The sequence below is a fragment of the Zoogloea sp. genome (genome assembly GCF_017302315.1).
Classification (GTDB): domain Bacteria; phylum Pseudomonadota; class Gammaproteobacteria; order Burkholderiales; family Rhodocyclaceae; genus Zoogloea.
This window is the reverse complement of record NZ_JAFLDT010000011.1, coordinates 1-57,671: the sequence shown is the minus strand read 5'-3', so window position 1 is coordinate 57,671 and position 57,671 is coordinate 1. Positions and strand designations below refer to the sequence as shown.

Below are 57,671 nucleotides of genomic sequence, written 5' to 3'. Positions count from 1 at the left end.
TGGCCAGCATCCGCCTGCACTGGCTTGATGGGCTGCTGCGTCCGGGCTACCGCGGCCCGAAGCACATCCCCTCGAACGCAGACTTCGCCAAGGGAGAGGAAATGGGTTGGTTCGAGCACGGCTCAACCATCATCGTCTTCGTGCCACCGGGCTTCGCGCTGTGCCCGGGCGTCGAGGACGGAACCCCGATTCGCATGGGGCAGGCATTGCTGCGACAGCTCGGCAGGATGGACGGTGCGATATCGTCCGACGCCAACGGGTAAAAAAATGGGGCCTTACGGCCCCCTGATTCCATACCGGACTGGCTGAGGATCAGAACTGATCTTCCGTCAGCGCAAGGGCACCCGCAGCGCCGCTGACCACTGAATAGGCCAGGCCGGGCGCCTGGGCCAGGATGTGGTCGGCGTAGAAACGTGCCGTGACGATCTTGGCGGTGTAGAAGGACGCATCGCCCCCGCCCTCTGCCAGGCGACGGGCCGACACCAGCGCCGCACGCCCCATCTGCCAGCCGCCGGCAACAATGCCCAGCAGCTTGAGGAAGGGGACGGAGCCCACCGACGCCGACTTGATGTCGTTCCCGTAGGTTGCGACGATGTAGGCGACGGCCTCCTCCAGTGCGGTCACGGCCGCGGAGAGGGACTTGCGGATGGCAGAAAACTCCTCGCCAGCCGCCTCCGACAGTTGGGCTTCGACCCGGCGCATCTCGGCAATGACCAACTTGACGGTCCGGCCACCTTCCCGCGCAATCTTCCGACCAATCAGGTCGTTGGCCTGGATGGCCGTGGTGCCTTCGTAGATGGAGGTGATGCGCGCATCGCGGAGATGCTGGGCCGCACCGGTTTCCTCGATGAAACCCATGCCCCCATGCACCTGCACGCCGGTCGAGGTGATGTCGATGGAGGCCTCGGTGAGCCAGCCCTTGACCACGGGGATCATGAGATCCATGAAGGCCTGGCTCTGGGCGCGGACGGACTCGTCGGGATGGTGGTGGGCCATGTCGGTGGCCGCACCCACCACATAAGCCAGGGCGCGCTGGGCTTCGATCTGCGACTTCATGCTCATCAGCATGCGACGCACGTCCGGGTGATGGATGATGCTCACCTTCGGGCCGCCACGCACACCGGCCTCGGTACCCTGGATGCGGTCCTTGGCGTAGGCCAGGGCCTGCTGGTAGGCGCGCTCGGACAGGGCCAGGCCCTCCATGCCGACGGCGAAGCGGGCTTCGTTCATCATGATGAACATGTACTCGAGGCCGCGGTTGGCCTCTCCCACAAGGGTGCCGATGGCCCCGCCCTTGTCGCCAAAAGCCAGCACGGCCGTCGGGCTGGCGTGGATGCCGAGCTTGTGTTCGATTGACACGCAATGCACGTCGTTGCGCTCTCCGGAGGTGCCGTCGGCCTTGAGCAGGAACTTGGGCACGACGAACAAGGAAATGCCCTTCACCCCCTCCGGTGCGTCCGGCAGACGGGCCAGCACCAGGTGGATGATGTTGTCGGTCAAGTCGTGCTCACCGTAGGTGATGAAGATCTTCTGGCCGAAGATCTTGTAGGTGCCATCCCCCTGGGGCACGGCACGGGTGCGCACGGCGGCCAGGTCGGAGCCGGCAGAGGGCTCGGTGAGGTTCATGGTACCAGTCCATTCGCCGCTCACCATCTTTGGCAGGTAAAGCGCCTTCTGCTCGTCGGTGCCCCGCAGCTTGATGGACTCGATGGCGCCGTTGGTCAGCATCGGGCACAGTGAGAAGGCCATGTTGGCCGACTTCCACATCTCCATCACTGCGGTGGAGACCAGCTTGGGCAGGCCCTGGCCGCCGAATTCCGGCTCGCAGGCCAGTGCGGTCCAGCCCGCCTCGGCAAACTGCGTGTAGGCCTCCTTCCAGCCGGTGGCGGTACGCACCTCGCCGTTGTCCCAGGTGGCACCTTCCTGGTCACCGATCCAGTTGAGGGGGGCGATCACGCCGCTGGCGAACTTGTTGGCTTCTTCAAGAATGGCGTCCACCAGATCGGAGGAGGCGTCCTCGCAACCTGGCAGGGCCGCAACGGCGTCCAGGTCGGCGAGTTCGCGCAGCACGAACTGCATGTCGCGAATGGGTGCGGAATAACTGCTCATTGTTTTTTCTCCACGGAATGTTGTTTTAGGTTTTACGACCCGTCAGGCCGGCTTACTTGTTCATCAGGTAACTTCTGTCATCGAAACTCGCCACCCACTCGGGGCAATACACCACCAGCAGGGTCAGGGCCATGCCCGACAGCCAGGCTTCGGCAAAACCCAGCAGCAGAAAGAAAGGCAGATATTCGGACAGCAGCTTGTCTGCCGGGTAAGCACCGGCAGCAAAGAGGGCCAGCGATGCGACGAGGCCCTGGAGCAGGACAATCACCGCAGCGCCGATGAAGGCATTGACAAATATATAAACAAAAAAATGCCGTGGCAGCCAGCGCTCGATGACAGTGAAGTAGAGGCTGCCGAAGGCCACCGGGACGACGCCCATCACCAGGAAGTTGATGGGGTAGGCGCCCCACTCGACACTGCCGTTGAGGGTGACGCCGGCCAGGGCCAGGCCGAGCACCACCAGGGCCAACTGCGGCCCGAAGATCAGGGTTGCCGCCATGGCACCCAGCAGATGAAGGTTCAACCCGGGGTAGACCCCGGCATTGAGGCTCCACAGCAAGGTGAGGATGACAGCCGCACCGAGGATGGCGTTGAGCTGATGCCCGTCAAGCATGCGGCGCCACGGCGCCGTGCGCGCAATCCAGAACGCGACCCCCAACCCGCAGAGCGTGGCAAAGACATGCCAGGCTCCGGAGAAGAGATCGGGCTGAAGGTTCACTCGGGCCAGCCCCGGGGGTCGTTTCGCCGGCTCAGACCGCGGCGGTCAATTGGGGAACCGCCTCGAACAGGTCGGCCACCAGCCCGTAATCCGCCACCTGGAAGATCGGCGCATCCGGATCCTTGTTGATCGCCACGATCACCTTGGAGTCCTTCATGCCGGCCAGATGCTGGATGGCACCGGAGATGCCCACGGCCAGATAGAGCTGGGGCGCAACGATCTTGCCGGTCTGACCCACCTGGTAGTCGTTGGGCACGTATCCCGCATCCACTGCCGCCCGGCTGGCACCCAGGGCGGCCCCCAGCTTGTCGGCCAGGGGCGCCAGGATCGCTTGATAGTTCTCCCCGCTGCCCATGCCACGGCCGCCGGAAACGATGATCTTGGCGGCACCCAGCTCGGGACGGGCCGACTTGGTGAGCTCACGGCCGAGCAGCTTCGACAGACCGCAATCGGCCACCGGAGTGATCTGCTCGACAGTCGCCGCCCCGCCGTCGCCCGCCGCTTCGAAAGCGGTGGTGCGCACGGTGATGACCTTGACTGGATCGGCAGACTTGACCGTTGCCAGGGCATTGCCGGCATAGATCGGACGCACGAAGGTGTCGGCGGACTCGATACCCACGATCTCGGAGATCTGGGCCACATCCAGCAGGGCCGCGACACGGGGCAGCACGTTCTTGCCGTAGGTGGTGGCGGGTGCCAGCACGTGGCTGATGGATGCGCCAGAAGCACCGACGACGGCGAGGATCTGGGCGGCCACGTTTTCAGCGGACTGGTCGCCAAAGGCGGCGGAGTCGGCCACCAGCACCTTGCTCACCCCCGCCAGCTTCGCGGCGGCCTCGACGGCGCCGCCCGCAGCGGAGCCCACCACCAGCACGGCGATGTCACCACCCAGCCGGCTTGCAGCCGTAACCGTATTGAGGGTTGCGCCCTTCAGGGACGCGTTGTCGTGCTCGGCAATAACCAGAACCGTCATCACAGCACCTTCGCTTCGTTCTTGAGTTTTAGTACGAGCTGAGCCACGTCAGCCACCATCACGCCGGCACTGCGCTTCGGCGGTTCGACGACCTTCAGGGTCGTCAGGCGGGGCGTCACATCCACCCCCAGATCAGCCGGCTTGATGGTTTCAAGGGGCTTCTTCTTGGCCTTCATGATGTTGGGGAGCGTCGCGTAACGCGGCTCGTTGAGGCGCAGATCGGTGGTCACCACGGCCGGCAGGGCGATCTCGAGGGTTTCGAGGCCGCCGTCGATCTCACGGGTCACGGTGGCCTTGCCCGCGCTCACCGCCACCTTGGAGGCAAAGGTGGCTTGGGGCCAGCCCATCAGCGCCGAGAGCATCTGACCGGTCTGGTTGGCATCATCGTCGATGGCCTGCTTGCCGCAGATCACCACCTGGGGCTGCTCCTTGTCGCACAGGGCCTTGAGCAGCTTGGCCACGGCCAGGGGCTGCAGCTCCGCGTCAGTCTCGACGAGGATGCCGCGGTCGGCTCCGATGGCCATGGCGGTGCGCAGGGTTTCCTGACAGGCACCCACTCCGCAGGACACGGCAACCACCTCGGTGGCCACACCGGCCTCCTTCAGGCGCACGGCCTCCTCGACGGCAATCTCGTCAAAGGGGTTCATGGACATCTTGACGTTGGCAATATCCACGCCGGTACCGTCGCTCTTCACGCGGACCTTCACGTTGTAATCGACCACACGTTTTACGGGAACCAGAATCTTCAATGCTGTGCTCCTTGAAATTGGAATTTCTCCACCAGTTTTATGGGCTTGCAGCGATATGAAACCTCCCGCAAAGGGAGCCGCCCGCAAACCTTTTCTCCGACCCCGAGCTGTGGCGCGACGAGACGCGAACACCAGTTCGGTACAGCAGTTGCCAGCTTCTCACAGGCTACCTTGCTTTGTCACTTTCAGTACGGTACCGTATGGTTCTCAAACCGTCAATACTACGCCGTATGGAAAAAACACCACGCGCCCAGCTTGACCGCGAAACCTGGATCCAGACCGCCCTCGACACCCTCGCGGACGAGGGTGTCACAGGGGTGCGCGTGGAGGTTCTTGCCAAACGCCTGCATGTGACGAAGGGCAGCTTCTACTGGCATTTCAAGGACCGTCAGGATCTCCTCTCGGGCGTTCTGGAAACCTGGAAGGACGGCCGCATCCGCGACATCATCAAGCAGACCCGCCCGGAAGCCGGAAGTGAGGAAGCGCAAATCTTCAGGGTCATCGATGTTTACAGCACCAGCCGCAATCGCAAGGGCATCCTCATTGAACTGGCCATGCGCGAATGGGCCCGCCGCGATGAGGCGGCCGCAGCCATTGTGGAGGAAGTGGACACCTGGCGACTGCGTTGTGCCCGAGATCTGTTCCTGGCCTGCGGCGTGCCGATGCACGAGGCATCCACCCGCAGCATGCTCCTGTATGCCTACGTTTTCGGCGTTTCGATGATGAACTACGAAAAATTTGATGGTGACGTCGCACGCATGAAGGACGACATCCGGGCACTCATCGCCCACAGTCAGACACCCCTGGCATCAGCACAGGATTGATGCGGGCCAGACCGGGAATCGCATCAATGGCGTTGTGCCCCGTCACCCGCACCACCTCCTCTACCGTGATCCCCCGCAGCCCTGCCAGCGCTTCGGCAAAGCGGCGCAGATTGATTGGCGAATTGCGCTGCCCGGCCCCCCAGGCCGGAGGAATATCCGGCGCGTCGGTTTCCAGCACAATGCTTTCCAGGGGCAGGCTGGCCGCCAGATCACGGATGCGCGTCGACCCGCTGTAGGTCATCGCCCCCCCGAACCCAAGCCGGAAACCCAGGCCGATGAAGGCCTCGGCCTGCTGACGACTGCCGTTGAAAGCGTGTGCAATGCCTCCCCGGGGACGGAAGCGTCGCAATTGCTTGAGTACCGCATCCTGGGCACGGCGGACATGCAGGACAACCGGCAGGTCGAAATCCCGCGCCAACCCGAGCTGAGCTTCGAAATAGCGAGTCTGAAGGGGCAGGTCACCATCAGCCACAAAGCCATCCAGCCCGATCTCGCCCACCGCCACGGCCCCCCCATCAGCCAGCCGCTGACGCAAGCATTCCAGGTCGGATGCCTGCGCCTGCCGCACATACATCGGATGGATGCCATAGGCATAACAACAATCGGGATGGACGGCGCTCAGCGCAGCCACGGCATCAAAGTTGCCAACCCCTATCGCGGGTACCAGAAAGGCCCCCACCCCGACGCGACGCGCTTCATCGAGCACCGCCACCCGATCACCGTCAAACTCGGCGGCATCCAGGTGGCAGTGGGTATCGATCAGCACGGTTTGCCCGGCGCAGGCCTCATTTCCCCGTCCACACGGGCTTGCGCTTGGCCATGAAGGCGTCGATGCCCTCGGCGGCGTCCTCACACATCATATTGCAGGCCATCACTTCAGCCGCGTGCTGATAGGCTGCATCAAGACCCATCTCGAGCTGACCATAGAACATCTGCTTGCCCATGGCGATGGCCGCGGGAGACTTGGCACAGATGGAGGCCGTAAGGCGCGCCACCTCCTCGTCCAGCGCCTCAAGAGGCACCACGCGGTTCACCAGCCCGCGCCGACGGGCTTCGGCGGCATCGATGAAATCACCGGTCACGAGCATCTCGAAGGCTTCCTTGCGCCCCATGTTGCGAGACAGCCCCACACTCGGCGTGGCACAGAAGAGACCGACGTTGATTCCCGACACGGCGAAGCGGGCCACATCCGACGCCACCGCCAGATCGCACATGGAGACCAGCTGGCACCCCGCTGCCGTCGCGATGCCGTGGATGCGCGCGACCACCGGCTGCGGCATGTTGACGATCTGCATCATGACTTTGCCGCACAGACGGAACAGGGCTTGATGGAAAGCCTTGGTGTAGTTGCCGCGCATCTCCTTGAGATCATGGCCGGCACAGAAGGCCTTCCCCGCACCGGCGAGAACGACCACCCGCACCGACCTGTCGGCGGCAATGGCCTCCAGTTCGGCAAGCAGGGCTTCAAGCATCTCCCGGGACAAGGCGTTGAACTGCCCAGGCCGATTCAAGGTGAGCGTGCGCACCCCGTCGGCATCGGCACGGAGCAGGAAAGGTTCGGAATTGAGGTCGGGCACTGCATTCATGGTGTTCTCCTCCAGGCTGTTGAAATGCCGGCAAGTCCCTGCCGGTCACGAAAAAATCAGGCGCCGCAGCGGGCACGCACACCTGCGCCGACACGCCCGTCAAGGCCTCGCAGCCAGTCGCGGATGTCGCGATCAAGCTGCAGGGTGGCCGCTCTGAGCGCATGCACCCCACCGGCGGCATCGGGTGTCGGCGCGTCATGATCCAGGGTAAACGCCCGCACCGCCAGTGGTTGATCGGCCCGTGGCGCAAGAAGCGCAACCCGGGCCTCGATGCTTCCCCGGCTGACCCGGGAAGAATCGAAGCGCTGGTAGAACTCATCCAGGTCTACCCGCAGTCGACACCCCCCCGCCGGGAGCACCGACTCTCCGGCGTGCAACCCCCGCTTGAGAACCAGTTCCACCAGCTGTGCCGGCTGGGCAGCCCAACGATTGTCCTTGAAAGCCTGCCGGCGCGTCGGCTGCACGTGGACAAGGCGATACACCATGGCATTGGACGCCAGCCAGGGGGCCGGCACCACTTCAACGCTGCGCAAGGGAAAGTCCGCCTGTTCCGGCGCGACCGCCTCAAGGGGGCCGAAGTCATGCACCGAAAGCGTGGCCGTCGAGGGTGGCAGACCGCCGCAGGCGGTCACCAGGGTGAGCGGAATCAGGGCTAGGGTGGCGCGCAGCATGGCCGATGGGGACTCCCGAAGAAACACACTCATTGCGCAGGCTCCCGGAATCCGGCCTCACCGGGCCCGGGCAGTGGCTTGCCGCGCCCCAGGATGAGCATCTGGGGTGAGGAATCGATCTCGTCAAGCAACTCGGAAAGCTGGCGCGAAGTGGTGGCGAGCTCCTGCAGGAGCAGATTGAAACGGGGCAAGGTGCTGCCCGCCAACCCTTCCCCCGCCGCACCAGCAAGGCTGTCCAGGCGTTCGCTCAGGGTTTGCAGCCGGCCCAGCAGCTTGCGCCCCTCTATCGCCAGCGGAGCGGCCTCCGCGCTGGCACGTTCGAGGTTCTGAAGGGTTCGGTCCACCCGAGCGAGTCGGTCCTTGCTGAAGACCTGTCGTACCGCGGCCAGGGTACGAGGTGCCTCCTGCAGGGTCTTGTCCAATCCACGGCTTGCTGCCTCCAGGCTGGCCAGGGTGTTGTCCACGCGCTTGAGGTTGTCTGCCCGGGTCAGTGTCGCGAGGCGTTCGGTCATGTCGCGCAACTGCCGGAGGGTTTCCAGCGCCGTACTCGAAAACTCTTCCACAAGGCTCGGCGCGAGGGGGATCCGCGGTGGCTGCCCCCCTTCCCCCGTCAGCGGTTCGGCGACAGTGCCTGGGTCGTCCAGGGCAATGAAGGCCAGCCCCGTCACCCCCTGGGTCGCCATCCGGGCACGCGTTGCCGTCGTGACCGGCAGATCGGCACGGATGCGCACGGTCACCAGCACCTGGCGCAGATCGGCCGGATCAAGGGCAATCTGCGCGACCTTGCCGGCCACGATGCCCCGGTAGCGGACAGTCGCCTGGGGATTGAGTCCGTTGACGCTACCCGTGCTCACCAACACCAGATCCCGGGTGACCTCGCGCCGGTCGGAGAACCACCACAGGGCAAGCACCACCGCCGCACTCAGAAAGATGGCAAAGAGACCGGTAGCGATGGCATGGGCGCGGTTTTCCATCAGCCAGCCCCCAGTCCCCGTGCCAGTGCGGCCTGGCTGCGGGCGCCATGAAAGAAGCGGTCAATGAAGGGATCACGCACGTTGGTGACTTCGTCGAGGGTACCAAAGGCCAGTATACGCCCGGCAGAAAGCACGGCGACGCGTGTCGCAAGGGCCGCCAGCGTATCCAGATCGTGGGTGACGAGTATCACCGTGAGGCCCAGCGCCCGGTGGAGGGAACGGATAAGCTCCACGAAAGCGGAGCTCAGATCCGGATCGAGACCGGCGGTGGGTTCATCCAGCACCAGCAGTTCGGGTTCCAGGGCCAGGGCGCGCGCCAGGGCGACGCGCTTAACCATGCCGCCGGAAAGCTCGGCAGGCATGCGCAATGCCACGTCCGGTTCCAGCTCGACCATGGCCATCTTGAGCAACACCAGATCCCTGAGAAGCCCCTCGTCCCGCACGCCGAATTCACGCAGGGGAAAGGCGATATTGGCGAACACCGTGAATGCCGAGAACAGCGCCCCGTGCTGAAACAGCATTCCGAAACGGCGGCGACGGGCCAACTGCTCGTGTCGGGCTCCAGCATCAAGACGCTCGCCGAATACCTTCACCTCACCCTCCACTGGATACAGCAGGCCGACCATCTGGCGCAGCAGGGTAGTCTTGCCACTGCCCGATCCACCCACCAGCGCCACCACCTCGCCGGCCGGAACAGCCAGATCGATGCCCCGATGGATCCACTGCTTTCCGAAGCGGGTGGATACGCCTCTCAATTCGACGGGGAACGTGCTCATCGGTAAGGCAGACCGATGGAGCGGGTAGCAATGGCGAAGACCGCATCCACCAGAATGACAACGGTGATCGACGCCACGACGGAGGCCGTGGTGTTGGCCGACAGGCTTTCCGTGTTGGGCCGCACACGCAGGCCGAAGTAACAGGCAACCAGGGCAATCAGCAGGCCGAACACCGCGCCTTTGCCCAAGCCGATGACCAGATTGGCGGCGGGCACGGCGCGCGGCAAGGCATTCAGGAAATAGTCAAAGCTCATGCCGAGCTGAACATACGCGGAAACCATCCCCCCGAGGATCGCCACAGCCGATCCCCACAGGGTCAATAACGGCATTGCGAGGGTCAGGGCCACGACCTTGGGCAATACCAGGCGCACATGGCGGGAGATCCCCATCGCGGTCAGGGCATCGATCTCCTCGGTCACCCGCATCACCCCGAGCTGCGCCGTCATCGCCGAACCCGAACGCCCCGCCACCAGCACCGACACCAGCACCGGACCGAGCTCCCGGATGATGCCCAGACCCAGGATGTTGACGATGAACGCATCGGCGCCAAAGGCCCGCAACTGCAGCGCGGACAGGTAGGACATCACCACGCCGATCAGAAAACCAACCAGTGCCGTCACCGGCATGGCGCGCACCCCAACCTTGTAGAAGTTGGCCGAGATCTCGCGCAGGGGCCATTGATCGCGACGCCGCAGCAGGCCACCCAGCCCGATCAGGATGTGCCCCACCAGGGCAACGAAACCAAGAAGATGATGCAAGGCCGCATGCACTGCACGCCCTAGCTGGGCCGTGCCGTCGAGGAAGCGGTAGCCGGGCTCCGCAGGCAGACCGCCCCCGGGGAGCGCCTCGGCCCGCGCCAGCACCGGTGCCAGCGCCTCGGGCAGATCCAAGCGGGCGGGGCGCCGCCGCCCCCAGTGACGCCACAGCAATACCGCACCGAAACTGTCCAGGCGGGTCACGCCTGCAAGATTCCAGGTGCCTTCGGGTGGAGCCACGGCAAGCTCACGCCGCAGGTCTTCGGGCAAGGGGCAGAGCCCTTGCAAGGTCCAGTCACCCGCCAAGGCAACCTGCATTCCGCCGCCGCCGGCATCGATCCGGATGACCGGCGGTGGACGGTCGGACGGCGTCACCGGCCGTCCTCAGGTGATGACCGGACTGCGCGCCGATGCCCGTTCGAGGCGCACCTTCATCGGCAGCCCGATGGCCTGCCACTGACGCTCTTCCTCATCCAGCGCCGCCGCCGTCAAGGGAAGGTTGCGCAGCCATTCGGCATCGGCCACCACCACATGGCCGCGCCCGTCCCGCCGGAGGCGCAGGGGCGGCACGCCGCGACCATCGCGGGCACGGTGCACGACTGCAGCAAGACGCAGGCACAGGATCAGGCGCCACTCAGGGCTATCGAGTTCCAGGGCACTGACCCGGGCCAGCTTGCCCCGATGGGCCAACACCATGCGCGCGAGGCGCCCCTGGTCCATCCTGGAGAACCCGGGCATGTCGGCGTTGCCGAGAATGTAGGCGCTGTGCTTGTGGTAGCTGGAGTGAGCCACCGACACGCCAATCTCGTGGAGCTGCGCCGCCCACTCCAGGAAGCGCCTGTCAACGTTCTCCTCGTCCGCCGCGTCGGGATCGAGCTGGAGCAGGAAGGCTCTCGCGGTCTCGGCCACCTGGCGGGCATGGGCGGCATCAACCCCGTAGCGCTCCACGAAGGCCGCCACAGTGGCATCCCGCAGGTCGTGGTGGTGGTAGCGACCAAGCAGGTCGTACAACACGCCCAGACGCAGTGCACCTTCGGAAAACGTCATGCGCTCGAGGCCGAACTCCTCGAAGACCGCCCACATGATGGCAAACCCGCCGGGCAGAACAGGCAGACGATCCGGGCGCAGGCCCTCGAGCTGCAGGCTGTTTACATTGCCCGCCCTGAGCATCAGCGCACGCAGACGCTCCAGGCCACTGCGGGTAATGCCCCCGTCCGACAGACCGTTGAGTTCGAGGATATCCACAAGGGCCTTCGCCGACCCACTGGACCCCACCGCCTCTTCCCACCCGACCTCGCGGTAGGCGTGGGAGATCGTCTGTATTTCCTTCTGCGCCGCCAGTTCGGCATCGCGCAAACCTCGCCGATCCACCCGCCCGTCCGGAAAATGCCTGAGCGAGAAGCTCACGCAGCCCATGTACAGGGACTCCAGGGCAATTGGCTGAAAGCTCTTGCCAATCACGAACTCGGTGGAGCCCCCCCCGATATCCACCACCAGTTGCTGCCGATGGGGATTGGGCAGGGTGTGGGCGACGCCTACGTAGATGAGTCGCGCCTCTTCACGGCCTGCGATGACTTCAATCGGGAAACCCAGGGCGGCCTCGGCCTGCACAAGGAAGTGGGCCGCGTTCTTGGCCACCCGAAGGGTGTTGGTCGCCACCGCACGCACCGCATCCGGCGAATAGTCGCGCAGGCGCTCGTTGAAACAGCGCAGTGCGCTGATCCCGCGGAACTGGGAGGCCGCATCAAGCATGCGATCGGGCGACAGGCCCGCAGCGAGGCGGACTGACTCCTTGATACCATCAAGGGGGTAGATCTGGTCATTGACGATCCGTCCGACCTGCAGACGGAAACTGTTGGAACCAAGATCAATGGCTGCAATCAACTCACGGTTCATGAATCACACGGAAGATGCGCCAGCGGCGCCAAGGCCCCGAATTCTAGCACCCGGGACAGAGTCGGCCATGCGAATCCACCCGGCAGCCCCATCGTCATCCAAACGAAACATAAACGTCACATACTAAAAGCCGAACCGTAATACCACGAGGATCCAGCATGCACCGTACACAGCCCGAGCGCCATTTCAGCACCGATCACTTCGTCAACCGTGAGCTGTCCTTGCTGCAATTCCAGCGCCGTGTGCTGGCCCAGGCGGCCGATCCGTCGGTTCCGTTGCTTGAGCGCCTCCGCTTTCTCTGCATCGTGTCGAGCAACCTCGACGAATTCTTCGAGGTCCGGGTCGCGGGCGTCAAGGAGCAGCAGCGCCTGGGCAGTCTTGTCCTGACCACGGACGGGCTGACCCCAAGCGAACTGCAGGCCCGGATCAGCCGCGAAGTGCATTGCCTGATCACCGATCAGTACAACCTGCTCAACAACACCATCCTTCCCGCGCTGGCCGCCGAGGGCATCGTCTTCCTGCGCCGCTCGGTATGGACCGACGCCCAGCACCTGTGGGCCAGGGACTACTTCATCCGCGAAGTGATGCCCGTCCTCACCCCCATCGGCCTGGACCCGGCCCACCCCTTCCCGCGGGTACTCAACAAGAGCCTCAATTTTGCCGTCGAACTGGAGGGCCGGGATGCCTTCGGGCGCAGCTCGGGCGCCGCCATTGTGCAGGCCCCCCGCGCCCTGCCCCGGGTCATCCGCCTGCCCAAGGACCTTACCGGTGTGGACTATGGTTTCGTATTCCTGTCCTCCATGCTGCACGCCCATGTGGGCGAGTTGTTCGAGGGCATGAACGTACTCGGCTGCTACCAGTTCCGGGTGACCCGCAATTCCGACATGTTCGTGGACGAGGAAGAGGTGAAGGATCTGCGCGCCACCTTGAAGGGCGAACTGCAACAACGCCACTATGGCGACGCCGTGCGTCTGGAGATCGCCGACAACTGCTCCGAGGCCATGGCAGCCTTCCTGATGACCCAGTTCGGTCTCGACCGCGAGGACGTCTACCGGGTCCCCGGCATGGTCAATCCTGTCCGCCTCAACCAGGTGCCCGACTGGGTCGAGCGGCCCGATCTCAAGTACCGATCCTTCCGGCCTGCACGGCCGAAGGGGCTTGAGAAACAGGAGAACATCTTCCGCGCCATCCGTCGCCAGGACATCCTGCTCCATCACCCCTTCCAGAGCTTCGAGCCGGTCATCGAACTGCTGAAGGCCGCGGCGGACGATGCCGATGTGGTGGCCGTCAAGATGACCGTCTATCGCACCGGCACCGACTCAGTGCTGATGGAACATCTGGTCCGCGCCGCCCAGAAGGGCAAGGAAGTCACTGTGGTGCTCGAGCTGATGGCGCGTTTCGACGAAGAAGCCAATATCAGCTGGGCCGCGCGTCTGGAGGAAGTCGGCGCCCACGTCGTGTATGGCGTCTTCGGCTACAAGACCCACGCCAAGATGCTGCTGCTGGTGCGTCGCGAGGAAGGCACCCTGCGCCGCTATGCGCATCTGGGCACCGGCAACTACCATCCGCGCACGACCCGCTTCTACACCGACTTCGGCCTGCTCACCGCCAACGAGGAAATCGGTGCAGACGTGGCGGAGGTCTTCAAGCAGCTCACCGGGCTTGGTCAGGCCGGGCGCCTGCGCCACCTCTGGCAAGCACCCTTCACCCTGCAACCCAATGTCGTGCAAGCCATCAAGGATGAGGCGGAGATCGCCCGGGCCGGACGCAAGGGTCGCATCATCGTCAAGGTCAATGCCCTGCTTGAGCCGGAGACCATCGAAGCGCTCTACGAAGCCTCCCGGGCCGGAGTGGAGATCGACGTGATCGCCCGCAGCGTATGCGCGCTCAAACCGGGCGTGGCCGGTCTCTCCGAGAACATCCGGGTCCGCTCGGTTGTCGGGCGATTTCTGGAACACCACCGGATCTTCTACTTTGGCGCCGACGGGGCGGACAAGCTCTACCTGTCCAGCGCCGACTGGATGGAGCGCAACTTCTTCAAGCGCATCGAAATCGCCTTCCCCATCCTCGACCCTAAAGTGAAACGGCGTGTAATGAAGGAGGGGCTGCGCCCCTACCTGGGCGACAACTGCCAGGCCTGGGAACTGGGCAATGACAACCAGTATCGCCGCAAGAACCCGCGCACCACACGCCGTTCGGCCCAGGAGATCCTGCTCAAGGAACTGAGTGGCGTGCAGAGCGCCTGACCCGCTTGTGCTCCCATGCTCAAGCAAGGGAGCACTGGCAGGACAGCCCCCCTGTTGTAGAATCCGGGATCGCTCCATTCACCGATGGTCCTGCCTCCATGTTCCTGCCCCAACGCCGCCTGATTCTTGCCGCCCCCCTCATTGCACTCCTCGCCGCCTGCGGCGGGGGCGGTTCTTCCGCACCGGCACCCTCCAACGTCACTGTGGTGGCCGGTGAAAACCAGGCCTTCATCAACTGGACAGCCGAAGCCGGCGTCGAATACTGGTTGTGGTTCAAGGCAGGCACGAGCGTTTCCCCGGGTGGCGACACCACCAGCTACCGTTTGAATGTGTCACCGCCCTACGTGCTCACCGGCCTCACCGATGCCACGGAGTACGCTTTCACCCTCAATGCCCGCAAGGATGGCGGCGAAGGCGGGCCTGGCTCGACGGTGAAAACGGCCACCACGCGACTGGCCGGCTCGAGCTGGTACACCGGCGGCACCCTCGGCTCGGGCAAGACCCTGCGCAGTGTGGCCTACGGCCTCACGACCAGCGGTTCCAGCACCTATTCCTATGTGGCGGTTGGCGACGGTGGCGCGATCTTCCGTACACCGGACACCTCCACCGGCCGTAACTACGTCTCGTCCGAACCCCTGACCTGGACCACGCCGACCGGCACCGTCGTCGACAGCAGTGTCGATCTGAAGGGCGTGGTGTACGCCAGCAGCATCGCCAAGTACGTGGCGGTCGGCAGCAATGGCACCGCCGCCTACAGTTCCGACATCAACACCTGGACCACCGTCGCCAGCACCGCCACCGGCACCACCCAGACCCTCAACGCCATTGCCACCAACGGCTCCACCGTGGTGGCTGTGGGCGACAACGGCGCCCTGCGCTACTCCAACGACGGCATCACCTGGAACGCGACCACGGTAAGCCCGGCCATCACCGCCAACCTGCGCGGCGTGGCCTACTCCACCAAGGGTGTATGGGTGGCTGTCGGCAGCGGTGGCACCGTGCTCACCAGTACCGACGCCGTCAACTGGACGGCCACCACCCAGAGCGGCGACCTCACCGCAGTGGCAGCCGTGGCCACCACCAGCAACAGCGTCACCACCTACACTTTCGTAGCCGTCGGTGCCGATGGCACGGTACTCACCAGCAATGATGCCAGTACCTGGAGCAGCACCGTCCTTGCCGGCAACCTGACCGCCGTGTCCGCGGCCTCGCGACTGGTGGCCCTGGGCACCAACGGAACGATCTACACCCGGGAGCTCACCGGCACCACCTGGACAGCACAAACCTCGCCGTTGGCGGGCAGCACCCTGTACGGTCTGGTCAATGCCCAAAGCATCTACACGGCCGTCGGTGCCGGCAGCGCCAGCATCTACGCCTACTGAGCATTGCCGCCCGCACGCAGCACCGACGGTGCTGCAGGCCGGTCCGCCGAGTGGAGCCGCCATGCCCTGGCCGCTCCACTTTTCACTTTCCGAGTCGCGTCCGATCCACCCATGCAGTCCAGTCCGCACAACACCCGCTTCCTGAGCCGCTCCCTCGCCGCTGTGTGGCACCCGTGCACCCAGATGAAGCACCACGAGCAACTGCCGCTGATCCCCATCGCCAGGGGTGAGGGCGCCTGGCTCTTCGACATGGACGGACGGCGCTACCTGGACGGCATCAGCTCCTGGTGGGTCAACCTTTTCGGCCACACCAACCCGCGCATCGGCAATGCCCTCAAGGTTCAGCTCGACACCCTGGAACACGTGATGCTGGCCGGCTTCACCCACGAGCCGGTAGTCGAACTCTCCGAACGTCTGGCCGCCCTCACCGGTCACCACCTCGGCCACGCCTTCTACGCCTCCGACGGCGCATCGGCCACCGAGATTGCCCTCAAGATGAGCGTCCATTTCTGGCGCAACCAGGGCAAGCCGGGCAAGAACCGCTTTGTCAGTCTGGCCGGCAGCTACCACGGCGAGACCGTCGGCGCCCTGGCCGTCACCGACGTCGCCCTGTTTCGTGACGCCTATGCCGACCTGGTCCGCGGTGGCACCTGCGTGCCCAGCCCCGACACCCGCCTGGCCGCAGCCGGTGAAAGCGCTGCCGATGTGGCCCGTCGCGCCGCCGCCGCCCTCGAGGCCCACCTCCAGGCCCACGCCGACGACACCGCCGCCCTGATTGTCGAACCCCTGGTGCAGGGCGCGTCGGGCATGGTCATGTACGACCCGGAATACCTGCGCCTCGCCCGCCAGCTCTGCGACCGCTTCCAGGTCCACCTCATTGCCGACGAGATTGCCGTCGGCTGTGGACGCACGGGCAGCTTCTTTGCCTGCGAGCAGGCCGGCATCTGGCCGGACTTCCTGCTCCTTTCCAAAGGTATCTCCGGCGGCTACCTGCCCCTGTCCATCGTGCTCACCACCGACGACGTGTTCACCGCCTTCTATGACGACGCCGCCGCCCGGGGCTTCCTGCATTCCCACTCCTATACCGGCAACCCGCTGGCCTGCCGCGCCGCCCTGGCAACCCTCGACATCTTCGCCCAGGACGACGTGATCGCCGCCAACCGGCGCAAGGCCGCCCGCCTCGGTGACGCCTTCCGGAGCGCCGTCGGCAGCCACCCACAGGTGCGCCACCTGCGTCAGCAGGGCATGATCCTGGCCTTCGATGTGGCTGATGCGCCCTCCGGCTTCTCCCGCCGCTTCTTCGCCGAAGCACTGAGCCGGGAGCTGCTGCTGCGCCCCATCGGCAACACGGTCTACACCATGCCGCCCTACATCCTGTCCGACGACGAGATCGACTTCCTCGCCAGCCGCTGCGCCGCGGCCCTGGAGGCCAGCCTTGGCTGAACACCTCGACCCGCTGGACGCGCTGCGCGCCGGACTGGGCGAGCTCGATGCCGCCGGCCTGCGCCGCCGCCGCCGCGTCGTCACCACGCCCTGCCGGCCCGGTACGCGCCTGGCCGACCGTACCGAGCCCGTCGTCGCCTTCTGCTCCAACGACTACCTGGGCCTCGCCGCCGATCCGGCCATCGCCGAAGCCGTCCGCCGCGGCAGCCAGCGCTGGGGCACCGGCTCCGGCGCCTCGCACCTGGTCAGCGGCCACTACGCCGCCCACGAGGCCCTGGAGCGGCGCCTCGCCGCTTTCACCGGCATGGAGGACGCGCTGTATTTCTCCACCGGATACATGGCCAACATCGGCGTCATGCCGGCCCTGGTCGGCCGCGGCGATGCCATCTTCGCCGACAAGGTAAATCACGCCTCACTGGTGGATGGCGCCCTGTTGTCCCGGGCCGAGTTCATCCGCTATCCCCACTGCGATCTGGCTGCGCTGGAAAGTCGCCTGGCCGCCTCCCACGCCCCGCGCAAGCTGATCGTCACCGACGGCGTGTTCAGCATGGACGGCGACATCGCCCCCCTGCGCGAACTCCTCGCCCTGGCCGAAGCCCACCAGGCCTGGCTGCTGGTGGATGACGCCCACGGCTTCGGCGTGCTCGGCCCCCAGGGGCGTGGCTGCCTGGCCCATTTCGGCCTTGCCTCACCGCGCCTGATCTACATGGGCACCCTGGGCAAGGCCGCGGGCGTGTCCGGCGCCTTCGTGGCCGGCCAGCGGGACGTGATCGACTGGCTGCTCAACAAGGCCCGCAGCTACATCTTCACCACCGGGGCACCGCCGATGCTGGCCGAAGGCCTGCTCACCGCCCTCGATCTGATCGAACAGGGTGACGACCGCCGCGCCCACCTCAACGCCCTGATCGCCCGCTTCCGGGCCGGGCTCAGCCTGCGCCGCTGGCAGCTGCTGCCCTCCGACACCCCCATCCAGCCCCTGGTGATCGGCGACAACCACGAAACCCTGGCCGTCGCCCGGGCCCTCGACGCCGAGGGGCTGTGGGTCCCGGCGATCCGCCCACCCACCGTGCCCAAGGGCTCGGCACGCCTGCGCATCGTGCTCTCGGCGGCCCACAGCAACGAGCAGATCGATCAACTGGTGGACACCCTCCGGCGCTTGGAGGCTGCACGGCCATGACCAGCCCCATTGTTCTCCTCCATGGCTGGGGGCTGTCATCCGCTGTGTGGGCGCCGTTGCAGGCCGCCGTGGATCCGAGCCTGGACGTGCGGACCCTTGATCTGCCCGGCCACGGCAATGCGGACCCCGCCGGCCATACCCTCGAAAGCTGGTCCGACGCAGTGCTGGCACAGATCCCGGGGAGCAGTCTGCTGGTCGGCTGGTCCCTCGGCGCCCAACTCGCCCTGCACTTGGCCCGCCACCATCCTGACCGGGTCGCCCGACTGGTCCTCATCAGCGCCACACCACGCTTCGTGCAGGCCGACGACTGGCAGGCCGCCATGCCCGCCGATACCCTGGCCGACTTCCGACGCAGCTTTGATTTAGAGCCCACCAGCACCCAGCGCCGCTTCATCGCCCTGCAGGGACTCGGTGATGCGCGCCGGCGCGAGGTGGTCAATGGTCTGGGCCATGCCGCGACGCCACCGGATGAGGCCCGCAAGGCCGCACTCGCCGACGGCCTGGGGCTGCTCGCCAGCATCGATGTGCGCAGCACGGTGCCACAAATCCGGCAGCCCGTCCGCCTGCTCCACGGCGCCGGCGACACCCTGATGCCCGTTGCCGCTGCCGAATGGCTGGCCGACACCCTGCCCGACGGGCGCCTGAGCATCTTCGCCGATGCCGGCCACGCGCCCTTCCTGTCACGCCCCCAGGACTGCGCCAGCCTGATCGAGGGCTTCGCCCGTGACTGACGCACCAGCCCCCAAGCGCTCCGTGCGCAAGGCCTTCGACAAGGCAGCCGACGCCTACGATGCCGTCGCCACCGTTCAGCGCAGCGCCAGCGATCACCTGCTCACCATGGTCGCGGCCCAGACGCTCCAGCCCCGCCGCATCGTCGACGCCGGCTGCGGCACCGGTTATGCCCTCACCGGACTGCAGCAACGCTTCCCCGATGCCGATCTGATCGCCCTCGATTTCGCCCCGGCCATGCTGCGCCGCCACGCCCCCGGCCTGGCCTGGCCCCTGTGCGCCGATCTGGAGAGACTGCCCCTGGCCGACGCCAGCATTGATGCCATATGGTCCAGCTATGCCCTGCAGTGGTGTCATCCACGCAGGGCCCTGCCCGAGCTCGCGCGCAGCCTGCGCCCTGGTGGCCAGTTATGGATCGCCACCCTCGGCCCCGGCACCCTGCATGAACTGCGCGATGCCTTCCGGCTGGTGGACACCCACGAGCACGTGCTGCCCTTCCAACCGCCGGAAGTGGTCGAGGACGCCGCCGAAGACGCCGGGCTGCGCATCTTGGTCAGCGAACGCGACACACTCCAGGCCTGGGCCCCCGACCTGCGCGGCCTGCTCTCCGACATCAAGACCCTTGGTGCCCACCACACCGGTGCCGCGCGCCGCGCGCCCCTGGGCAAGACGGCCTGGCACAAGCTGGTCAAAGCCTACGAGATGCACCGCACACCGGCCGGACTGCCCGCCTCCTACGACACCTTCTGGCTCCTCGCGGAAAAGACATGAGCGCCTACTTCATCACCGGCACCGACACCGAGATCGGCAAGACCTTCGTCACCTGCACCCTGCTCCACGCGGCCCGGGCCCGCGGCTTGAAGGCCGTGGGCATGAAGCCGGTGGCCGCTGGCGCCGACACGATCCAGGGTGAGTTCATCAACGAGGATGCCGCCCGCCTGCGCGCGGCCGGCAGCTTCGACCCCGGTCTCGCCCTGCTCAACCCCTACTGCCTGGCCAGCCCGATTGCCCCGCACATCGCCGCGGCCGAGGAAGGCGTGCGGATCGAGGCCGGACGTATTCTGGCGGCCTTTGACGAACTCGCCCGTCAGGCGGACGTGGTTTTTGTGGAAGGCGTGGGGGGCTTTCGCGTGCCGCTGGATGCCGGCTACGACACCGCCGACCTGGCCTGTGACCTGGCTCTGCCGGTGATCCTGGTGGTAGGCATGCGCCTGGGCTGCATCAACCATGCCCTGCTCACCGCCGAGGCCATCCAGGCCCGGGGCCTGAGGCTGGCAGGCTGGATTGCCAACCAGGTGGATCCGGCCATGCTGCGCTTTCAGGAAAATCTGGACGCCCTGCGCCTGCGCATGGACGCGCCCCTGCTCGGCGTAGTTCCCTTTCAGCCAGGCGGCGAAGCCGCAAGCGCGGCGGCCAGCGTCAGCCTACCGGCCTGAACGGCGCTGGCGCAGTTGCTCGAACAGGCATACCCCGGCGGCGACCCCCACGTTCAGGGACTCCATGCCACCCGGCATCGGAATCAGCACCCGGCGGGTGGCCAGGGCGGCCACCGCTGGAGACAGCCCCTGCCCTTCCGAGCCGAACAGCCAGGCCACCGGTAGATGCAGGTCCATGTCGTAAAGCTCAACCGCATCGCGCAGATCAGCAGCCAGAATCGCCCCCGGAAAACCGGCGAGGGCGAGGGCGACATCGCAACCTTCCCGCAAACGCAGGCCGAAGTGCGCCCCCATGGCGGCCCGCAGCACCCGCGGCGACCAGGCCTGGGCGCAGCCCGGCGTCAGCAGCACCTCCTCCACGCCGACCGCCGCCGCCGTGCGAAGGATGGTGCCGAGGTTTCCCGGATCCTGCACACCGTCGAGGACTACACAGGTATCCACCAGCGGCCCCGCGTCGGGTTGCGCCGGGATGGCGATTCGGGCCAGCACGCCGCTGGGCGAGTCCACCGGGCTGATGTGGGCAAACACCCGGTCAGGGACTTCGATGAGGACATCCGGGGCACAGTGCGCCAGCAGGGATGCAATCTCGGGCAGCGCCTTGCCACTTTCGCTCACCACCACCTGCTGCAGGGCAACACCTCGCGCCAGCGCCACCTCCAGCAGATGAGCCCCGTCGAGCAGGGTCTCCGCCTCCCGCCGCCGGTCCCGGGCGGACGTCGCTAGGGCATGCAGGTGCTTCACCGCCGGATTGTCGCGGGAGGTGATCAGCTTCACGATCAGTAGGCCAGGCCGAGGGTGGCCAGAGCCACGGTCAGCGTCCCCAGGGCCAGGTTGAGGGTGACCCGCTGGCGGATGAGGTTGAGCGCCTGCGCCCCCTGGGCCCAGCTCTCGGCCGCGACCGCCTGCTGCAGGGCCCGCCACGGGCCAAACCAGATGCTGACGAAGATGCCTGCCATCACCAGGCCGATGGCAGCCATGACATGCCACGACCGGGGTGCCTGGGCGAACCCGACCTCAAGCAGCATCGCAAACCCCGACACCACGATCACGGCGATGGCCACCCACACAATCCGGAAGAAGCGCCCCAGCACGGCGCTCCACAAACCGAGACGCTGGGCAGGCGGCAACGCAAGCGCCGCCGGACGCAAACAGAAATGGGCAAAGGCCATGCCTCCCACCCAGACCACGACACCGGCCAGGTGGATGAACAGCAGAAAATGATGGAGTCTCACAGGCAGTCCTCGTCGGTCCAGAGGGGCGGGTTGGCCAAAATGGCATGGACCGGCGCAAAACTGCGCCGGTAGATCGCACACACGCCATGGACCTTCAGGGCGGCAAGATGGGCCTGCGTCGGATAGCCCTTGTGTGCTGCCAGCCCGTATTGGGGATACTGCTTGTCGAGGGCCACCAGCAGGGCATCCCGTGCGGTCTTGGCCAGGATGGATGCCGCCGAGATCTCCGGCACCAGGGCATCACCCTTGACGATAGCCTCGCAGGGCATGGGCAGATGGGGGCAGCGATTGCCATCCACCGCCACCCTGTCCGGCACCCGTTGCAGCCCTGCGACGGCCCGCTGCATGGCGAGCATGGAAGCATGCAGGATGTTGAGGCGGTCGATCTCCTCGACGCTGGCCTCGGCAATGCACCAGGCCAGGGCCTTCTCGCGAATCTCCAGGGCCAGCGCATCGCGGCGCTTCTCGGAGAGCTTCTTGGAATCACCCAGACCGCTGATCGGCCGTGCCGGATCGAGGATGACCGCCGCGGCGACAACCGGTCCGCACAGGGGGCCACGCCCGGCTTCATCAACGCCACACAGAAGGCCTGGAGAACTACCCACGGGGCTCTCCGGGGCATTCCCCCCAATGGAAATAAGGGCGATACGGCGCCCCTCCGGGTTGCACCTTCATCGTCCGCGCCCCTGCAGGTAAGGCAGGATGGCCGCAGCAGCCCTGGCAGCGGTGTCCTGACGCAACTGCTGATGCATGTCGGTGAAGATACGGGTCAGCTCGGCCACCTTGACCTTGTCGGTCAGCCAGGCATCGAGGGCATCGGCAAGGGCCTGGGGCGTCGCCGCGTCCTGAAGGATCTCGGGCACCACCTCGCGCCCGGCCAGCACGTTCGGCAACCCAACCCAGGGCAGGTAGGCCATCCGTCGCATCAGGCGGAAAGACCACTTGCCCATCTTGTAGGTGATCACCATCGGACGCTTCAGCAAGGCGGCCTCAAGGGTCGCCGTACCGCTCGCCACCAGGACGACATCTGCCGCGATCATTGCATCGACGGCATGACCGAAAAGGATCCGGATCGGCAGATCCATGTTGGCGTGTCTGCGCAGGGCCTCCTCAAACAGCAAGCGGGTCTCCCGCGTTGCCAGAGGGACGAGGAAGCAGGCATCCGGATGGCGTTCGTGCAGCGCTGCCGCGGTGGCGATATAGGTGTCGGCGAGATTGCGCACTTCGGATTGGCGGCTGCCCGGCAACAGGGCAAACACCGGAACACCGTCAGGGATCTGCAACATCTCCCGTGCAGCAGCCCGATCAGGCACCATGGGGAAGACGTCGGCAAGCGGATGCCCTACGTAACTCACCGGCACGCCCTCCGCCTGGTAAAGGGGCGGCTCGAACGGGAACAGGCACAACATGTGGCTGACGGAACGGGCGATGCCCTTGAGGCGCCCCTTGCGCCAGGCCCAGATGGACGGGCCGACAAAGTGGATCGCTGGGATATGCCTGTCTTTAAGGCGCTTCTCGAGCCACAGGCTGAAGTCGGGTGCATCCACCCCGATGAAGGCTGCCGGTGGATCGGCAAGCAGGCGTCTCAGCAAGGTGCGGCGGATGCCGGACAGCTCCCGGTAGTTCTTCAGCGCATCGACATAGCCGTGGACAGCCAGCTTCTCGGCGGGCCAGAGCACCTTGAAGCCCTCCGCCTGCATCTTGGGGCCGCCGATGCCGAAGAACTCCGCATCCGGCAGATGGCGCTTGAGCGCCCGGATCAGGTGGCTGGCGAGGAGGTCACTGGACGCCTCGCCAGCCACCATGGCGATGCGCAGAGCCATGGACTAACGGACAATGCCACGACCGGAGTCGGCGATGAACTCGGAGAACGGCCGAAGCTCGGGAACATCCCCCGCAGCGGCGGCAATCTGCTGGCGCGCTTCGTCCAGGGTCAGCCCGTTGCGATAGAGCGTCTTGTAGGCACGCTTGATGGCCGCAATGCCGTCGCTGGAGAAACCGCGCCGCTTCAAGCCCTCGCTATTGATGCCATGGGGCGAGGCCGGGTTGCCCGACACAGTGACGAAGGGCGGGAGATCCTGCAGCAGCACGGTGCCTACGCCGCAGAAACTGTGGGCGCCGACTCGGACGAACTGATGGACACCGGTGAATCCACCGAGAATCGCCCAGTCACCCACCGAGACATGCCCCGCAAGGGTGGCATTGTTCGCAAAGATGGTGTTGTTGCCCACTGTGCAGTCGTGGGCAACATGGACATAGGCCATGATCCAGTTGTCGTTGCCAACCCGGGTCAGGCCACCATCCTGGACGGTGCCGGTACTGAAGCTGCAGAACTCGCGAATGGTGTTGCGATCACCGATCTCGAGGCGGGTAGGCTCGTTGGCGTATTTCTTGTCCTGGGGCTCCGAGCCGATCGAGCAGAACTGGAAGATCCGGTTGTCACGACCGATCCGGGTATGCCCCTCGATGACCACGTGCGGGCCAACCGTCGTACCCTCGCTGATCTCGACGTGCTCGCCGATGACCGAGTACGGCCCTACCTGCACGTCTGCGGCGAGGCGTGCACCGGGATGGACAATCGCAGTCGGGTGAATCGTCATCGTTTGATCGCGCACATGAATTCGGCTTCGGTTGCCACCTCACCGGCGACACGGGCAACCCCCTTGAACTTCCAGATGTTGCGGATGGTGCGGACAATCTCGACCTCGAGCATGAGCTGATCACCGGGCACCACGGGACGCTTGAAGCGGACATTGTCCACCGAGGCGAAATACACCATCGCGTCCTTGTCCGGAATCGTTCCGTCGGTCTTGAAGGCCAGCACCGCTGCAGCCTGGGCCAAGGCCTCGATGATCAGAACGCCGGGCATGACCGGGTTGTGCGGAAAGTGACCGGGAAAGAAGGGCTCGTTGATGGTCACGTTCTTGAGGCCCAGGGCGCGCTTGCCGAGCTCGATCTCGACGATCCGATCCACAAGCAGGAAAGGATAACGATGCGGGATGTACTGCTTGATTTCGTTGATGTCGATGATTTCGCTCATGATTTCTTTTCCATTTCGGCGAGCCTCTTCTCCAGCTCGCGCACCCGGTCTGCCATTGCATCGAGACGGCGGAGGTGTGAAAAATTCTTGATCCAGTCCGCGTGGGACTGAATGGGAACAACCGAGGTGTACACCCCAACCTTGTCGATGTTCTTGGTCACATTGCTATCTGCAGACACAACCACGTCATCCGCCACCTTCAGGTGCCCGGCGACCCCGGCCTTTCCGCCCACCATGACCCTCTTGCCGATGTGGGCGCTGCCGGCAATGCCCGCCATGGCTGCCATGATCGTGTCGTCACCCACATGACAGTTGTGGGCGATGTGGATCAGATTGTCGAGCTTGACGCCGCGTCCGATCACGGTATTCCCAAGGGCGCCGCGATCAATGGTGGTGTTTGCACCGACCTCCACATCATCCCCGAGGACAACCCGGCCAATCTGCGGGATCTTGACCCAACGCTTCTCCCCATCCCGGGCAAAGCCGAGCCCGTCCGCCCCGATGACGGCGCCCGCATGCAGGATGGCCCGGGCGCCGACGACGCAACCGTCGTAGACCTTGACACCGGCATGAAGAATCGAGTCCTCACCAATCTCCACACCGTCGCCTATCACGCATCCCGGGCCAATGACACAGCGCTCGCCAATGCTGCATTCCCTGCCGATAACCGCATTGGCCCCCACCGCAACGGACCCGGGCAGGTCGGACGAGACGATCGCACCGGGCTGAAGTCCGGGCGCAGGACGTCGGGGCGGATTGAACAACTGGGCCGCCCGGGCGAAGTAGAGATAGGGATCCGGCGTGAGAATGCGCGGCCGGCTGGTCAGATCCGCCGCCTTGGGGGACAGGATGAACGCCGACGCAGCACTGTTAGCAAGTGCCGAAGCAAACTTGGGATTGGAGAGGAATGTCAGCTCCCCGCTTCCCGCCGACTCAATGGACGAAATCTGCCTGACCCGAACAGTGGAGTCACCGACAAGCTCACCGCCGAGCTGCCCTACGAGCTCGCCAAGGGAGAGTTCCATCTGCGCCGACTTACTTGGCTTCGCTCAGGGCCTTGATCACCTTGTCGGTGATGTCAATGCGCGGGCTGGCGTAAACAGCCTCCTGGAAGATAATGTCGTATTTGTCCGCTTCGGCGATCTGCTTGATCGTCTTGTTGGCACGCTCAAGCACCCCCGCCAACTCTTCGTTGCGACGCTGGTTCAAGTCTTCCCGAAACTCACGCTGCTTGCGCTGAAACTCGCGGTTGAGGTCGTTGAACTCGCGCTCCTTGTTGCGGCGCTCGCCCTCGCCCATGGTCATGGAATTCTTCTCGAGGGCTTCCTGCATACCTTGCAGTTGCTTCGCGATGCGCTGAAGATCCTGATCGCGCTTTTCGAATTCCTTCTCGAGCTTTTGCTGCGCCTTCTTGGCGGGCGTCGCTTCCTTCATGACCCTGTCGGAATTGACGAAACCGACCTTCACCTCGGCGGCAGCCGTCTGCGCAAACGTGGCCAGCAGCACTGCTGCCAGCATGGAAATGCCAATACCCTTCACTCAAACCTCCATCTGCATGCAATACGGTTCGGTCGCGATCAGAAAACCGTACCCAACTGGAACTGGAATTTCTGCGTACGGTCGCCCTCTTCCTTCTTGAGCGCCTGACCAAGGCTGAACTTGAGGGGGCCGACGGGAGAACTCCAGGAGAACGCCAGGCCGGCACTGTAACGCAAATCGGAAGCCCGAACCTTGTCGTCTGCCCCCCACACGTATCCCGCATCGGCAAACAGCGACAGACGCATGGATTTGTCCTTCTGCGAACCAGGCATGGGGAAATAGTACTCCGCGTTGCCAACCATGCGCCGATTGCCGCCCAGGGAACGAACAAAACCCGAACTGTCGGTATAGCGTGGCCCAAGGGTGCTCTGCTCATAACCGCGCACCGAACCAATACCGCCAGCATAGAAATTCTTGTAGAAGGGCAGTTCCTTGCCATCGTAGCCGTGGGCATAGCCCACATCACCGTTGAGCATCAGCGCGTAGCCGCCGCCGAAGGGAATCCAGTACTGATGCTGGTAGTTGGCGCGGACATAGCGCATGTCCAGAACCGGCGTGGCAACTTCCACCGACGCCCGCTGATACACGCCCGATGTCGGATAAAGGAAACTGTCGCGGCGATCCCGGGCCCACCCGGCTGTCGCCAGCAGACTCCGCGCAGTGTCACCGAAGGTATTGACGAAATTGACGTAGGGCGCTGGGCTGGAATCGTAGACCTTGATGGTGGTCTGGTCGATCGAAAGACCAAAATTGATCCGGTCATCTTCGGCAATCGGGTAGCCGAAACGGATACCCGCACCGATGGAGGAGCTCTTGTAGGTCGCCACCGACAGGGAGGTCGGATCAACGTTTCGCTGATAGATATCCCAACCCACGCTGACGCCATCGATGGTCCAGTACGGATTGGTGAAAGACAGCGCTATCGTCTTGTTGATCTTGCCGGTATTCAACTGCAAGGTCATTGCGTTGCCGGTGCCAAACAGGTTTTGCTGGGAAATCGATGCCGAGAGGATGACCTTCTCGGAACTGGAAAAACCCGCACCCAGCATGAGGTTGCCCGTGGCGCGCTCCTTGACGGTGAAATTCGCATCCACCTGATCCGTGGCACCCGCGACCGCCGGCGTCTCGATGGAGACCTCGTCGAAATAGCCAAGACGGTCAAGGCGGACCTTGGACCGATTGAGCGCAGCCCCGTCGTACCAGGCGCCTTCCATTTGACGCATCTCGCGGCGGATCACTTCATCCCGGGTGCGCAGATTGCCCGCAAAATTGATCTTGCGTACATACACCCGACGCCCCGGATCCACAAAGAAGGTGAATGCCACCTCCCGCTTGGCCTTGTCCACCTCCGGCGCGGCATTCACGTTGGCAAAGGCATAGCCTTCATTGCCCAGACGATCACTGATGGCCTTGGTGGTCGCGGTGATGTTGTCACGCACGAAAGTGTCACCGGCCTTGAGCTTGACGAGCCCCTGCAGCTCAGCTTCGGGCACCACCATCGTGCCGGCCAGCTTCACATCGGAAACGGTATATTTTTCACCTTCACTGATGCTGAGGGTGATGTAGATGTCCTTCTTGTCGGGGGTGATCGACACCTGGGTCGAATCGATGCTGAAGTCCAGGTAGCCGCGATTCAGATAGTGGGACCGCAAGGCTTCGATATCAGCGGAGAGCTTTTGCTTGGAGTACTGATCGCTCTTGGAATACCAGGTCATCCAGCCCGGGGTGGTCAGGGAGAAGAGCTCAAGCAGCTCCTTTTCCTTGAACACCTTGTTGCCGATGATGCTGATCTGACGGATTCGCGCCGCCTCGCCTTCGACCACGTTGAAGTTGACCCCCACCCGATTGCGCTCGAGGGGCGTGACCGTGGTGGTGATTTGCACGCCGTAGAGCCCCTTCGACAGGTATTGGCGTTTCAGCTCCTGCTCGGCACGCTCCAACACGGCACGATCGAAGATGCGCGATTCGGCCAGACCGACCTCCTTCAGCCCCTTCTTCAACGCCTCCTTGTCAAATTCCTTGATCCCCACGAAATCCACTTGGGAAATCGCCGGACGCTCATCCAGCACAACGACGATGATGTCCTTGTCCACCTCGATCCGGACATCCTTGAAAAAACCGGTGGCAAACAGGGCCTTGATCGCCTGGGAAGCTTTGTCGTCGGTGAACTGCTCACCAACCTTCACCGGCAGATAACTGAAGACCGTACCGGCCTCAGTCCGCTGGATACCTTCAATACGAATGTCTTTGACGACGAATGGCTCAAAGGCCAATGCGGGAGATGCCACGAAAAACGCAGCGATCACCCCGGAAAGAAGCTTGGATTTCATCCGATTTCAGCTAGCAACAAGGCGGTTGATGTCGTTGTAGAAGGCGAAAGCCATTAGCGCTGCCAGCAGGGCCATTCCGATCTGCTGGCCGATCTCCATTACTCGCTCGGAAACCGGGCCGCCCTTGATGATCTCGATCACATAATACAGCAAGTGTCCCCCATCAAGCACCGGGACCGGGAGCAGATTCAGAACCCCGAGACTGATGCTGATGAGCGCCAGAAACTTGATGTAATGGGACAAACCCATGCGTGCCGACTGTCCGGCAAAGTCAGCGATCGTGACCGGACCGCTAAGATTCTTCACCGAAACTTCGCCGACGATCATCCGCCCCATGACCGAAAGGCTCAGCGCTGCCGTATCCCATGTCTGCTCAACGCCCTTTCCGAGAGCATCAAGCAGATCGTATCGGACAGTCACGAACATCTGTTCGCGTCGCCCCTCCTGATCCGCAACGCCGACACCGATCCGTCCGATCGTGCGACCATTTTCCTCGACGGAGGCAGGAACGACGCGCGTCACGAAAGGAGCCCCACCCCGATTGACCTCGATCTCAAGGGATTGCCCCGGCGCATCGCGCACGGCCGTGACCAAGGTGGTCCAGTCATCCACACTCAGCTCCCCCACACGGATAACCCGATCACCCGTGCGCAGACCTGCGGCCTCGGCGGCCCCTCCCGGGCTCAGACTGCCCAGCACTGCCGGCAACTTCGGACGCTGCAGAGTCAAGCCAAGCTGGGCTGCGATGTCCTGTTTGTCCTGGTCCACCGTTGCGGCACTCAGGTCAAGCTTCCGAAAAGTGATCTCCCGCGCATCGTTGATCGTCTCGATCACCACCACCCGCTTGTCCAGGGCTTCGTTGATCAGCACCCAGCGAAACTCCTGCCAGGTCTCCACTGCGCGTCCATCCACGCTGAGCACGAGATCCCCGTCAGCAAAGCCAGCCTGCCGGGCAAGGCTGGCCGTCAGCGAAGGGCCGAGACGCGGACGCAGTTCCTCCACACCACCGGCATAAAGCCCCCAGTACAAGGCAACAGCGAGAATCAGGTTGGCCAGCGGCCCGGCGGCCACAATCGCGATCCGGCGCCAGACCGTCTGGCGATTGAACGCCCGATGCAGTTCGTGCGAGGCCACGGGCGCCTCCCGCTCGTCCAGCATCTTTACGTAGCCCCCCAGCGGAAAGGCCGAGAGCACCCACTCCGTCTGATCCGCACCAAAGCGGCGCAGCAGAAGTGGTTTGCCGAAACCGACGGAAAAACGCAGCACCTTGACGCCGCATAGTCGAGCCACACTGTAGTGGCCGAACTCGTGGACGACGATCAGGATCCCGAGCGCCAGCAGAAAGGGCAGGATGTAATCCAGCGGACCCATACCGCTCACGCGCCCAGCTCCCGCACAAGACTGCCGGCGATCTCGCGAGCCTGTCGATCAGCATCGAAGACTAGCTCAAGGCTGTCAGCCGCACGCGGCGGGATCGCATCGAGCGTATCCGCAATAACCGCCGAGATGCGGTCAAACCGCAGACCACCCTCCAGAAAACACCCCACCGCAACCTCGTTGGCCGCATTGAGCACCGCGGGTGCAACCCCTCCTTCTTCCAATGCCCGATAGGCAAGGGCGAGGCAGGGGAAGCGGGCGAAATCGGGGCGCTCGAAATCGAGCCGAGCGATCTCGAACAGATCAAGGGGGCGCACCCCGGCATCAATGCGATCGGGATAGGCCATGGCATGGGCGATGGGCGTTCGCATGTCCGGATTGCCCAACTGGGCGATGACCGACCCGTCCAGATACGAAACCATCGAGTGGATCACGCTCTGGGGATGGATGACCACCTCGATGCCGCTCGCCGGCAGACCGAACAGCCAGTGGGCCTCAATCACCTCAAGGCCCTTGTTCATCATGGTGGCGGAGTCGACGGAAATCTTGCGCCCCATGACCCAATTGGGATGGGCACAGGCCATGTCCGGCGTGACCGCAGCAAGCTCTTCCAGGGGCTTGCGCCGGAAAGGCCCGCCTGACGCTGTCAACAGGATGCGTGTAACACCGCTATCGTGGAGTCCGCGCTGAAAACCGGCCGGCAAGGCCTGAAAGATGGCGTTGTGTTCGCTATCAATAGGTAACAGGGTCGCTCCGGTCGCCGCGACCTCCTGCATGAAGAGCGCCCCCGACATCACCAGGGCCTCCTTGTTGGCCAGCAGGATGTGCTTGCCCGCCCGCGCCGCGGCCAGACTTGGCTCAAGACCGGCAGCACCCACGATGGCTGCCATGACCAAGTCCACTTCCGGTGCGGAAGCCACCTCGGCCAGCGCCGCTGCCCCCACCAGCACCTCTGTGCAGCAGCCCGCCGAATCAAGGCGGGACTGCAGATCGAGGGCATCGGCGGATTTGTCGAGAACGGCGTACGCGGGTCGGTGCGTCAGGCACTGCTCGAAGAGCTTGTCCACCTGACGGTGGGCCGTAAGGGCAAACACACCGAAACGATCCGGGTGTCGCGCCACAACATCCAGCGTACTGACGCCAATGGAGCCCGTCGCACCGAGCACCGTTACGAGTTTCTTGCCTTGATTCATGGCTTCAGGACGCAATCCAGAGTGCCAGCAGCCCGGTTATGGGCAGAGTGGAGGTAAGACTATCGATGCGGTCAAGCACCCCGCCATGGCCGGGCAGCAGGGTACCGCTGTCCTTCACGCCAGCCTGACGCTTGATAAGCGATTCGAAAAGATCACCGATGATGCTGATGGCGGTAAACGCAACCAGCGCCGGCACGGCGAGGAAATACCCACCTGATGACAGTCCATGCCCGACCATCGACAGGCAGATCAAACCATAGACCGTCACGCCGGCCACCGCACCAAAGGCCCCCTCCCAGCTCTTGCCTGGACTGATCGCGGGTGCCAACTTACGACGACCGAAGGCACGCCCCGTGAAATATGCGGCAATGTCGGCAATCCAGACGGCCGCCATTACCCCAAGCAACAACCAGGGACTCAGGAGTCGAAGGTGGGCGATGGCCAGGCTGGGCGGGAGGAGCAGAACCAGCCCGATCAACGCGGCCGCGCCGCGCCCCGGCAACTGCCAACGGGCCCGCAACCAGAAAGGTACGCACAGAACCCAGAACAGCGCGCTCACCGCATAGACAGGGGCAAGGCCAAAAGGAGCGACCGTGGCTTCCTGGTGCAGTCCTGCCACCGCGCCGGAAGCAAGACATAAGGCACCAAGGATGCCGGCGTAGATATGTCTGGATATACCGCCAAAGCCGAGCATGGTCGACCACTCCGAGGCCGCGACAGCGCAGATCAGGGACGCAAACACAAGCCATCCGACTGCGGGCAGCAGGAACAGTGCAGCAAGGAGACCTGCAAGCAGGAAAAGCGCGGTGATGACCCGCGCCTTAAGCATGATCTGAAGTGGTATCGGGCTTGTCGGAGACGAGCTGCTCACTGGTTCTGCCGAAGCGCCGCTCTCGCCCCTGATAGGACGCAATGGCCTCGCCCAGGGCAGCCTCGCCGAACTCGGGCCACAGCTTGTCCGTGAAATAGAGTTCGGAATAGGCAAGCTGCCAAAGCATGAAATTGCTGATGCGCTGCTCACCACCAGTGCGGATGAAGAGATCGGGTTCTGGGCTGAAACTGAGCGCCAGATGGGGCGCCAGATCTTCCTCGGAATAGGGGCGGCCGCCTGAGGTCGACGACGCTGCCATCATCTTCTCGACAGCCTGCATGATGTCCCACCGACCACCATAGTTGGCACAGATCGTGAGATTCATTTTGGCGTTCCCCGCCGTCAGGGCCTCCCCATCGCGGATGAGGGACACCAGAGCCTCGTCGAAGGGGGTGAGATCCCCCACCACGCGCAGACGAATCTCGTTGCGGTGAATCCTGTCGATCTCGGCCTTCAGGGACTTCACGAACAACTGCATCAGGAAAGACACTTCGTCCTTCGGACGACGCCAATTCTCGGAACTGAAGGCAAAGACCGTTAGGTACTCAACGCCACGATCAAGGCAGCTACGGATCACCTCTCGCAGCGAATCCACCCCCTTGGCATGGCCGGCGACCCGTGGCATCAGCCGCTTGCGTGCCCAGCGGCCATTGCCATCCATGATGATTGCGATGTGCCGCGGAACCTTCGAGGCCTCGGGTACGCTCCGAGTGGAGCTGAGAAACGGCAATCGCACCATATCGTATCGACCTGGAAGAAGAGGAACGGAAAAGCAGAGTCTGACCCGAAGGTCAGATCTGCATCAGCTCTTGTTCTTTCTGCGCGAGAAGCTTGTCGATCTCGACAATCGCCTTGTCCGTCAACTTCTGAACGTCGTCCTGGGCGCGACGCTCATCATCTTCCGAAACAGTCTTGGCCTTGAGCGCATCCTTCAGTGCGGCATTGGCATCACGCCGCAGATTGCGCACGGCCACCTTGGCGCCCTCACCTTCATGCTTCACGACCTTGATCAGCTCCTTGCGGCGCTCTTCCGTCAGGGCGGGCATCGGAACTCGGATAACCTCGCCCTGAGCGGCCGGGTTGAGACCCAGATCGGAATCACGGATGGCCTTCTCGACCTTGCCAACCATGGGCTTTTCCCAAGGCTGGACACCGATGGTACGCGCATCGATCAGGGTGATGTTGGCCACCTGACTGATGGGCACCGGACTACCATAGTAATCCACCATGACATGATCAAGAATGCCCACGTGGGCCCGGCCGGTACGCACCTTGGCGAGATCCTGCTTGAGGGCCTCGATGGAGCGCTGCATCTTGTGTTCAGTAGTTTTCTTGAGCTCGGGAATCATTGCTTCATCCTCAGCAGTAGACCAGCGTGCCTTCATCCTCGCCCATCACCACCCGCTTCAGCGCCCCGCTCTTGAAAAGGCTGAAAACATTGATGGGAAGACGCTGATCGCGGCACAGCGCAAAGGCCGTCGCATCCATGACCGCGAGATTCCGCGAAATCGCCTCATCGAAGGAGATCTTGTGGAAGCGGGTTGCCGACGGGTCTTTCTTGGGATCAGCCGTGTAGATGCCATCCACCTTGGTCGCCTTCAGCACGATGTCCGCACCAATCTCTGAGCCGCGCAGGGCCGCAGCGGTATCAGTGGTGAAGAAGGGATTGCCGGTGCCGGCACCAAAAATGACGACACGACCCTCTTCGAGGTAGCGGATCGCCTTGCCACGGATGTAAGGTTCGACCACCTGATCGATACGCAGGGCCGACTGCACCCGCGCATTGACCCCTGCAGCCCGGAATGCATCTGCAAGGGCCATGGCGTTCATCACCGTGGCCAGCATCCCCATGTAGTCGGCGGTGGCGCGATCCATGCCGGACGCGGCCCCCGCCATCCCACGGAAGATGTTCCCGCCGCCAATCACAATCCCGACCTCAACACCGACACGGGTCACATCGACCACATCGGCAACGATCCCGGCAACCACATCTCGGTTGATACCATAAGCGTCGTCACCCATCAGGGCTTCGCCGGAAAGCTTGAGAAGAATGCGTTTGTAGGCGGGCTGACTCATTGCTTGCGGACCTCTTACTTCTGGGCCGCAGCGGCGGCCTGGGCAGCCACTTCGGCGGCGAAGTCGGTCACCTTCTTCTCGATGCCTTCACCGACGATGTAGAGGGTGAAACCAGCAACGGAAGCACCCTTGGCCTTCAGTAGCTGGCTGATGGTCTGCTTGCCATCTTCAGCCTTGACGAAGACTTGATCCAGCAGGGTCACGTCCTTGAGGAACTTCTGCACGGTACCTTCAGCGATCTTCTCGAGCATGGCTTCCGGTTTGCCGGCCTCGCGGGCCTTCTCGATGGCGACACGACGCTCGACATCCAGCAGCTCGGCCGGAACGCCGGAGGCATCCAGGGACTTGGGCTTGGACGCAGCGATGTGCATGGCCAGATCCTTGGCCAGGGCTTCATCACCCCCCACCAGATCGATCAGCACACCGATCTTGGAACCACCATGGATGTAACTGGCCACGGCGCCCTTGGCTTCCACGCGCACAAAGCGGCGGATGGTCATGTTTTCGCCGATCTTGCCGATCAGGGCCTTGCGGACTTCTTCAACGCTCTGGCCGTTCAGATCCAGGGCGGAAAGGGCCTCGACATCCGCCGGGTTCTGGGTTGCCACCAGCTCGGCAACATTCTTGACCAGGGCCAGGAAGTCGTCGTTCTTGGCCACGAAATCGGTCTCGCAGTTCACTTCAACCATCGCGCCGAGCTTGGCGTCAGCGGAGATGTACACCCCCACGATGCCTTCCGCAGTTACACGGGCGGCGGCCTTGGAGGCCTTGTTGCCCAGCTTGATGCGCAGAATCTCTTCGGCCTTGGCCATGTCGCCAGCGGCTTCGGACAGGGCCTTCTTGCATTCCATCATGGGTGCGTCGGTCTTCTCGCGCAGCTCCTTGACCATGCCTGCGGTAATTTCCGCCATGCTTGCTCCTAAATATGTCTGTTTAATCGGATTCAGTAAGACTCAGACCTGCTCTTCGGCGCTGTCTTCCACTTCCACGAACTCGTCGGAACCGGCCGCAACGATCTCCTGGATGACCTGGTTCTTGCCTTCCAGCACGGCATCAGCCACGCCGCGGGCGTACAGGCGGATCGCACGGGACGAATCGTCGTTACCCGGGATCACGAAATCAACACCTTCGGGGGTGTGGTTGGTATCAACGACAGCAACAACCGGGATGCCCAGCTTGTTGGCTTCGGTGATGGCAATCTTGTGGTAACCCACGTCGATCACGAACAGGGCATCCGGCAGACCGCCCAGATCCTTGATGCCGCCGAGGCTCTTTTGCAGCTTCTCGAGCTCGCGGGACGCCATCAGGGCTTCTTTCTTGGACAGACGCTCAATGGAGCCGTCTTCCACCATGGCTTCCATTTCCTTCAGGCGCTTGATGGAAACTTTGACGGTCTTGAAGTTGGTGAGCATGCCGCCCAGCCAGCGCTCATCGACGTAGGGCATGCCGGCGCGACGGGCTTCCTCGGCAACGATTTCGCGAGCCTGACGCTTCGTGCCGACCATCAGCACGGTGCCACGGTTGGCAGCCAGCTTGCGCACGAAATCCATGGCCTCGTTGTACTTGACGAGGGTCTTTTCGAGGTTGACGATGTGAATCTTGTTGCGCTGACCGAAAATGAAGGGAGCCATCTTCGGGTTCCAGAAACGGGTTTGGTGACCAAAGTGGACGCCCGCTTCGAGCATTTGACGCATGGTGACAGACATTTTGTACTCCAATACAGAGGTTTGACCGCCGCCCAGCCTGCCTGGCCCGCCCATGCGGAACCACGCCTTGCCGCGAGCCATCCTTGCGGAAGACCCACCGGACCTCAATGGGCCGGACGTGTGAATTTTGCCTGGCACGTACCAGACAAGCCTCCGATTGTAGCAGCAACCCATTACATCCCTCAAGACCGGCCAGGCGCGGCGACTCTCTTGCCGGATTGCCCGCGCGCGCCGCATGAGCTAGCCTAGCGTGTCCGTACCCCGACAGATGAAGCCCATGAGCGTCACCATAAAAACACCACAGGAAATTGAAAAGATGCGCATCGCGGGCCGCCTGGGCTCCGAAGTACTCGACTACATCACTCCTTTCGTCAAGCCAGGCGTAACAACAGGCGAACTGGACCGGCTCTGCCATGACTACATGGTCGAGGTCCAGGGCTGCATCCCCGCCCCGCTCAATTACTGCCCCCCGGGCTACAAGCCCTACCCCAAGTCGATCTGCACCTCCATCAACCATCAAGTCTGCCATGGCGTACCTGGTGACAAGGCCCTCAAGAAAGGCGACATCGTCAACCTGGACATCACGGTGATCAAGGATGGCTACCACGGCGACACCAGCCGGATGTTTCTCGTTGGCGGCGAAAACAACTGCAGCATCCTGGCCAGACGTCTATGCCAGGTCACCTACGAGTGCCTATGGCTGGGAATTGCCCAGGTTCGCCCTGGCGCCCATCTTGGCGACATTGGCCACGCCATCCAGCGACATGCAGAAGCCAGTGGCTTCTCCGTTGTTCGCGAGTTCTGCGGCCATGGCATCGGAGCGAACTTTCACGAAGACCCCCAGGTTCTGCACTATGGCAAGCGGGACACCGGCATCGAACTCAAGCCGGGCATGATCTTCACCATCGAGCCGATGATCAATGCCGGAAAGGCGGCCATCTCGGAGCTTCCCGACGGATGGACCATCGTCACGCGTGATCGCAGCCTGTCCGCCCAGTGGGAGCACATGATTCTCGTCACGGAATCCGGCGTCGAGGTGCTGACCCTCTCCGCGAATTCCCCGGCGCGCCCGGATATCGTCGCCAACATTCTGCCCTGAGAAACCACCCCCGAAGATGTCCGACTCCTCATCCATCATTCCTCCCGACACCGCACGGGACATCATCGGTCGCTACAAGGCACGCCTCAAGAGTGGCGGAAGCAGCCTGCGCGCAGCCTACGAGACCCGTCCCCTGACGGACCCCATCCTGCGCGGACGCTCCCAGCTAGTGGATGGCGTGCTCGCGGACCTTTGGGCGGATTTCGGACTCCCTGCCTCGGCCACGCTGGTGGCCGTAGGCGGCTACGGACGCGAAGAACTCTTTCCCTGTTCTGACGTGGACCTGCTCTTCCTGCTTGAAGACGAGCCTGACGCCAACCTCGAAGAACGCCTGACGGGAATGATCGGTCTGATCTGGGATATCGGCCTCGAGATCGGCCACAGCGTGCGCACCATTGAGGGCTGCCTTGAGGAGGCCACCCTCGACGTGACGGTGATGACCAATCTGCTGGAAGCCCGCCGAGTCCTGGGCAACCCGGAACTGTTCGAGCGTTTCGAGACCCGTCTGCGCGGCGTTATCAACGCAGGACAGTTTTTCAAGGCAAAACGCCTGGAACAGGAACAGCGCTACACCCGCCACAACGAGACGCCCTACTCCCTGGAGCCAAACTGCAAGGAAAGCCCCGGAGGCCTGCGGGATCTGCAGATGATCGGCTGGATCAGCCGCGCCGCCGGCATGGGCACCCACTGGCGTGACCTTGCGCGGCATGGATTGGTGACGGACGACGAGGCCACCGAGCTGCGCGAGCTGGAGCGCTTTCTGCAGCACGCACGCATCCGCCTGCACCATCTCACGGGACGTCGGGAAGATCGCCTGCTTTTCGATCACCAGGAGAAACTCGCCCGCTGCTTCGGATTCGAGGCGACGGAAGCCCGCCGGGCCTCCGAAGTGTTCATGCAGGAGTACTACCGGACAGCCAAGAAGGTCACCCAGCTCAATACCATCCTGCTACTCAACTTCGGCGTCGAGTTCTTCCCCAATCGCTATCCCGCGGCCATCAACATCAATGACCGTTTCCAGTGCGTGCGTGAGCTGCTCGACGTTCGGGATGAAGGCGTATTCGACCGCCACCCCAGCGCCCTGCTCGAGTGCTTCCTGCTGCTTGAACAGCGCTCCGAACTCAAGGGGATGACAGCCCGCACGCTCCGCGCCCTGTGGCGCGGCCGCAAGCTGATCAACGCCGAATTCAGGCAGAACCCGGCAAATAGAGCGCTGTTTCTGCGCCTTCTGCAGCAAAAACGCGGCGTCGTGCATGAGATGCGGCGCATGAACCAGTACGGCATCCTGAGTTTCTACCTGCCGGCCTGGCGCCGCATCGTCGGCCAGATGCAGCACGACCTCTTTCACGTTTACACTGTGGATCAGCACATCCTCCAAGTGCTGCGCAACGTACGACGCTTCATGGTGGCGGAGCATGCCCACGAGTACCCCCTGCTGACCCGCCTGACCACAAGCTTCGAGAAGCCCTGGCTGATCTACATCGCGGCCCTGTTTCACGACATCGCCAAGGGTCGGGGCGGCGACCATTCAAAGCTGGGAATGAAGGATGCCCGGGATTTCTGTGAATCCCACGGCCTTGAGGAAAACGACACCCTGTTGGTTGAATGGCTGGTCCAGCATCATCTATCCATGTCCAACGTCGCCCAGAAGCAGGACATGTCTGACCTGGAAGTGATCCGCCGCTTCGCCAATCTCGCCGGGGACGAGCGCCGCCTCAACGCCCTCTACATCCTCACCCACGCCGATATCCGTGGCACCAGCCCGAAGGTCTGGAACGGCTGGAAGGGAAAGCTCCTGGAAGACCTGTTCTTTGCGGCCCAGCGCCTCCTCCGAGGCGCGACACCCCAGCAGGCACTGGGGACACCGATCCGCCAGGACGACGCACGCAACCTGCTGCGCTACTACGGCCTGCGCCCGGGCACCGAGGACAGCCTGTGGGACCAGCTCGACACCGTGTATTTCCTGCGCCACGATCCGGAGGAAATCGCCTGGCACGCCCGCATGCTGTATTACCGGGTCGTCACCGACGAGCCCGTCGTCAAGGCACGCCTCAGCCATGTGGGCGAGGGCCTGCAGGTGATGGTCTATATGAAGGATCAGCGCGACCTCTTCATGCGTCTGTGCGGCTTCTTCAGCCGGCTCGGCTTCTCGATTGCCGACGCCAAGATTCACACCACCCGACATGGCTACGCGCTGGACAGCTTCGTGCTGCTAGACCCGGGCCAGGAAGTACATTACCGGGATCTGATCACGCTTCTCGAACACGACCTCACCGAGCGCCTGGCGACCCATGCCCCGGTCGATCGGCCCGCCAGCGGACGCCTGTCGAGGGAGGTAAAACACTTTCCGATTACCCCCGAGATCAGCATCCGTCCCGACGAAAGGGGTCAGCATCACATCATGTCGGTAACCGCAGCTGACCGGCCTGGCCTGCTGTTCGGTGTTGCTGAAACCCTGGCCGCCTATGGCATCAACCTGCACACCGCCAAGATTGCCACCCTGGGCGAACGGGTTGAAGACACGTTCCTGATCAGCGGACCGGGCTTGTCCCAGGACGTCCAGGTACTCAAGATCGAATCTGATCTGCTCGAAAAACTGGCTGTCTGAACCAGAAGTCCGCGGCCGTCGGTCAATCGTCGGCCGTCATCATCCCGTTCGGAAAAAGGACATCTGTATAGCCGAAGCGGGAAAAGTCCCGCACCCGCATGGGATAGAGCACCCCATCCAGGTGATCACATTCGTGCTGCACCACGCGGGCATGGAAGCCCGTTGCCCGACGATCCAAGGGCCGCCCCTGCTCATCGAAACCCGCATAGTGCAGCTCCGTCCAGCGCGGAACCCAGCCACGCAGCCCGGGCACCGAAAGACACCCCTCCCAGCCCCCCTCCTCATCCTCCGAAAGCGGCGTCAGAACGGGATTGATCAGCACGGTATCGGGCACGCTCGAGGCATCCGGATAACGCGGGCTCGGACCACCACCAAATATCACCAGCCGGAGATCCACACCAATCTGCGGCGCCGCGAGCCCGGCGCCATTGAGATGGGCCATCGTGTCCCGCATATCCTGAATCAGGGCAAGGAGCTCGGGTGTGGCAAAGCGCTCAACGGGCGCAGCCCGACGCAGGAGCCGCGGATCACCCATCCGCAACACGTCGCGGATCATGCTTCGCAGATGTGGTCGAGCACCCTGCGCACCCGCCCCATCGCCTCCCTGAGCACCGTGTCGATGCTGTCAAAACAGATACCGGACGCACTCGCCGCGCGCCCGGCCGCATAGTTGGCAACCACGTTGATTGCCGCATAGGGAATTCCAAGCTCCCGAGCCAGAACGGCCTCCGGCATTCCAGTCATCCCCACCACGTCACAGCCATCCCGCTCGAGACGGTTGATCTCCGCCGCCGTCTCCAGCCGCGGCCCCTGGGTGGCGGCATACACCGCACCATCAGCAACAGCTTCGCCCGCCGCCGCCGCCGCGCGCAGAATTCTCTGGCGCAGGGCCTGCTCGTAAGGGTCGGTGAAGTCCACATGGACCACGGGCGCCTCGGAGCCCTCATGGAAAGTGCTCTTGCGACCCCAGGTGTAGTCGATGATCTGATGGGGTACCACGAGGGCGCCCGGACACAGGTCGGCGCGAATGCCGCCGACAGACGCCACCGAGATGATCGCGTCCACCTTGGCTTGGTGCAGGGCCCACAGATTTGCCTGGTAATTCACCCGGTGGGGCGGAATCGTGTGCCCATAGCCGTGCCGGGCAAGAAATACGACCGGCCGCGAGCACAAACGGCCGAAGGTGAGCGCACCGGACGGTTCGCCAAAAGGGGTGCGAACCACCTCCCGCCGGATCAAGTCCAGGGATGCAAGCTGCGTCAGGCCACTGCCGCCGATGATTGCCAGCATGTCCGGCTACTCCTCAATTTGGTGTCGGGCGCGAATCTTAGCACGGCGGGCAAGGCACCCCACCCATGCTGCAATGCGCAAAGACGTGCTAAAATCTCGGGTTTACAAGTACTTCCGGTATCCGACCCCATGTCCCGCGCCATTCGAAACATTGCCATCATCGCCCACGTCGACCACGGCAAGACCACCCTCGTCGACCAACTCCTGCGCCAGTCCGGCACTTTCCGTGAAAACCAGCAGGTCAGTGAACGGGTGATGGACAGCAACGACATCGAAAAGGAACGAGGCATCACGATCCTGTCGAAGAACTGCGCGATCCAGTACGGCGACACCCACATCAACATCGTCGACACCCCGGGCCATGCCGACTTCGGCGGCGAAGTGGAGCGCGTACTGTCCATGGTCGACAGCGTGCTGCTGCTGGTGGACTCCGTCGAAGGCCCCATGCCCCAGACCCGCTTCGTGACCCGCAAGGCCCTGGGCCTCGGTCTCAAGCCCATCGTCGTGATCAACAAGATCGACCGGCCGGGCGCCCGCCCCGACTGGGTCATCAACCATACCTTCGATCTGTTCGACAAGCTCGGCGCCACCGACGAGCAGCTCGACTTCCCCATCATCTACGCCTCCGGCCTCAACGGCTTCGCGATGGAGAATCTGGAAGACGAGCGTACCGACATGCGCCCCCTGTTCGAGGCCATCCTCAAGCACGTCCCCGCCCCCGAAGTGGACGCCGACGGCCCGCTGCAGATGCAGGTCTGCTCCCTCGACTACTCCACCTACATGGGGCAGATCGGCATCGGCCGCATCAAGCGTGGCCGCATCAAGCCCAATCAGGAAATCGTCGTCATGTACGGTGACGAGAACCGAGGCAAGGGCAAGGTCTCCCAGATCCTCACCTTCAAGGGCCTGGAGCGCTCCCCGGCCGAATCCGCCGAAGCAGGCGACATCGTGCTGGTGGCAGGCATCCAGCAGGTCAACATCGGTGTGACCCTGTGCGATCCGGAATGCCTTGAAGGCATGACCCCGATCGCCGTGGATGAACCCACCCTGACCATGAACTTCATGGTCAACTCCTCCCCGCTGGCCGGCCGTGAAGGCAAGTTCGTCACCAGCCGCCAGATCCGTGAGCGTCTCGAGAAGGAACTGCTGAAGAACGTCGCCCTGCGCGTCAACTTCACCAACGACTCGGACACCTTCGAAGTCTCCGGTCGCGGCGAACTGCACCTGACCATCCTGCTGGAGAACATGCGTCGGGAAGGCTACGAAATGGCTGTGGGCCGCCCCCGCGTGGTGTTCAAGGACATCGACGGCGTCAAGTGCGAGCCCTACGAAATGCTCACCGTCGACGTGGAAGAAGAGCACCAGGGCGGCGTGATGGAAGAACTCGGCCGCCGCCGCGGCGAACTGCAGGACATGGCGCCGGACGGCAAGGGCCGCGTGCGGCTCGAATACCGCATTCCGGCCCGCGGCCTGATCGGCTTCCAGGGAGAATTCCTGACCATGACCCGCGGTACCGGTCTGGCCAGCCACGTGTTCGACGACTACGGTCCGATGGGCGGCACCCTGGCCGAACGCCGCAACGGCGTGCTGATCTCCCAGAACGACGGCGAAGCCGTCGCCTATGCACTGTGGAACCTGCAGGATCGCGGCCGCATGTTCGTGAGCCCGGGCGACGCCCTGTACGAAGGCATGATCATCGGCATCCACACCCGCGACAACGATCTGGTGGTGAACCCGATCAAGGGCAAGCAGCTCACCAACGTGCGGGCCTCGGGCACTGACGAAGCCGTTCGCCTGATCAACCCGATCCAGCTGACCCTCGAATCCGCCATCGAATTCATTGCCGATGACGAAATTGTTGAGATCACCCCCAAGAGCATCCGCCTGCGCAAGCGCTTCCTCAAGGAACACGACCGCAAGCGTGCAGCCCGCGAAGAGGCATAAAAAAGCGCCTATCAGGCCGGGGCAACCCGGCCCGGGCAACAAAAAGCGCGGCTCGAGGGCCGCGCTTTTTGTTGCCTGCTCCTTAAGCGGGGTTCAAGCCCCCCGGACTCACACACGTGAGGCCAGGAAGGCCCCAAATTCCTCACCAACCTCCGGGTGCTTCAAGCCGAGCTCGACCGTTGCCTGCAGATAGCCCAGCTTTGAACCACAGTCATAGCGCACACCGCGGAACTGGTAGGCCAGCACAGCCTCCTCCTTGAGCAGCGAAGCAATGGCGTCGGTGAGCTGAAGCTCGCCACCGGCCCCGGGCTCGAGCTGTCGCAGATGATCGAAGATACGTCCGGTCAGAATGTAGCGCCCAATCACAGCCTGGGTGGACGGCGCCTCCTCAGGCTTGGGTTTCTCTACGATTCCGCTGACCCGCTGCACCTCACCGCTATCACGCTCGGTGCTGACAATACCGTACTGGCGAGTCTGTTCCCGGGGCACGTTCATCACGCCCAGCACGGAACAACGATGATAGTTGTAGACCTCGGCCATCTGCTGCATGACCGGCGATCCGCCCAGTGAATCCAGCAAATCATCGGCCAGCAGCACGGCAAAGGGCTCATCCCCCACCACCGAGGCGGCGCACAGCACCGCGTGCCCCAGGCCCAGCGCTTCGGCCTGACGGATATAGATGCAATTCACATGGGACGGGACAGTATCCCGGACGATCTTGAGGAGATCGGCCTTGCCACGCATCTCCAGTTCGGTTTCCAGTTCATACGCCTTGTCGAAATGGTCCTCGATGGCCCGCTTCGAGCGGCCCGTAATGAACACCAGATCAGTCATGCCCGCCGCCACGGCCTCCTCCACCGCGTACTGGATCAGCGGCTTGTCCACAATGGGCATCATTTCCTTCGGGCTGGCCTTGGTTGCCGGCAAGAAACGGCTGCCCAGACCCGCCACAGGAAAGACCGCTTTCGTCACCCTCTTCATCATCATTCTCCGAATAACATTCCCTGGCCGTCGGGCGCGCCCGCGTCGGCCGGCTTCAACAAGCAACGCAGCCCGTCCTCGTCCAGAATGGTGACGCCGAGTTGTTGCGCCTTTTCAAGCTTGCTGCCCGCATCACTACCCGCCACCACGTAATCCGTCTTCTTCGACACCGACCCCACCACCTTGCCGCCGGCAGCTTCGATCAAAGCAGTGGCCTTATCCCTGCTCAGGCTCGGCAGGGTTCCGGTCAGTACCACCTTCTTGCCATTCAGGGCACCGACCGATGGGCGGGCCGCCGGCTCCGTCTCGGGCCAGCGCATCTCCCGCTGCAGCACCGAGATCACCTCCCGGTTATGGGCTTCGGCCAGAAAATCGAGAATGCAATGGGCCACCACCGGCCCCACATCCGGCACTTCGAGCAATGCCACCTCGTTGGCCGCGAGGAAGAACTCAAGCTTGCCGAAATGGCGCGCCAGATCCTTGGCGGTCGTCTCCCCCACATTGCGGATGCCAAGGCCGAAGATGAAACGCGCAAGCGAGGTATCCCGGCTCTTGTCGATGGCCGCAAGCAGGTTGACCGCCGATTTCTCACCCATCCGCTCCAGCCCCGCCAGCACCTCCTGGCTCACCCGGGTCGGATCGTAAAGATCGGCCGGCGTGCGCACGATGCCGGCATTGACCAGCTGGTTGACGATCTGGTCACCCAGCCCGTCCACATCCACCGCCCGACGGCTCGCAAAGTGGAGCAGCGCCTGCTTGCACTGAGCCGGACAGAACAGCCCGCCCGTGCATCGGGCCACCGCCTCATCCTCACCCCGAACCACGTGGGAACCACATTCGGGGCACACATGGCCGATGGCCTCGAGCAGATCATAGCGGGGCAACTCGCCCTCCCGCCGCTCGGCAATCGGGCCGACCACCTCCGGGATCACGTCGCCCGCACGGCGCACGATCACCCAGTCACCGACCCGCACATCCTTGCGATCGATCTCCCCCTGGTTGTGCAGCGTCGCATTGGTCACCGTGACGCCACCGACAAACACCGGCTCCAGACGGGCCACCGGCGTGATCGCGCCCGTGCGCCCCACCTGCACATCGATACCCAGCAGGCGGGTCACCACCTCTTGGGCGGGGTATTTGTGGGCCACCGCCCAGCGGGGCTCCCTCGAGACGAAACCGAGGGTCTGCTGCAGATCAAGGCGGTCCACTTTGTACACCACCCCGTCGATGTCGAACGGCAGCGACTCCCGCAGGCCCGCCATCTCCTGATGGAAGCGTGCCAGCCCCTCCGGACCGTCCGCGCGGCATCGGTGCTCACACACGGGCAGGCCAAATGCGGCGAGGGCATCCAGCACCTCGGAATGCGTCGCCGGCATGGCCCACCCCTGCACCTCCCCGAGCCCGTAGGCAAAGAAGGACAAGGGACGCCTCGCAGTGATGCCAGGATCGAGTTGGCGCAGGCTACCCGCCGCGGCATTGCGTGGATTGACGAACACCTTTTGCCCGGCTGCCGCCTGGCTGGCATTGAGACGCTCGAAATCGTCACGACGCATGTAAATCTCGCCCCGCACCTCCAGTACCGCCGGCGCGGCTCCGCGCAGACGCAAGGGAATCCGGTGCACGGTGCGCACATTTGGCGTTACGTCCTCGCCGGTACTACCGTCACCCCGGGTCGCCGCCTGAACCAGCACACCGTGCTCGTAGCGCAGATTGATGGCCAAGCCATCAAACTTGAGCTCCGCCGCATAGGTGACGGGCGGCGCCGACACCTCCAGGCCGAGCGCACGCCGTACCCGGGCATCGAAGCTGACAGCCCCTTGATCGGTCGTATCGGTCTCGGTGTGGATGGACAGCATCGGCAGGGCATGGGCCACTGACGCAAGCTCGGATGAAGGACGCCCACCCACCCGCAAGGTCGGCGAGTCGGGGGTCAGAACCTCCGGATGAGCGGCTTCAAGATCCTGCAGATCCCGGAACAGGCGGTCATACTCGGCATCGGGAACCGTTGGCGCATCAAGAACGTAGTACGCGTACTCATGGCGCTCCAGCTCCGCGCGCAGGGCTGCAGCCCGTGCGGCTGGGTCCTCCAGACCTGACGTCATGGACAACGCAGATCAGGAGAACAGGCGGCGCGCCAGGGCCGAGCCCGGGGCGATACCGTACTCGGCCATCTGCCCCTGAAACTGCTCGATCTGCGCCCGGATCAGGCCGACGGCCTTGTCACCGAAGGGCGAACGATTGTCGTCCACCACCGCTCCGTTGAGGGCTTCAGCAAGTTGCTGGGCAACGGCCATCATGCGCTCAAAGACCCGCACCCCCTCAGCCACCCGGGGAACGTCGAGAGTCAGCGTAACGCCCTGGGTACTCAGGCCTCGCATTTCCTCGGCCACGAATGGACTGGGCTCAAGATTGCTCAACACGAACTGGCTGATGCCCAGCTCGTCTCGGGCATGGAAACAACCATCCTCCAGCAGTTCAAGCCCGGCGGCTTCTGCCAGACCACGCAGCTTGGTCCCGGCGAAAGCCTGATCCCGGGCCACCACGTTGACACCGATCTGGATATCCACGCCTGCACAGAAGCGATCAAGCTCGGCGGCCTGAGCCAGGGCCTCACCCTTGGCCGGCAGGGAGGGAATGGCCATAAAGATGTCGCACATGCGCTGCAATCCATCGGCAACGCGGGAAAGATCCGCATCAACGGCCGGACCACGACGGTCCACCAACTGCAGCGCCACGCACACCCAGTGATAACCACTTCCGCTGTTGGGGCCAACGACCTCCCAGCGATTGTCGGAATCGGAAAAACCAAACCATCGTACCGGCTTGTGAACGCCCTGGAGCTGCTCCGAGGCCGCTTGCCAGAGACGGCCTGCCACCACGGGTTCAATGGACTCGACGCGGACCACCCAGTCAGCCCGCTCGTCCACTTCGGGCGGCAGCAGGGGAGGCACCCTTCGGGCACTTGCATCCTTCACCGACTTGGCACTGGGCTGGACACGAACGGAGGCATCGGCACCCATCACCGGCTCAACTCGCTCCTTGGAGCCCACGCCCGTCGGCAACTCACTGAGTACGGGCTCTTGCGAACTCGCCGGCACAAGCGACTCCAGCGCCTTGCGCTGCTTGCGCTCCTGCCACTTGTTGAACGCAAAAATGCCGACGACCACAACACCGCCGACTCCGATCAGACCCATCTGCAACTCACTGATTGCCATCGATTTCCCTTGTTTCCCGGTCAGACTGCGCCGGCTTCGGCCAAACGCAGCGCTTCCTCGATATCCACTTCCACCACCCTCGACACCCCCTGCTCCTGCATCGTGACCCCCACTAGCTGCTGCGCGATCTCCATGGTGATCTTGCTGTGGCTGATGAACACGAACTGGGTCTGCGACGACATGCGCTTGACCATCCGGCAATAGCGCTCGGTATTCGAATCGTCAAGGGGTGCGTCGACCTCATCCAGCATGCAGAAAGGCGCGGGATTGAGCTGGAACATGGAAAATACCAGAGCAATCGCTGTCAGCGCCTTTTCGCCGCCCGAAAGTAGCTGGATCGAGCTGTTCTTCTTGCCCGGCGGCTGGGCCACGATGGAGATTCCCGCATCAAGGATCTCGTCACCGGTCAGGACCAAGCGCGCTTCGCCTCCTCCGAACAGCATGGGAAACAAGCTGCCGAAATGGCGATTGACCGTATTGTACGTCTCCTGAAGCTGCTCACGGGTTTCCCTGTCGATCCTCCGGATCGCATCCTCCAGCGTTTCAATGGCCCCAAGCAGGTCATCGCTCTGGGCATCCAGGTAGAACTTGCGCTCTGATGCCACCTTCAATTCATCCAGCGCGGCGAGATTGACGGAACCCAGATCGGCAATCTCCCGTCCCAGTCGAGCCACCTCGCGCTGAAGCGCCCCCTCCCGCAGATCGGGGGTGAGCAGCGGCGAAAGTGCGGCTTCGTCGGCCTTGGCCTCATCCAGCCGCGCCGCATGCTGGCCCTCTGCCATCTCGGCCGCCTGCACCCGCAGGCGCAGATCAGCCACCCGCTCCCGCTGGGGGGCGGCCGCATGTTCGGTACGCAGGCGTTCTTCTTCCAGTGCCCTCAAGCTGGCGTTGGCCTCTTCAAGTACGTTGCGGCATGCCGCCAGTGCAGTCTCACGCACCGTCCGCTGACCGACAGACTCCTGCAGGGCGGCGGCCACCGACACCTCGTCAATCTCGAGGAGAGACTCGCGGCGCTCCACCAGCTCATCGGCGATGCGCGCAAGCTGCTCGGCGGCCAGCGCCCGGTTACGCTCGATATCCTCCAGTTTGCTGCGGCACTCCCGCTCGGAGTGACGGGCTTCCTGCAGCTCCCGCGCCAGGGCCTGCTCGAGGGCGCGGGTTTCGCGCAGGGCGCTGTCCCGCTCCCGACGCACCGCCTCCGCCGCTTCCAGACGGCCGCGCTGCAAGTCTGCCATCTCGCGGCTGCGCTCGAGTTCGGTTTCGGAACGCATCAGTCGGTCCCGCTCGGCCTGCTCACCATGGGCAATCTCACCCAGGTCGCGGTCGATCTGGCCGCAGCGCTCCTCATAGCGCATCCGGGCCTGATTGAGCTTCAGCACCTCGACCTGCTCGGCATGCACACGGGCCTGGAGAGCCTGGGCATCGCGGCGCAGGCTGGCAATGGACTCCTGCAGGCGGCTCGCCAGGGCTTCCGCCTCGGCCACCGTCCCGTGGGCCATGGCGGCCTCATCCTGGGCGGCCGTCACTTCGGCGCTCAGGTGCTCAATCTCCCGCTGACGTTCGATGACCCCGTGGGTGCGTGAATCCGGCGCATAGTGGCTGAGGGCATGGCGATCAAGGAGCCGGCCCTCCCGCGACACCAGCATCGTGCCGACAGGCAGTTCGCTACGCCGCCCCAGCCAGACGGACAGATCGTCGGCGACGAAAACCCGACCCAGCCAGGCATTCAGGATCTCGGCAAGTTCGGCATCGGCTTCCACCAGGGCGCCCAGCGGACGCGTGCCCGCTGGCGCATCACCTCCATCGGCCGCCGGGACGACCCCGGGGAGCAAAAAGGCCACGGCTCCGGGCACCTTGTCGGCCAGCGCAGCCAGGGCGGCCTGCCCATCCACCGCGGGCAGCGCAGCCAGCCGCTCCCGCAGAACGGCCTCGACGGCCAGCTCCCAACCGGCTTCGACACGAATGCGCTGCCACAGGGGCGTGAGCCCATCCAGGTGATGCCGCTTGAGCCAATCGCCCAGCTGCCCCTGCACCTGCACCTTGCCCTGCAGTTGCACCAGGGCCTCGCGGCGCGCCCGCAGTTCCGTGGCCCGGCGCTGGGCCTGGCGCTCAGCCTCGACGGCGTGCTTGAGCGCCTGCTGGGCAGCGGGCACCTCGGCATTGCGTTCGGCCAGCTCTGCCTGGGCGCGGGACAGGCTGTCCTCGACCTCCTCCAGCATCGCCTCCCGCTCAGCCACCTGGCGCAGATCCGGAGCCTGCACGACCGACTGCTCCTGCTGCAGCCGCACGCGACGCTGGGACAAGGCTTCAAGGGTTCGCTCGCTGCTCACCCGGTGCGCCTCCTCCACTCGGATCTGCTGCTCGGCGTGGTTCAGTTCCCGACGCACGGCAGCGGCGGTGGCATCGGCTGCGCGCAGGGCTTCTTCGGCCTCGGGCAAGCGCTCACCAACCTCGCCGTGACGGGCCTCCGCCTGCTCCACCCTTATGCCTGCATGCTCAAGCAACCCGCTCCAGCGCTCGCCGTCGGCCACCAGGGCATCAAGCTGACTGCGCCACTGGGCGTCGTCGCGCTCGAGCTGGGCCAGCCGGCTCTCCAGGATGCGGCGGCTATCGCGGAGGCGGGCAAGCTCACCCTCCAGGCGGGTCAGCTCGGCACTCACCGTGTAGAGCGCCTCCTGGGCGAGCTGCACGCCTTCATTGGCCCCTAGCTGCGCATCGCGGGCCGTCTCAAGCTGGCCCTCGAGGGTCTGCAGGTGGGTAGAGTCTGCCTCGATGCGCCGAGTCGCTTCAGCCAACTCATCCGACAAGCGGGCGCGCTCTGCCCGCGCCTCGTTACGCTTCATCAGCCACAACAGGTTCTGACGCTCGGACAGGCTGGCATTGAGCTGCCGATACTTCTCGGCAACCGCAGCCTGAGTCTCGAGCTTGCCGATCTGCTGGCCAAGCTCGTTACGGATGTCTTCAAGGCGGGTCAGGTTGTCCCGGGCATCGGACAGGCGCCCTTCGGTCTCGCGGCGCCGCTCCCGGTACTTGGTCACCCCCGCCGCCTCTTCGAGGAAGCCTCGCACTTCTTCAGGCTTGGCCTCGATGATGCGGGAGATCATGCCCTGCTCGATGATGGCGTAGGCCCGCGGGCCAAGACCCGTCCCGAGGAACAGGTCGATCACGTCCTTGCGCCGGACCTGCACCCCGTTGATGTAGTAAGTGGACTCGCCGCTACGATCGAGCACCCGCTTCACCGCCACCTCGGCATAGGGCTTCCACTGGCCGGCGGCCCTGCCTTCGGCGTTGTCGAACACCAGTTCGACGCTGGCCCGGGACACCGGTTTGCGCGTCGTCGAGCCGTTGAAGATGACGTCCATCATCGACCCCCCGCGCAGGGCCGAGGCCCGCGACTCGCCCAGCACCCAGCGCACGGCATCGATGATGTTCGACTTGCCGCAACCGTTCGGACCGACGACGCCCACCAGATTGCCGGGCGTGAGCACGGTGGTCGGGTCTACGAAGGTCTTGAAACCGGCAAGCTTGAGTTTGGCCAGGCGCACGTATTCAGGGGGTCAGAAAGACTTCGGCGAGCGGATGCTGCACCGCCACATTAACGACGGCCGCTATAATAACATCAGCCAAAAAAGCGGCTACCGGGTGCCATCCACTTGCCCGTCGGGATCACGCGCAGCCCGGCTGATCGGCCGAGCGGGCACCCGCTCCGGGCCCGCCCGGCCCCATGACCCCCGCCCGTTTCGGGCCGATTACAGGATACCTTCCCAACGTGAATCCGCACCTCCAGGATCTTCATCCCTATCCTTTCGAGAAGCTGCGCACCCTCTTCGAGGGTATTGTTCCCCCCGCCGGTCTGTCGGCGATCCGCCTTTCCATTGGCGAGCCCCAACATGCAACGCCCGGGCTCATCCGCCAGGCCCTGGTGGACAACCTGGGCGGCCTCGCCAGCTACCCCACCACCCAGGGCTCCGACGCCCTGCGCCAGTCCATCGCTGGCTGGCTGGATCGGCGCTATCGCCTGCCGGGGGTCAATCCGGTAACCCAGGTCTTGCCGGTCAACGGCTCTCGGGAGGCCCTCTTCGCCTTTGCCCAGTGCGTGATCGACTGCTCCCGGCCCGATGCTCTGGTGATCTGCCCGAATCCGTTCTATCAGATCTACGAAGGTGCAGCCTATCTGGCCGGCGCCCGGCCCTACTTCGTCAATAACCTGCCGGACGACCGCTTTGCCTCCGATTTTGCCAGCGTGCCGGAATCGGACTGGCAGCGCGTGCAACTCGTCTATGTCTGCTCGCCCGGTAACCCCACCGGCCGCGTCCTGTCCCTGGAGGAGTGGAAGCAGCTCTTCGACCTGTCGGACTGCTACGGTTTCGTCATCGCCGCCGACGAGTGCTATTCCGAGATCTACTTCGATGACGCCCATCTGCCCATCGGCGGGCTTGAGGCCGCCCATCGCCTGGGCCGCAGCGACTTCCGCAACGTGGTGATGTTCTCCAGCCTGTCGAAGCGCTCCAACGTGCCCGGCATGCGCTCGGGCTTCGTGGCCGGCGATGCGGGCATCCTCAAGAAATTACTACTCTACCGCACCTACCACGGCTGCGCCATGAGCCCCACCGTACAGGCCGCCTCAGCGGCAGCCTGGAACGACGAAGCCCACGTGGCCGAGAACCGGCGCCTGTACCGCGAGAAATTCGACCTCATCACGCCAATGATCGCGGCCCACCTGGACGTGGAACTTCCGGATGCGGGCTTCTATCTATGGGCCCGGGTGGACCGACTCGGACTTTCCGATACCGAGTTCGCCCGGCGCTTGCAGGCCGAATATAATGTGACAGTTCTGCCCGGCAGCTACCTCGCGCGGGAAGCCCACGGGATCAATCCCGGAGCCGGTTTCGTGCGCATTGCCCTCGTTGCCGATCTGGCAGAGTGTGTCGAGGCAGCACACCGCATCGTCTCCTTCGCCCAACAACTTTCGAATAAACCATGAGCGTTCAAATGCACATCACGCCCCACCACGAGAACCCCTTTGCCACCCTGATCGAGGAACTGTGGGAGCGCCGCACCGACCTGTCGGCCGCCAGTGCCACCAAGGAGCAGATCGAGGTCATCGAGCACGTGATCGAAGAACTGGACGAGGGCAAGCTGCGCGTCGCCGAGAAGATCAACGGCGAATGGGTGACCCACCAGTGGATCAAGAAGGCCGTGCTGCTTTACTTCCGCACCCATGACAACAAGATCATGGAGGGTGGCGATACCCGTTACTACGACAAAGTCCCGACCAAGTTCGACAACTACGACGCCCACGATTTCGCCGCAGGCGGCTTCCGCGTGGTACCCAACGCCGTGGCTCGCAAGGGCAGCTTCATCGGCAAGGGCGTCGTGCTCATGCCTTCCTACGTGAATATCGGCGCCTATGTGGATGAAGGCACCATGGTGGACACCTGGGCTACCGTCGGCTCCTGCGCCCAGATCGGCAAGAACGTGCACCTCTCCGGCGGCGTCGGCATCGGTGGCGTACTTGAGCCCCTGCAGGCCAACCCGACCATCATTGGTGACAACTGCTTCATCGGCGCCCGCTCCGAAGTGGTCGAAGGCGTGATCGTGGAAGACAACTGCGTCATCTCCATGGGCGTCTATATCGGCCAGAGCACCAAGATCTACGACCGCGCCACCGGCGAAGTCCACTACGGCCGTATTCCCGCCGGCTCCGTGGTGGTCAGCGGCAACCTGCCCTCCGCCGACGGCAAGTACAGCCTGTACTGTGCCGTGATCGTCAAGAAGGTGGACGCCCAGACTCGCGCCAAGACCAGCATCAACGAACTCCTGCGCGACTGACGACTCCAGCGGGCCGCCATCCCGGCGGCCCCTTCCCTTCCGGGCAGCCCGATGATCATCGACAAGCTATTCGCGCTGATGGCCGAAAAGAAGGCCTCGGACATCTTCATTACCGTCGGCACCCCGATTCACATCAAAATCGACGGCAACACACTGCCCATCAATCAGCAGGCCATGGATCCCACGATGATCCATCGCATGGCCTACGAAATGATGAACCCGGAGCAAACCGAGCGCTTCGAGCGATTCAAGGAGATGAACCTCTCCTTTGGCCGGCGGGACATGGGCAACTTCCGGGTGAACATCTTCTGGCAGCGCAACAGCATCGCCATCGTGGTGCGCTACATCCTCGGCGAGATTCCCCGGCTCGACACCCTTGGCCTCCCATCCGTGCTTTCCGAGGTCATCATGGAGAAGCGCGGTCTGGTGCTGGTGGTTGGCGCCACCGGTTCGGGCAAGTCCACCACCATTGCGTCGATGCTGGATCATCGCAACGAGAACCGCTCGGGCCACATCCTGACCATCGAGGATCCGATCGAATACCTGTTCAAGCACAAGATGTCGATCGTCAATCAGCGTGAGATCGGCGCCGACACCCTTGACTGGCAGAATGCCCTGCGCAGCGCCATGCGCCAGGCCCCCGACTGCATCCTGATTGGCGAGATCCGTGATCGGGAAACCATGAGCGCAGCGCTCGCCTATGCCCAGACCGGACACTTGTGCCTGGCCACCCTGCATGCCAACAATGCCTATCACGCCCTCAACCGGATCTTCAGCTTTTTTCCGCTGGACGGGCGTGCCCTGCTGTCCCTCGACCTGGCGGCAACGCTCAAGTGCATCGCATCCCAGCGCCTGATCAAGCGGCCCGACGGTGGCCGGATCCCCGCCGTGGAAATCCTGCTCAACACCCGCCAGGTGGCCGAGCTGATTGAGCGCGGTGAGATCTCTGCCATCCGTGAAGCCATGGAGCAGAGCCTCGCCCAAGGCTCACGCACCTTCGAACAGGATCTGTTCCGCCTGTTCAAGGACAGGGTCATCACCCTCGAGGAAGCCCTGGCCAACTCCGACTCACCGACCAACCTGTCCTGGCTGATCAACAACGCCCAGTTCGGCAACGGCAACAGCGAGAAATCCAGCCGATCCCCGTCCACCATCGACTTCGAGCAGACCGAGCCGGATGGCGCGTCCTTCCGCGAATTCACCCTCGAGCTCGACGACGACTGACCACAATAAAATCATGACTGCACCCCAAACATCAGGGAACCCCACCCTGGCCCTGGCCTGTGAACTGATCTCACGCCCGTCAGTCACGCCCGAAGACGCTGGCTGCCTCGAACTGATCAGCGCACGCCTGGCCCCCCTCGGCTTCCTCTGCGAGCGCATCGACAGCAGCGGTGTATGCAACCTCTGGGCGCGCCGTGGCACGGCTCGCCCCCTCGTGGTCTTCGCCGGTCACACGGATGTGGTGCCCACCGGCCCGCTGGACGCATGGACGTCCAACCCCTTCGAGCCTACCGAGCGGGACGGCCAACTTTTTGGCCGCGGCGCGGCCGACATGAAATCGTCCCTGGCCGCCTTCGTCACCGCCATCGAGGACTTCGTCGCCACCAATCCGGAGCACGCCGGCTCCATCGCCCTGCTGCTCACCTCGGACGAAGAGGGCGACGCCACCCACGGCACCACCTTGGTCGTGGAAGCCCTCAAGGCGCGCGGTGAAGTCCTCGATTACTGCATCGTCGGTGAACCCACCTCGGTGGACACCCTCGGCGACATGATCAAGAACGGACGGCGCGGCAGCCTGTCCGGCAAGCTCACCGTCAAGGGCGTGCAGGGGCACATCGCCTACCCGCAACTGGCCCGCAACCCGATCCATCTGGCAGCACCAGCCCTGGCCGAGCTTGCCTCCATCGCCTGGGACCAGGGCAACGAGTACTTCCCGCCCACCTCCTGGCAGATGTCCAACATCAAGGCCGGCACCGGTGCCACCAACGTCATCCCCGGCACCCTGGAGGTGATGTTCAACTTCCGCTTCGCCACCGTGCACACCGCCGATGAGCTCAAGGCCAAGGTCCATGCCATCCTGGACAGCCACGGCCTCGACTACGATCTGGCCTGGACCCTCGGCGGCAAGCCCTTCCTGACCCCCCGTGGCGCGCTGGTGGCCGCCATGGAGGACGCCGTGCGCGACACCCTGGGCCTGACGCCTGAGCTGTCCACCACCGGCGGCACCTCGGACGGCCGCTTCATCGCGGAGATCTGCCCGCAGGTCGCCGAGTTCGGGCCGGTCAATGCAACGATCCACAAGCTCAACGAGTGCATCTCTGTCGACGCCGTTGCCCCCCTGTCGGACATCTACCGGCGCATCCTTGAAAACCTGCTGACCCGATCGGAAACGGCATGACCCACGACGACCACGACACCCCCTTCGACGACGAGCACCACGAGCACGAGCATGGCCCCCTGGCCGAGCTCGTCACCGTTCGCGACTGGATCCGCTACGCCGTGACCCGCTTCAACCGGGCCGGCTGCTTCTACGGTCACGGCCTGCAGGACGCCTATGACGAAGCGGTGTACCTGGTGCTCCACACCCTCGCCCTGCCCCTCGATCGGCTCGACCCCTTCCTGGACGCCTGCATCCCCAGCGACGAGCGGGAGGCCATCTACGAGGTCATCGAGAAGCGCGCGGTCGACCGCCTGCCTGCCGCCTACATCACCGGCGAGGCCTGGCTGGGCGACTTCCGCTTCCAGGTGGACCCGCGGGTCATCATTCCCCGCTCCTACTTCGCCGAATTGCTGCAGGACGGCTTCAGCCCCTGGATCCAGGACCCCGAGGCGGTAAGCCTGGCGATGGACATGTGCACGGGCTCAGGCTGCCTTGCCATCCTGATGGCCCACGCCTTCCCCAACGCCCACATCGTCGCCGTGGACATCTCCGAAGACGCCCTCGATGTGGCCCGCGCCAACATCGCTGACTACGGGCTCGAAGATCGCATCACCCTGGTGCTCTCCGATGGCTTCAAGGCAGTCCCGGAGCAGGCCTTCGACTTCATCCTCAGCAACCCGCCCTACGTGACCCGTGAGGCCATGGAGGCGCTGCCCCCGGAATACCTGCATGAACCCGGACTAGCCCTGGGGTCGGGGGAGGATGGACTCGACCTGGTGCGCAAGCTGCTCGCCGATGCCTCCCGCTACCTCAAGCCAGAGGGCATTCTGGCCGTAGAGGTGGGCCATAACAGGTCCATCATGGATGATGCGTTCCCGCAACTCGCACCGACCTGGCTCTCTGCCCCGAGTGGTGATGACAAAGTGTTTTTGCTGACTGCCGGTCAATTGTTGTAAAAGTCACCAAATTTGCTAATTTGATCAAGTCTTTTCCAGCCGTGCCGTACTTATGATCTTGCTTGGGGCTGAATCACAATTCAGCCCCTCATCCGATGCGAATCGAAAAAAACACAAAAGCAAGATCAAGGAGTCTATATGGCGACCGATCGCCCCATCCTCCTCGTTGAGGACAACCCCGACGACGAAGCCCTGACCCTCAGGGCATTCAGCAAAAACAAGATCGCCAACCAGGTCGTCGTGGCCAGAGACGGTGTCGAGGCGCTCGACTACCTTTTCTGCAGCGGGCAATACTCGAACCGGGACAGCCTCATCATGCCGGCCTTTGTGCTGCTTGACCTGAAGCTGCCGCGTATCGATGGACTGGAGGTGCTACGGCGTATCCGGGCCGACGAAAGGACAGCCCTGTTGCCGGTGGTGGTGCTGACGACCTCGAAGGAGCACCAGGACATCTTCGAGGCCTATCGACTGGGCGCCAACAGTTACATCCGCAAACCGGTGGATTTCGAGCGTTTCCTGCAGGCGGTGGGGCAATTGGGGCTCTACTGGCTGTCCCTCAATGAACCCTCCGATCCGGGCTCGCGCTGAGCCGCAGGTCCTACAACAGGCTTTCGATGTCTTCACCCAGGGCGGCGGGTGAAGTCGTCGGAGCGTAGCGATGCACGGGCAACCCCGCCCGATTGATCAGAAACTTGGTGAAATTCCACTTGATGGCCTGACTGCCCAGCACACCGGGGCAAGCGGCCTTCAGGTATTTGAACAGCGGATGCGCCCCATCCCCATTCACGTCCACCTTGTCGGCCATCACGAAGCTGACGCCGAAATTCCGCTGACAGAAGCGGCCTATCTCCTCTGCACCAGCGGGCTCCTGGGCACCGAACTGATTGCACGGAAAACCCACCACGACCAGCCCCCGGCCGGAGTAGGCCTCATGAAGCGCCTGCAGGCCCGCATACTGGGGCGTGAACCCGCAGTGGCTGGCCGTATTGGCGATCAGGATGACCCGCCCCCTGAAATCCGAAAAGCGGATCAGGTCGCCGGAAAGGCCCCGGGCTTCAAAGCCCAGAACGCCTTCGTCCGGCACGGCAAGATTCACTCCACTTCCTCGATCCAGGCCTGCTGAATGGCTTCCAGCACGCGCTCACCGCAGTGCTTCGGGTCGTCGTCGAACTCAGGCAAGGCCATGACCCACTTCATCAGATCGACAAAGTTGAGCTTGAGGGGATCTACATCCGGGTGGGCCTCGGACAGTTGGATCGCGATCTCCTGAACTTCAGTCCACTTCATCCCCGCTTACCTTCCTTGACCATGTTGATGGAGTATTTCGGAATCTCGACCGTCAGCGGCGTCTCGCCGATGATGGCCTGACAGGACAGACGGGAGGTCGGCTCCAGGCCCCAGGCCTTGTCGAGCAGATCCTCCTCGAGCTCCTCGGCGGGCTCCAGGCTGTTGAACCCATCGCGCACGACCACGTGGCAGGTCGTGCACGCACAGGACTTCTCGCAGGCGTGGTCGATGAGGATGTCGTTGAGCAGCAGGGCGTCACAGACCGACT

At 63.8% G+C, this 57,671-nt stretch carries 55 protein-coding genes (1 of these 55 running past the window's edge); 18 read left to right on the top strand and 37 right to left on the bottom strand.

Annotated features, from left to right (window positions below):
* Nucleotides 1-263: the 3' portion of an archaetidylserine decarboxylase gene (gene asd, locus J0L98_RS06065; protein ID WP_296410671.1), read on the top strand. 655 nt of this gene lie to the left of the window's left edge; the window shows 263 of its 918 coding nt (coding positions 656-918); its start codon lies beyond the left edge, outside the window; its stop codon occupies nt 261-263.
* Nucleotides 264-312: 49 nt separating this feature from the next.
* Here the strand turns inward: asd and J0L98_RS06060 are convergent, their stop codons facing one another.
* From J0L98_RS06060 to J0L98_RS06045, 4 genes are read right to left on the bottom strand one after another with little or no spacing between them, the layout of a single operon-like run.
* Nucleotides 313-2,109 carry an acyl-CoA dehydrogenase gene (locus tag J0L98_RS06060; protein ID WP_296410670.1) on the bottom strand — a complete coding sequence of 599 codons (1,797 nt, stop codon included), beginning with the start codon at nt 2,107-2,109 and terminating at the stop codon, nt 313-315.
* Nucleotides 2,110-2,161: 52 nt separating this feature from the next.
* Nucleotides 2,162-2,827, bottom strand: coding sequence for an energy-coupling factor ABC transporter permease (locus J0L98_RS06055; RefSeq protein WP_296410669.1), 666 nt, complete (start codon nt 2,825-2,827; stop codon nt 2,162-2,164).
* Nucleotides 2,828-2,858: 31 nt separating this feature from the next.
* Nucleotides 2,859-3,800: an FAD-binding protein gene (locus J0L98_RS06050; RefSeq protein ID WP_296410666.1), complete on the bottom strand. Its 942-nt coding sequence runs from the start codon at nt 3,798-3,800 to the stop codon at nt 2,859-2,861.
* Nucleotides 3,800-4,549 (bottom strand): electron transfer flavoprotein subunit beta/FixA family protein, encoded by a 750-nt coding sequence (locus J0L98_RS06045; RefSeq protein WP_296410664.1) that lies wholly within the window; start codon nt 4,547-4,549, stop codon nt 3,800-3,802. Before J0L98_RS06045 ends, J0L98_RS06050 begins: the two co-directional genes overlap by 1 nt.
* A gap of 230 nt (nt 4,550-4,779) precedes the next feature.
* Here J0L98_RS06045 and J0L98_RS06040 point away from each other — a divergent pair, with 230 nt between their 5' ends.
* The gene (locus tag J0L98_RS06040; protein ID WP_296410662.1) at nt 4,780-5,373 is read left to right on the top strand and encodes a TetR/AcrR family transcriptional regulator; all 594 of its coding nucleotides are present in this window, start codon (nt 4,780-4,782) and stop codon (nt 5,371-5,373) included.
* On the opposite strand, the gene J0L98_RS06035 is transcribed toward J0L98_RS06040, so the two are convergent.
* The 7 genes from J0L98_RS06035 to ppx all read right to left on the bottom strand — a co-directional run bounded on the left by J0L98_RS06035 (nt 5,330) and on the right by ppx (nt 12,031).
* Nucleotides 5,330-6,139, bottom strand: coding sequence for a TatD family hydrolase (locus J0L98_RS06035; RefSeq protein ID WP_296410661.1), 810 nt, complete (start codon nt 6,137-6,139; stop codon nt 5,330-5,332). The two genes, J0L98_RS06040 and J0L98_RS06035, sit on opposite strands and share 44 nt — an antisense overlap.
* Nucleotides 6,140-6,158: 19 nt before the next feature.
* Nucleotides 6,159-6,959, bottom strand: a complete 801-nt coding sequence (locus J0L98_RS06030) for an enoyl-CoA hydratase (RefSeq protein ID WP_296410660.1) — start codon at nt 6,957-6,959, stop codon at nt 6,159-6,161.
* A 56-nt stretch (nt 6,960-7,015) separates the two neighbouring features.
* The gene (locus J0L98_RS06025; protein WP_296410659.1) at nt 7,016-7,663 is read right to left on the bottom strand and encodes an ABC-type transport auxiliary lipoprotein family protein; all 648 of its coding nucleotides are present in this window, start codon (nt 7,661-7,663) and stop codon (nt 7,016-7,018) included.
* Nucleotides 7,660-8,604 (bottom strand): MlaD family protein, encoded by a 945-nt coding sequence (locus tag J0L98_RS06020; protein ID WP_296410658.1) that lies wholly within the window; start codon nt 8,602-8,604, stop codon nt 7,660-7,662. The genes J0L98_RS06025 and J0L98_RS06020 overlap by 4 nt, the downstream gene beginning before the upstream one ends.
* Nucleotides 8,604-9,380 (bottom strand): ATP-binding cassette domain-containing protein, encoded by a 777-nt coding sequence (locus J0L98_RS06015; RefSeq protein ID WP_296410657.1) that lies wholly within the window; start codon nt 9,378-9,380, stop codon nt 8,604-8,606. Before J0L98_RS06015 ends, J0L98_RS06020 begins: the two co-directional genes overlap by 1 nt.
* Nucleotides 9,377-10,453: an ABC transporter permease gene (locus J0L98_RS06010; protein ID WP_296410701.1), complete on the bottom strand. Its 1,077-nt coding sequence runs from the start codon at nt 10,451-10,453 to the stop codon at nt 9,377-9,379. Before J0L98_RS06010 ends, J0L98_RS06015 begins: the two co-directional genes overlap by 4 nt.
* Before the next feature lie 66 nt (nt 10,454-10,519).
* Nucleotides 10,520-12,031, bottom strand: a complete 1,512-nt coding sequence (ppx, locus tag J0L98_RS06005; protein ID WP_296410656.1) for an exopolyphosphatase — start codon at nt 12,029-12,031, stop codon at nt 10,520-10,522.
* A gap of 158 nt (nt 12,032-12,189) precedes the next feature.
* Here ppx and ppk1 point away from each other — a divergent pair, with 158 nt between their 5' ends.
* The 7 genes from ppk1 to bioD all read left to right on the top strand — a co-directional run bounded on the left by ppk1 (nt 12,190) and on the right by bioD (nt 20,444).
* The gene (gene ppk1 / locus J0L98_RS06000; RefSeq protein WP_296410655.1) at nt 12,190-14,277 is read left to right on the top strand and encodes a polyphosphate kinase 1; all 2,088 of its coding nucleotides are present in this window, start codon (nt 12,190-12,192) and stop codon (nt 14,275-14,277) included.
* Between the two features lie 98 nt (nt 14,278-14,375).
* Nucleotides 14,376-15,659, top strand: coding sequence for a fibronectin type III domain-containing protein (locus J0L98_RS05995; protein WP_296410653.1), 1,284 nt, complete (start codon nt 14,376-14,378; stop codon nt 15,657-15,659).
* A gap of 111 nt (nt 15,660-15,770) precedes the next feature.
* Complete coding sequence (gene bioA, locus J0L98_RS05990; protein ID WP_296410652.1) at nt 15,771-17,102, top strand: adenosylmethionine--8-amino-7-oxononanoate transaminase; 1,332 nt, start codon at nt 15,771-15,773, stop codon at nt 17,100-17,102.
* Nucleotides 17,095-18,279, top strand: coding sequence for an 8-amino-7-oxononanoate synthase (bioF, locus tag J0L98_RS05985; protein ID WP_296410651.1), 1,185 nt, complete (start codon nt 17,095-17,097; stop codon nt 18,277-18,279). Before bioA ends, bioF begins: the two co-directional genes overlap by 8 nt.
* Nucleotides 18,276-19,010, top strand: a complete 735-nt coding sequence (locus J0L98_RS05980; RefSeq protein ID WP_296410649.1) for an alpha/beta fold hydrolase — start codon at nt 18,276-18,278, stop codon at nt 19,008-19,010. The genes bioF and J0L98_RS05980 overlap by 4 nt, the downstream gene beginning before the upstream one ends.
* Entirely contained in the window at nt 19,003-19,779 is a 777-nt protein-coding gene (gene bioC / locus J0L98_RS05975) for a malonyl-ACP O-methyltransferase BioC (RefSeq protein WP_296410648.1), read from the top strand. Before J0L98_RS05980 ends, bioC begins: the two co-directional genes overlap by 8 nt.
* Nucleotides 19,776-20,444, top strand: a complete 669-nt coding sequence (gene bioD / locus J0L98_RS05970) for a dethiobiotin synthase (protein WP_296410647.1) — start codon at nt 19,776-19,778, stop codon at nt 20,442-20,444. Before bioC ends, bioD begins: the two co-directional genes overlap by 4 nt.
* Here bioD and J0L98_RS05965 read toward each other — a convergent pair.
* The 17 genes from J0L98_RS05965 to rpsB form a co-directional block, all read right to left on the bottom strand.
* A complete protein-coding gene (locus J0L98_RS05965; protein WP_296410646.1) occupies nt 20,433-21,218 on the bottom strand; it encodes an RNA methyltransferase in 786 nt (261 codons plus the stop codon). The genes bioD and J0L98_RS05965 overlap by 12 nt on opposite strands.
* Before the next feature lie 2 nt (nt 21,219-21,220).
* Nucleotides 21,221-21,676, bottom strand: a complete 456-nt coding sequence (locus J0L98_RS05960) for a CopD family protein (protein WP_296410645.1) — start codon at nt 21,674-21,676, stop codon at nt 21,221-21,223.
* A complete protein-coding gene (gene rnhB, locus J0L98_RS05955; RefSeq protein ID WP_296410644.1) occupies nt 21,673-22,281 on the bottom strand; it encodes a ribonuclease HII in 609 nt (202 codons plus the stop codon). The genes J0L98_RS05960 and rnhB overlap by 4 nt, the downstream gene beginning before the upstream one ends.
* A 66-nt stretch (nt 22,282-22,347) precedes the next feature.
* Entirely contained in the window at nt 22,348-23,499 is a 1,152-nt protein-coding gene (gene lpxB / locus J0L98_RS05950; RefSeq protein ID WP_296410643.1) for a lipid-A-disaccharide synthase, read from the bottom strand.
* A 3-nt stretch (nt 23,500-23,502) separates the two neighbouring features.
* The gene (gene lpxA, locus J0L98_RS05945; protein ID WP_296410642.1) at nt 23,503-24,276 is read right to left on the bottom strand and encodes an acyl-ACP--UDP-N-acetylglucosamine O-acyltransferase; all 774 of its coding nucleotides are present in this window, start codon (nt 24,274-24,276) and stop codon (nt 23,503-23,505) included.
* Nucleotides 24,273-24,707 (bottom strand): 3-hydroxyacyl-ACP dehydratase FabZ, encoded by a 435-nt coding sequence (gene fabZ / locus J0L98_RS05940; protein ID WP_349769113.1) that lies wholly within the window; start codon nt 24,705-24,707, stop codon nt 24,273-24,275. The genes lpxA and fabZ overlap by 4 nt, the downstream gene beginning before the upstream one ends.
* A gap of 5 nt (nt 24,708-24,712) precedes the next feature.
* Nucleotides 24,713-25,741 (bottom strand): UDP-3-O-(3-hydroxymyristoyl)glucosamine N-acyltransferase, encoded by a 1,029-nt coding sequence (gene lpxD, locus J0L98_RS05935; protein WP_296410641.1) that lies wholly within the window; start codon nt 25,739-25,741, stop codon nt 24,713-24,715.
* Between the two features lie 10 nt (nt 25,742-25,751).
* Nucleotides 25,752-26,255, bottom strand: coding sequence for an OmpH family outer membrane protein (locus J0L98_RS05930; RefSeq protein WP_296402367.1), 504 nt, complete (start codon nt 26,253-26,255; stop codon nt 25,752-25,754).
* Nucleotides 26,256-26,293: 38 nt separating this feature from the next.
* Nucleotides 26,294-28,585, bottom strand: a complete 2,292-nt coding sequence (gene bamA, locus J0L98_RS05925) for an outer membrane protein assembly factor BamA (protein ID WP_296410639.1) — start codon at nt 28,583-28,585, stop codon at nt 26,294-26,296.
* A gap of 6 nt (nt 28,586-28,591) precedes the next feature.
* Nucleotides 28,592-29,956, bottom strand: a complete 1,365-nt coding sequence (gene rseP / locus J0L98_RS05920) for an RIP metalloprotease RseP (RefSeq protein WP_296410697.1) — start codon at nt 29,954-29,956, stop codon at nt 28,592-28,594.
* Nucleotides 29,957-29,961: 5 nt separating this feature from the next.
* On the bottom strand, nt 29,962-31,155 hold the full coding sequence (ispC, locus tag J0L98_RS05915) for a 1-deoxy-D-xylulose-5-phosphate reductoisomerase (RefSeq protein ID WP_296410638.1): 1,194 nt from the start codon (nt 31,153-31,155) through the stop codon (nt 29,962-29,964).
* Nucleotides 31,156-31,159: 4 nt separating this feature from the next.
* Nucleotides 31,160-31,984, bottom strand: a complete 825-nt coding sequence (locus J0L98_RS05910) for a phosphatidate cytidylyltransferase (RefSeq protein WP_296410637.1) — start codon at nt 31,982-31,984, stop codon at nt 31,160-31,162.
* On the bottom strand, nt 31,977-32,765 hold the full coding sequence (uppS, locus tag J0L98_RS05905; RefSeq protein WP_296410636.1) for a polyprenyl diphosphate synthase: 789 nt from the start codon (nt 32,763-32,765) through the stop codon (nt 31,977-31,979). Before uppS ends, J0L98_RS05910 begins: the two co-directional genes overlap by 8 nt.
* 52 nt (nt 32,766-32,817) lie before the next feature.
* Nucleotides 32,818-33,375, bottom strand: coding sequence for a ribosome recycling factor (gene frr / locus J0L98_RS05900; protein WP_296402356.1), 558 nt, complete (start codon nt 33,373-33,375; stop codon nt 32,818-32,820).
* 10 nt (nt 33,376-33,385) lie between these two features.
* Nucleotides 33,386-34,102 (bottom strand): UMP kinase, encoded by a 717-nt coding sequence (gene pyrH, locus J0L98_RS05895; protein ID WP_296410634.1) that lies wholly within the window; start codon nt 34,100-34,102, stop codon nt 33,386-33,388.
* A gap of 14 nt (nt 34,103-34,116) precedes the next feature.
* A complete protein-coding gene (gene tsf, locus J0L98_RS05890) occupies nt 34,117-35,013 on the bottom strand; it encodes a translation elongation factor Ts (RefSeq protein ID WP_296410632.1) in 897 nt (298 codons plus the stop codon).
* A 42-nt stretch (nt 35,014-35,055) separates the two neighbouring features.
* Nucleotides 35,056-35,808: a 30S ribosomal protein S2 gene (gene rpsB / locus J0L98_RS05885; protein ID WP_296410631.1), complete on the bottom strand. Its 753-nt coding sequence runs from the start codon at nt 35,806-35,808 to the stop codon at nt 35,056-35,058.
* 277 nt (nt 35,809-36,085) lie between these two features.
* On the opposite strand from rpsB, the gene map reads away from it, so the two are divergent.
* Together map and J0L98_RS05875 are read left to right on the top strand one after the other, a co-directional pair.
* Complete coding sequence (gene map / locus J0L98_RS05880) at nt 36,086-36,907, top strand: type I methionyl aminopeptidase (protein ID WP_296410630.1); 822 nt, start codon at nt 36,086-36,088, stop codon at nt 36,905-36,907.
* A gap of 16 nt (nt 36,908-36,923) precedes the next feature.
* The gene (locus J0L98_RS05875) at nt 36,924-39,515 is read left to right on the top strand and encodes a [protein-PII] uridylyltransferase (protein WP_296410628.1); all 2,592 of its coding nucleotides are present in this window, start codon (nt 36,924-36,926) and stop codon (nt 39,513-39,515) included.
* Between the two features lie 22 nt (nt 39,516-39,537).
* Here the strand turns inward: J0L98_RS05875 and def are convergent, their stop codons facing one another.
* On the bottom strand, nt 39,538-40,071 hold the full coding sequence (gene def, locus J0L98_RS05870) for a peptide deformylase (protein ID WP_296410625.1): 534 nt from the start codon (nt 40,069-40,071) through the stop codon (nt 39,538-39,540).
* Nucleotides 40,068-40,805, bottom strand: coding sequence for an S-methyl-5'-thioinosine phosphorylase (locus J0L98_RS05865; protein ID WP_296410624.1), 738 nt, complete (start codon nt 40,803-40,805; stop codon nt 40,068-40,070). Before J0L98_RS05865 ends, def begins: the two co-directional genes overlap by 4 nt.
* Before the next feature lie 129 nt (nt 40,806-40,934).
* Between J0L98_RS05865 and typA the strand changes: the two genes are divergently transcribed.
* Nucleotides 40,935-42,749 (top strand): translational GTPase TypA, encoded by a 1,815-nt coding sequence (typA, locus tag J0L98_RS05860; protein ID WP_296410623.1) that lies wholly within the window; start codon nt 40,935-40,937, stop codon nt 42,747-42,749.
* A gap of 108 nt (nt 42,750-42,857) precedes the next feature.
* Here the strand turns inward: typA and galU are convergent, their stop codons facing one another.
* The 4 genes from galU to smc are packed head-to-tail and all read right to left on the bottom strand — an operon-like array spanning nt 42,858 to nt 50,490.
* Nucleotides 42,858-43,730 (bottom strand): UTP--glucose-1-phosphate uridylyltransferase GalU, encoded by an 873-nt coding sequence (gene galU / locus J0L98_RS05855; RefSeq protein WP_296410694.1) that lies wholly within the window; start codon nt 43,728-43,730, stop codon nt 42,858-42,860.
* 2 nt (nt 43,731-43,732) lie between these two features.
* Nucleotides 43,733-45,832, bottom strand: coding sequence for an NAD-dependent DNA ligase LigA (ligA, locus tag J0L98_RS05850; RefSeq protein ID WP_296410622.1), 2,100 nt, complete (start codon nt 45,830-45,832; stop codon nt 43,733-43,735).
* Between the two features lie 12 nt (nt 45,833-45,844).
* Complete coding sequence (locus J0L98_RS05845; protein ID WP_296410621.1) at nt 45,845-46,924, bottom strand: cell division protein ZipA C-terminal FtsZ-binding domain-containing protein; 1,080 nt, start codon at nt 46,922-46,924, stop codon at nt 45,845-45,847.
* 41 nt (nt 46,925-46,965) lie between these two features.
* Nucleotides 46,966-50,490 carry a chromosome segregation protein SMC gene (smc, locus tag J0L98_RS05840; protein ID WP_296410620.1) on the bottom strand — a complete coding sequence of 1,175 codons (3,525 nt, stop codon included), beginning with the start codon at nt 50,488-50,490 and terminating at the stop codon, nt 46,966-46,968.
* A gap of 224 nt (nt 50,491-50,714) precedes the next feature.
* Here smc and dapC point away from each other — a divergent pair, with 224 nt between their 5' ends.
* The 6 genes from dapC (at nt 50,715) to J0L98_RS05810 (ending at nt 56,704) form a co-directional block, all read left to right on the top strand.
* A complete protein-coding gene (dapC, locus tag J0L98_RS05835; protein WP_296410619.1) occupies nt 50,715-51,929 on the top strand; it encodes a succinyldiaminopimelate transaminase in 1,215 nt (404 codons plus the stop codon).
* Nucleotides 51,930-51,937: 8 nt separating this feature from the next.
* A complete protein-coding gene (gene dapD, locus J0L98_RS05830; protein WP_296410618.1) occupies nt 51,938-52,777 on the top strand; it encodes a 2,3,4,5-tetrahydropyridine-2,6-dicarboxylate N-succinyltransferase in 840 nt (279 codons plus the stop codon).
* 51 nt (nt 52,778-52,828) lie between these two features.
* Complete coding sequence (locus J0L98_RS05825; protein WP_296410617.1) at nt 52,829-54,001, top strand: PilT/PilU family type 4a pilus ATPase; 1,173 nt, start codon at nt 52,829-52,831, stop codon at nt 53,999-54,001.
* 13 nt (nt 54,002-54,014) lie between these two features.
* Entirely contained in the window at nt 54,015-55,178 is a 1,164-nt protein-coding gene (gene dapE / locus J0L98_RS05820; protein WP_296410616.1) for a succinyl-diaminopimelate desuccinylase, read from the top strand.
* Nucleotides 55,175-56,116 (top strand): 50S ribosomal protein L3 N(5)-glutamine methyltransferase, encoded by a 942-nt coding sequence (gene prmB / locus J0L98_RS05815; RefSeq protein ID WP_296410615.1) that lies wholly within the window; start codon nt 55,175-55,177, stop codon nt 56,114-56,116. The genes dapE and prmB overlap by 4 nt, the downstream gene beginning before the upstream one ends.
* 138 nt (nt 56,117-56,254) lie before the next feature.
* Entirely contained in the window at nt 56,255-56,704 is a 450-nt protein-coding gene (locus J0L98_RS05810; protein WP_169145028.1) for a response regulator, read from the top strand.
* 10 nt (nt 56,705-56,714) lie between these two features.
* On the opposite strand, the gene J0L98_RS05805 is transcribed toward J0L98_RS05810, so the two are convergent.
* The 3 genes from J0L98_RS05805 to fdx all read right to left on the bottom strand — a co-directional run.
* Entirely contained in the window at nt 56,715-57,182 is a 468-nt protein-coding gene (locus J0L98_RS05805) for a glutathione peroxidase (RefSeq protein WP_296410692.1), read from the bottom strand.
* 26 nt (nt 57,183-57,208) lie between these two features.
* Nucleotides 57,209-57,403 carry a Fe-S cluster assembly protein IscX gene (gene iscX, locus J0L98_RS05800; protein ID WP_296410613.1) on the bottom strand — a complete coding sequence of 65 codons (195 nt, stop codon included), beginning with the start codon at nt 57,401-57,403 and terminating at the stop codon, nt 57,209-57,211.
* Nucleotides 57,400-57,671 (bottom strand): ISC system 2Fe-2S type ferredoxin (gene fdx / locus J0L98_RS05795; protein WP_296410611.1); only part of this gene is annotated, 272 nt, incomplete at its 5' end. The genes fdx and iscX, both read right to left, overlap by 4 nt.

What these genes read in the sequence shown, in the direction of transcription:
- J0L98_RS06060 (WP_296410670.1), bottom strand. Translation starts at nt 2,109, where the DNA reads ATGAGCAGTTATTCCGCACCCATTCGCGACATGCAGTTCGTGCTGCGC.
- J0L98_RS06050 (WP_296410666.1), bottom strand. Translation starts at nt 3,800, where the DNA reads ATGACGGTTCTGGTTATTGCCGAGCACGACAACGCGTCCCTGAAGGGC.
- J0L98_RS06040 (WP_296410662.1), top strand. Translation starts at nt 4,780, where the DNA reads ATGGAAAAAACACCACGCGCCCAGCTTGACCGCGAAACCTGGATCCAG.
- J0L98_RS06030 (WP_296410660.1), bottom strand. Translation starts at nt 6,959, where the DNA reads ATGAATGCAGTGCCCGACCTCAATTCCGAACCTTTCCTGCTCCGTGCC.
- J0L98_RS06025 (WP_296410659.1), bottom strand. Translation starts at nt 7,663, where the DNA reads ATGAGTGTGTTTCTTCGGGAGTCCCCATCGGCCATGCTGCGCGCCACC.
- J0L98_RS06020 (WP_296410658.1), bottom strand. Translation starts at nt 8,604, where the DNA reads ATGGAAAACCGCGCCCATGCCATCGCTACCGGTCTCTTTGCCATCTTT.
- J0L98_RS06015 (WP_296410657.1), bottom strand. Translation starts at nt 9,380, where the DNA reads ATGAGCACGTTCCCCGTCGAATTGAGAGGCGTATCCACCCGCTTCGGA.
- J0L98_RS06010 (WP_296410701.1), bottom strand. Translation starts at nt 10,453, where the DNA reads ATGCAGGTTGCCTTGGCGGGTGACTGGACCTTGCAAGGGCTCTGCCCC.
- ppx (WP_296410656.1), bottom strand. Translation starts at nt 12,031, where the DNA reads ATGAACCGTGAGTTGATTGCAGCCATTGATCTTGGTTCCAACAGTTTC.
- ppk1 (WP_296410655.1), top strand. Translation starts at nt 12,190, where the DNA reads ATGCACCGTACACAGCCCGAGCGCCATTTCAGCACCGATCACTTCGTC.
- J0L98_RS05995 (WP_296410653.1), top strand. Translation starts at nt 14,376, where the DNA reads ATGTTCCTGCCCCAACGCCGCCTGATTCTTGCCGCCCCCCTCATTGCA.
- bioA (WP_296410652.1), top strand. Translation starts at nt 15,771, where the DNA reads ATGCAGTCCAGTCCGCACAACACCCGCTTCCTGAGCCGCTCCCTCGCC.
- J0L98_RS05980 (WP_296410649.1), top strand. Translation starts at nt 18,276, where the DNA reads ATGACCAGCCCCATTGTTCTCCTCCATGGCTGGGGGCTGTCATCCGCT.
- bioD (WP_296410647.1), top strand. Translation starts at nt 19,776, where the DNA reads ATGAGCGCCTACTTCATCACCGGCACCGACACCGAGATCGGCAAGACC.
- lpxB (WP_296410643.1), bottom strand. Translation starts at nt 23,499, where the DNA reads ATGGCTCTGCGCATCGCCATGGTGGCTGGCGAGGCGTCCAGTGACCTC.
- lpxA (WP_296410642.1), bottom strand. Translation starts at nt 24,276, where the DNA reads ATGACGATTCACCCGACTGCGATTGTCCATCCCGGTGCACGCCTCGCC.
- lpxD (WP_296410641.1), bottom strand. Translation starts at nt 25,741, where the DNA reads ATGGAACTCTCCCTTGGCGAGCTCGTAGGGCAGCTCGGCGGTGAGCTT.
- bamA (WP_296410639.1), bottom strand. Translation starts at nt 28,585, where the DNA reads ATGAAATCCAAGCTTCTTTCCGGGGTGATCGCTGCGTTTTTCGTGGCA.
- rseP (WP_296410697.1), bottom strand. Translation starts at nt 29,956, where the DNA reads ATGGGTCCGCTGGATTACATCCTGCCCTTTCTGCTGGCGCTCGGGATC.
- ispC (WP_296410638.1), bottom strand. Translation starts at nt 31,155, where the DNA reads ATGAATCAAGGCAAGAAACTCGTAACGGTGCTCGGTGCGACGGGCTCC.
- J0L98_RS05910 (WP_296410637.1), bottom strand. Translation starts at nt 31,984, where the DNA reads ATGCTTAAGGCGCGGGTCATCACCGCGCTTTTCCTGCTTGCAGGTCTC.
- uppS (WP_296410636.1), bottom strand. Translation starts at nt 32,765, where the DNA reads ATGGTGCGATTGCCGTTTCTCAGCTCCACTCGGAGCGTACCCGAGGCC.
- frr (WP_296402356.1), bottom strand. Translation starts at nt 33,375, where the DNA reads ATGATTCCCGAGCTCAAGAAAACTACTGAACACAAGATGCAGCGCTCC.
- pyrH (WP_296410634.1), bottom strand. Translation starts at nt 34,102, where the DNA reads ATGAGTCAGCCCGCCTACAAACGCATTCTTCTCAAGCTTTCCGGCGAA.
- tsf (WP_296410632.1), bottom strand. Translation starts at nt 35,013, where the DNA reads ATGGCGGAAATTACCGCAGGCATGGTCAAGGAGCTGCGCGAGAAGACC.
- rpsB (WP_296410631.1), bottom strand. Translation starts at nt 35,808, where the DNA reads ATGTCTGTCACCATGCGTCAAATGCTCGAAGCGGGCGTCCACTTTGGT.
- map (WP_296410630.1), top strand. Translation starts at nt 36,086, where the DNA reads ATGAGCGTCACCATAAAAACACCACAGGAAATTGAAAAGATGCGCATC.
- J0L98_RS05875 (WP_296410628.1), top strand. Translation starts at nt 36,924, where the DNA reads ATGTCCGACTCCTCATCCATCATTCCTCCCGACACCGCACGGGACATC.
- def (WP_296410625.1), bottom strand. Translation starts at nt 40,071, where the DNA reads ATGATCCGCGACGTGTTGCGGATGGGTGATCCGCGGCTCCTGCGTCGG.
- J0L98_RS05865 (WP_296410624.1), bottom strand. Translation starts at nt 40,805, where the DNA reads ATGCTGGCAATCATCGGCGGCAGTGGCCTGACGCAGCTTGCATCCCTG.
- typA (WP_296410623.1), top strand. Translation starts at nt 40,935, where the DNA reads ATGTCCCGCGCCATTCGAAACATTGCCATCATCGCCCACGTCGACCAC.
- galU (WP_296410694.1), bottom strand. Translation starts at nt 43,730, where the DNA reads ATGAAGAGGGTGACGAAAGCGGTCTTTCCTGTGGCGGGTCTGGGCAGC.
- ligA (WP_296410622.1), bottom strand. Translation starts at nt 45,832, where the DNA reads ATGACGTCAGGTCTGGAGGACCCAGCCGCACGGGCTGCAGCCCTGCGC.
- J0L98_RS05845 (WP_296410621.1), bottom strand. Translation starts at nt 46,924, where the DNA reads ATGGGTCTGATCGGAGTCGGCGGTGTTGTGGTCGTCGGCATTTTTGCG.
- dapD (WP_296410618.1), top strand. Translation starts at nt 51,938, where the DNA reads ATGCACATCACGCCCCACCACGAGAACCCCTTTGCCACCCTGATCGAG.
- J0L98_RS05825 (WP_296410617.1), top strand. Translation starts at nt 52,829, where the DNA reads ATGATCATCGACAAGCTATTCGCGCTGATGGCCGAAAAGAAGGCCTCG.
- dapE (WP_296410616.1), top strand. Translation starts at nt 54,015, where the DNA reads ATGACTGCACCCCAAACATCAGGGAACCCCACCCTGGCCCTGGCCTGT.
- prmB (WP_296410615.1), top strand. Translation starts at nt 55,175, where the DNA reads ATGACCCACGACGACCACGACACCCCCTTCGACGACGAGCACCACGAG.
- J0L98_RS05810 (WP_169145028.1), top strand. Translation starts at nt 56,255, where the DNA reads ATGGCGACCGATCGCCCCATCCTCCTCGTTGAGGACAACCCCGACGAC.
- iscX (WP_296410613.1), bottom strand. Translation starts at nt 57,403, where the DNA reads ATGAAGTGGACTGAAGTTCAGGAGATCGCGATCCAACTGTCCGAGGCC.